This window comes from Acinetobacter sp. YH12095 (assembly GCF_013419245.1).
GTDB lineage: Bacteria > Pseudomonadota > Gammaproteobacteria > Pseudomonadales > Moraxellaceae > Acinetobacter > Acinetobacter towneri.
This window is the reverse complement of the sequence record NZ_VPAL01000007.1, coordinates 1-57,671: the sequence shown is the minus strand read 5'-3', so window position 1 is coordinate 57,671 and position 57,671 is coordinate 1. Positions and strand designations below refer to the sequence as shown.

General features: G+C 42.5%; 47 protein-coding genes, 6 pseudogenes, 1 riboswitch and 1 other annotated feature (1 of these 55 running past the window's edge). Of the genes and pseudogenes, 40 read left to right on the top strand and 13 right to left on the bottom strand.

Annotation, left to right across the window (positions count from 1 at the left end; translation table 11 throughout):
• On the top strand, positions 1-89 hold the 3' portion of the coding sequence (locus tag FTU35_RS07045; protein WP_004974205.1) for an FMN-dependent NADH-azoreductase. 475 nt of this gene lie to the left of the window's left edge; 89 of the gene's 564 nt are visible here — the last part of the coding sequence; its start codon lies off the left edge, out of view; its stop codon occupies positions 87-89.
• 107 nt (positions 90-196) lie between these two features.
• Here the strand turns inward: FTU35_RS07045 and FTU35_RS07040 are convergent, their stop codons facing one another.
• Positions 197-1,108 carry an alpha/beta hydrolase gene (locus FTU35_RS07040; protein WP_179990969.1) on the bottom strand — a complete coding sequence of 304 codons (912 nt, stop codon included), beginning with the start codon at positions 1,106-1,108 and terminating at the stop codon, positions 197-199.
• 154 nt (positions 1,109-1,262) lie between these two features.
• Between FTU35_RS07040 and FTU35_RS07035 the strand changes: the two genes are divergently transcribed.
• Positions 1,263-1,700: a DUF2147 domain-containing protein gene (locus FTU35_RS07035; protein ID WP_004974208.1), complete on the top strand. Its 438-nt coding sequence runs from the start codon at positions 1,263-1,265 to the stop codon at positions 1,698-1,700.
• Positions 1,701-1,795: 95 nt separating this feature from the next.
• Here the strand turns inward: FTU35_RS07035 and FTU35_RS07030 are convergent, their stop codons facing one another.
• Both FTU35_RS07030 and FTU35_RS07025 read right to left on the bottom strand, forming a co-directional pair.
• Complete coding sequence (locus FTU35_RS07030) at positions 1,796-2,143, bottom strand: Spx/MgsR family RNA polymerase-binding regulatory protein (RefSeq protein ID WP_154320180.1); 348 nt, start codon at positions 2,141-2,143, stop codon at positions 1,796-1,798.
• An 853-nt stretch (positions 2,144-2,996) separates the two neighbouring features.
• Positions 2,997-3,815, bottom strand: a complete 819-nt coding sequence (locus FTU35_RS07025) for an exodeoxyribonuclease III (protein WP_096901635.1) — start codon at positions 3,813-3,815, stop codon at positions 2,997-2,999.
• A gap of 39 nt (positions 3,816-3,854) precedes the next feature.
• Between FTU35_RS07025 and pyrE the strand changes: the two genes are divergently transcribed.
• Genes pyrE through FTU35_RS07010 form a run of 3 tightly spaced genes read left to right on the top strand, consistent with a single transcriptional unit; the run spans position 3,855 to position 5,269 of the window.
• Positions 3,855-4,505, top strand: a complete 651-nt coding sequence (pyrE, locus tag FTU35_RS07020; RefSeq protein WP_004974213.1) for an orotate phosphoribosyltransferase — start codon at positions 3,855-3,857, stop codon at positions 4,503-4,505.
• A 55-nt stretch (positions 4,506-4,560) separates the two neighbouring features.
• Positions 4,561-5,013 (top strand): hypothetical protein, encoded by a 453-nt coding sequence (locus FTU35_RS07015; RefSeq protein ID WP_004974216.1) that lies wholly within the window; start codon positions 4,561-4,563, stop codon positions 5,011-5,013.
• Positions 4,982-5,269: a hypothetical protein gene (locus FTU35_RS07010; protein ID WP_004974218.1), complete on the top strand. Its 288-nt coding sequence runs from the start codon at positions 4,982-4,984 to the stop codon at positions 5,267-5,269. Before FTU35_RS07015 ends, FTU35_RS07010 begins: the two co-directional genes overlap by 32 nt.
• A gap of 8 nt (positions 5,270-5,277) precedes the next feature.
• Here FTU35_RS07010 and FTU35_RS07005 read toward each other — a convergent pair whose 3' ends face one another.
• The gene (locus FTU35_RS07005; protein ID WP_004974219.1) at positions 5,278-6,156 is read right to left on the bottom strand and encodes a viperin family antiviral radical SAM protein; all 879 of its coding nucleotides are present in this window, start codon (positions 6,154-6,156) and stop codon (positions 5,278-5,280) included.
• 85 nt (positions 6,157-6,241) lie between these two features.
• Positions 6,242-6,439, bottom strand: a complete 198-nt coding sequence (locus tag FTU35_RS07000; RefSeq protein ID WP_004974221.1) for a DUF3565 domain-containing protein — start codon at positions 6,437-6,439, stop codon at positions 6,242-6,244.
• 116 nt (positions 6,440-6,555) lie between these two features.
• Between FTU35_RS07000 and gshB the strand changes: the two genes are divergently transcribed.
• The 8 genes from gshB (at position 6,556) to lpxC (ending at position 15,915) form a co-directional block, all read left to right on the top strand.
• Positions 6,556-7,500 carry a glutathione synthase gene (gene gshB, locus FTU35_RS06995; protein WP_154320182.1) on the top strand — a complete coding sequence of 315 codons (945 nt, stop codon included), beginning with the start codon at positions 6,556-6,558 and terminating at the stop codon, positions 7,498-7,500.
• A 319-nt stretch (positions 7,501-7,819) separates the two neighbouring features.
• Positions 7,820-8,923, top strand: coding sequence for an undecaprenyldiphospho-muramoylpentapeptide beta-N-acetylglucosaminyltransferase (murG, locus tag FTU35_RS06990; protein WP_004974229.1), 1,104 nt, complete (start codon positions 7,820-7,822; stop codon positions 8,921-8,923).
• Between the two features lie 3 nt (positions 8,924-8,926).
• Complete coding sequence (gene murC, locus FTU35_RS06985; RefSeq protein ID WP_096901645.1) at positions 8,927-10,375, top strand: UDP-N-acetylmuramate--L-alanine ligase; 1,449 nt, start codon at positions 8,927-8,929, stop codon at positions 10,373-10,375.
• A gap of 56 nt (positions 10,376-10,431) precedes the next feature.
• A complete protein-coding gene (locus FTU35_RS06980) occupies positions 10,432-11,361 on the top strand; it encodes a D-alanine--D-alanine ligase (RefSeq protein WP_154320183.1) in 930 nt (309 codons plus the stop codon).
• A 2-nt stretch (positions 11,362-11,363) separates the two neighbouring features.
• On the top strand, positions 11,364-12,218 hold the full coding sequence (locus FTU35_RS06975) for a cell division protein FtsQ/DivIB (RefSeq protein ID WP_004974235.1): 855 nt from the start codon (positions 11,364-11,366) through the stop codon (positions 12,216-12,218).
• A gap of 67 nt (positions 12,219-12,285) precedes the next feature.
• On the top strand, positions 12,286-13,548 hold the full coding sequence (gene ftsA, locus FTU35_RS06970) for a cell division protein FtsA (protein WP_004974236.1): 1,263 nt from the start codon (positions 12,286-12,288) through the stop codon (positions 13,546-13,548).
• 159 nt (positions 13,549-13,707) lie between these two features.
• Positions 13,708-14,889 carry a cell division protein FtsZ gene (gene ftsZ / locus FTU35_RS06965; protein WP_004974238.1) on the top strand — a complete coding sequence of 394 codons (1,182 nt, stop codon included), beginning with the start codon at positions 13,708-13,710 and terminating at the stop codon, positions 14,887-14,889.
• A 123-nt stretch (positions 14,890-15,012) separates the two neighbouring features.
• Entirely contained in the window at positions 15,013-15,915 is a 903-nt protein-coding gene (gene lpxC / locus FTU35_RS06960; RefSeq protein ID WP_004974240.1) for a UDP-3-O-acyl-N-acetylglucosamine deacetylase, read from the top strand.
• A gap of 97 nt (positions 15,916-16,012) precedes the next feature.
• On the opposite strand, the gene FTU35_RS06955 is transcribed toward lpxC, so the two are convergent.
• Complete coding sequence (locus tag FTU35_RS06955; RefSeq protein ID WP_004974242.1) at positions 16,013-16,453, bottom strand: DciA family protein; 441 nt, start codon at positions 16,451-16,453, stop codon at positions 16,013-16,015.
• Between the two features lie 106 nt (positions 16,454-16,559).
• Between FTU35_RS06955 and FTU35_RS06950 the strand changes: the two genes are divergently transcribed.
• The 10 genes from FTU35_RS06950 to recJ all read left to right on the top strand — a co-directional run bounded on the left by FTU35_RS06950 (position 16,560) and on the right by recJ (position 30,311).
• Positions 16,560-17,243: a M23 family metallopeptidase gene (locus tag FTU35_RS06950; RefSeq protein WP_004974246.1), complete on the top strand. Its 684-nt coding sequence runs from the start codon at positions 16,560-16,562 to the stop codon at positions 17,241-17,243.
• 368 nt (positions 17,244-17,611) lie between these two features.
• Complete coding sequence (gene aceE, locus FTU35_RS06945; protein WP_154320184.1) at positions 17,612-20,314, top strand: pyruvate dehydrogenase (acetyl-transferring), homodimeric type; 2,703 nt, start codon at positions 17,612-17,614, stop codon at positions 20,312-20,314.
• Between the two features lie 2 nt (positions 20,315-20,316).
• On the top strand, positions 20,317-22,296 hold the full coding sequence (locus FTU35_RS06940) for a 2-oxo acid dehydrogenase subunit E2 (RefSeq protein WP_180064630.1): 1,980 nt from the start codon (positions 20,317-20,319) through the stop codon (positions 22,294-22,296).
• A gap of 98 nt (positions 22,297-22,394) precedes the next feature.
• Positions 22,395-22,554, top strand: a riboswitch (yybP-ykoY riboswitch).
• A gap of 72 nt (positions 22,555-22,626) precedes the next feature.
• Positions 22,627-23,202, top strand: a complete 576-nt coding sequence (locus tag FTU35_RS06935; protein WP_004974251.1) for a TMEM165/GDT1 family protein — start codon at positions 22,627-22,629, stop codon at positions 23,200-23,202.
• 185 nt (positions 23,203-23,387) lie between these two features.
• Entirely contained in the window at positions 23,388-24,185 is a 798-nt protein-coding gene (locus FTU35_RS06930; protein ID WP_004974253.1) for an MBL fold metallo-hydrolase, read from the top strand.
• 105 nt (positions 24,186-24,290) lie between these two features.
• Complete coding sequence (locus FTU35_RS06925; RefSeq protein ID WP_004974255.1) at positions 24,291-24,656, top strand: YkgJ family cysteine cluster protein; 366 nt, start codon at positions 24,291-24,293, stop codon at positions 24,654-24,656.
• Positions 24,657-24,985: 329 nt separating this feature from the next.
• Positions 24,986-26,452 carry an IMP dehydrogenase gene (gene guaB, locus FTU35_RS06920; protein ID WP_004974257.1) on the top strand — a complete coding sequence of 489 codons (1,467 nt, stop codon included), beginning with the start codon at positions 24,986-24,988 and terminating at the stop codon, positions 26,450-26,452.
• 142 nt (positions 26,453-26,594) lie between these two features.
• Positions 26,595-27,926, top strand: a complete 1,332-nt coding sequence (gene glmM, locus FTU35_RS06915; RefSeq protein WP_154320186.1) for a phosphoglucosamine mutase — start codon at positions 26,595-26,597, stop codon at positions 27,924-27,926.
• 11 nt (positions 27,927-27,937) lie between these two features.
• Entirely contained in the window at positions 27,938-28,594 is a 657-nt protein-coding gene (pdxH, locus tag FTU35_RS06910) for a pyridoxamine 5'-phosphate oxidase (RefSeq protein WP_096901662.1), read from the top strand.
• Positions 28,595-28,607: 13 nt separating this feature from the next.
• On the top strand, positions 28,608-30,311 hold the full coding sequence (gene recJ / locus FTU35_RS06905) for a single-stranded-DNA-specific exonuclease RecJ (protein ID WP_154320187.1): 1,704 nt from the start codon (positions 28,608-28,610) through the stop codon (positions 30,309-30,311).
• Positions 30,312-30,369: 58 nt separating this feature from the next.
• Here the strand turns inward: recJ and FTU35_RS06900 are convergent.
• Both FTU35_RS06900 and FTU35_RS06895 read right to left on the bottom strand, forming a co-directional pair.
• Positions 30,370-30,876 (bottom strand): annotated as a pseudogene (locus FTU35_RS06900) (putative porin); the annotation flags it as partial.
• A gap of 54 nt (positions 30,877-30,930) precedes the next feature.
• Entirely contained in the window at positions 30,931-31,707 is a 777-nt protein-coding gene (locus FTU35_RS06895; protein ID WP_004974263.1) for a putative porin, read from the bottom strand.
• Positions 31,708-32,278: 571 nt separating this feature from the next.
• Between FTU35_RS06895 and prfB the strand changes: the two genes are divergently transcribed.
• From prfB to FTU35_RS06870, 5 genes are all read left to right on the top strand, one after another.
• Positions 32,279-33,374, top strand: a protein-coding gene (prfB, locus tag FTU35_RS06890) for a peptide chain release factor 2 (protein WP_104852716.1) whose coding sequence is annotated in 2 segments (ribosomal slippage) — positions 32,279-32,350 and positions 32,352-33,374 — 1,095 coding nt in all. Because the reading frame shifts where the segments join, the coding sequence is not laid out codon by codon here.
• 157 nt (positions 33,375-33,531) lie between these two features.
• Positions 33,532-33,831 (top strand): helix-turn-helix transcriptional regulator, encoded by a 300-nt coding sequence (locus FTU35_RS06885; protein ID WP_019837093.1) that lies wholly within the window; start codon positions 33,532-33,534, stop codon positions 33,829-33,831.
• 20 nt (positions 33,832-33,851) lie between these two features.
• A complete protein-coding gene (locus FTU35_RS06880; RefSeq protein WP_096901672.1) occupies positions 33,852-34,931 on the top strand; it encodes an alkene reductase in 1,080 nt (359 codons plus the stop codon).
• An 84-nt stretch (positions 34,932-35,015) separates the two neighbouring features.
• A complete protein-coding gene (locus FTU35_RS06875; protein ID WP_179990252.1) occupies positions 35,016-36,296 on the top strand; it encodes a 3-deoxy-D-manno-octulosonic acid transferase in 1,281 nt (426 codons plus the stop codon).
• Positions 36,297-36,298: 2 nt separating this feature from the next.
• Positions 36,299-37,012, top strand: coding sequence for a 16S rRNA (uracil(1498)-N(3))-methyltransferase (locus FTU35_RS06870; protein ID WP_179991255.1), 714 nt, complete (start codon positions 36,299-36,301; stop codon positions 37,010-37,012).
• Here the strand turns inward: FTU35_RS06870 and FTU35_RS06865 are convergent.
• Complete coding sequence (locus FTU35_RS06865; RefSeq protein ID WP_131261199.1) at positions 36,986-37,972, bottom strand: mechanosensitive ion channel family protein; 987 nt, start codon at positions 37,970-37,972, stop codon at positions 36,986-36,988. The two genes, FTU35_RS06870 and FTU35_RS06865, sit on opposite strands and share 27 nt — an antisense overlap.
• A 468-nt stretch (positions 37,973-38,440) precedes the next feature.
• Between FTU35_RS06865 and acs the strand changes: the two genes are divergently transcribed.
• The 4 genes and pseudogenes from acs to FTU35_RS06845 all read left to right on the top strand — a co-directional run bounded on the left by acs (position 38,441) and on the right by FTU35_RS06845 (position 43,870).
• Positions 38,441-40,384: an acetate--CoA ligase gene (acs, locus tag FTU35_RS06860; RefSeq protein ID WP_131261198.1), complete on the top strand. Its 1,944-nt coding sequence runs from the start codon at positions 38,441-38,443 to the stop codon at positions 40,382-40,384.
• Between the two features lie 193 nt (positions 40,385-40,577).
• Entirely contained in the window at positions 40,578-41,888 is a 1,311-nt protein-coding gene (locus tag FTU35_RS06855) for a DUF3375 domain-containing protein (protein ID WP_228274483.1), read from the top strand.
• Positions 41,889-41,935: 47 nt separating this feature from the next.
• A pseudogene (locus tag FTU35_RS06850) lies at positions 41,936-43,182 on the top strand (IS3 family transposase).
• Positions 42,224-42,340: a sequence feature (AL1L pseudoknot), on the top strand. It overlaps the preceding pseudogene by 117 nt.
• A 130-nt stretch (positions 43,183-43,312) precedes the next feature.
• The gene (locus FTU35_RS06845; protein WP_154320192.1) at positions 43,313-43,870 is read left to right on the top strand and encodes a hypothetical protein; all 558 of its coding nucleotides are present in this window, start codon (positions 43,313-43,315) and stop codon (positions 43,868-43,870) included.
• Between the two features lie 65 nt (positions 43,871-43,935).
• On the opposite strand, the gene FTU35_RS06840 is transcribed toward FTU35_RS06845, so the two are convergent.
• The 3 genes and pseudogenes from FTU35_RS06840 to FTU35_RS06830 all read right to left on the bottom strand — a co-directional run bounded on the left by FTU35_RS06840 (position 43,936) and on the right by FTU35_RS06830 (position 46,264).
• Positions 43,936-45,195, bottom strand: a complete 1,260-nt coding sequence (locus tag FTU35_RS06840) for a type II toxin-antitoxin system HipA family toxin (protein WP_154320193.1) — start codon at positions 45,193-45,195, stop codon at positions 43,936-43,938.
• A 4-nt stretch (positions 45,196-45,199) separates the two neighbouring features.
• Positions 45,200-45,502: a helix-turn-helix transcriptional regulator gene (locus FTU35_RS06835; RefSeq protein ID WP_070153706.1), complete on the bottom strand. Its 303-nt coding sequence runs from the start codon at positions 45,500-45,502 to the stop codon at positions 45,200-45,202.
• Positions 45,503-46,072: 570 nt separating this feature from the next.
• Positions 46,073-46,264, bottom strand: a pseudogene (locus FTU35_RS06830) (VF530 family DNA-binding protein).
• Between the two features lie 152 nt (positions 46,265-46,416).
• Between FTU35_RS06830 and FTU35_RS06825 the strand changes: the two are divergent.
• Complete coding sequence (locus FTU35_RS06825; RefSeq protein ID WP_032073143.1) at positions 46,417-47,121, top strand: IS6-like element IS1008 family transposase; 705 nt, start codon at positions 46,417-46,419, stop codon at positions 47,119-47,121.
• Between the two features lie 65 nt (positions 47,122-47,186).
• Here FTU35_RS06825 and FTU35_RS06820 read toward each other — a convergent pair whose 3' ends face one another.
• Complete coding sequence (locus FTU35_RS06820) at positions 47,187-50,645, bottom strand: MASE3 domain-containing protein (RefSeq protein WP_154320196.1); 3,459 nt, start codon at positions 50,643-50,645, stop codon at positions 47,187-47,189.
• A 182-nt stretch (positions 50,646-50,827) separates the two neighbouring features.
• Here FTU35_RS06820 and FTU35_RS06815 point away from each other — a divergent pair.
• The 7 genes and pseudogenes from FTU35_RS06815 to FTU35_RS06785 form a co-directional block, all read left to right on the top strand.
• A pseudogene (locus FTU35_RS06815) lies at positions 50,828-51,533 on the top strand (IS6-like element IS1006 family transposase).
• 37 nt (positions 51,534-51,570) lie between these two features.
• A complete protein-coding gene (locus FTU35_RS06810; protein WP_154320197.1) occupies positions 51,571-52,143 on the top strand; it encodes a recombinase family protein in 573 nt (190 codons plus the stop codon).
• Positions 52,144-52,357: 214 nt separating this feature from the next.
• Complete coding sequence (salA, locus tag FTU35_RS06805; protein ID WP_154320198.1) at positions 52,358-53,647, top strand: salicylate 1-monooxygenase; 1,290 nt, start codon at positions 52,358-52,360, stop codon at positions 53,645-53,647.
• Positions 53,648-53,701: 54 nt separating this feature from the next.
• Positions 53,702-55,054, top strand: a complete 1,353-nt coding sequence (locus FTU35_RS06800) for an MFS transporter (RefSeq protein ID WP_154320199.1) — start codon at positions 53,702-53,704, stop codon at positions 55,052-55,054.
• Positions 55,055-55,107: 53 nt separating this feature from the next.
• Positions 55,108-55,998 (top strand): LysR substrate-binding domain-containing protein, encoded by an 891-nt coding sequence (locus FTU35_RS06795; protein ID WP_373686815.1) that lies wholly within the window; start codon positions 55,108-55,110, stop codon positions 55,996-55,998.
• A gap of 136 nt (positions 55,999-56,134) precedes the next feature.
• Positions 56,135-56,536: pseudogene (locus FTU35_RS06790) on the top strand (hypothetical protein); the annotation flags it as partial.
• Positions 56,537-56,607: 71 nt separating this feature from the next.
• Positions 56,608-57,671: pseudogene (locus FTU35_RS06785) on the top strand (IS3 family transposase); the annotation flags it as partial.

Below are 57,671 nucleotides of genomic sequence, written 5' to 3'. Positions count from 1 at the left end.
TAGAAATTATTCGCGCTGAAGGGGTGAGTATGTCGGAATTTAAAGACCAAGCTGTTGCCAATGCGATGCAAAAAATTCAGGCGATTTAACCCACTATTTCAATAAAAAAAGCTCAGTGCCTTGAGGGTGCTGAGCTTTTTTTATATAGATGGATCGGCTAAAAGGGTTGGTTAGCAAAGCCTTGTTATGGTTGAACTTAGCTCTGATCTTGCCGATGTGCAAACTCTGCTAAATCTGCCAATGCACGTTTGGCTTCTTCAAACCACGGTGAAAACATTTGAAAATTGTGCCACATACCCGTGTAGAGTTTGTAATGCACTTCTACGCCTGCCTGTTCGGCTTTTTCTTTAAAACGTGTTGCATCATCCAGCAAAATTTCTTTAGAGCCAATTTGTACTAAAACTGGTGGTAATTCATGTAAATCATCAAACAATGGCGAAATTTGCGGGTCTGCCCGATCAAGTTCAGGCGGTACATAGTAATCAATGCCTGTTTCCAGCGTTTCAATTGACAGCAGGGCATCATGCTTGCTGTTATAACGCAAGGATTCACTGGTGAGGGTTAAATCTAAAAATGGTGACAGCAGCATTAAGCCACTCACTTGCGGCAATTGCTCATCACGTATTTTTAAAGCTAGCGCCAACGCTAAATTTGCACCGCAAGAATCTCCTGACAAAATAATATCTTTGGCGTGTATACCTTGCGCCAACAGACTTTGATAGACATCAAACACGGCTTCCAAAGCATGTGGAAAAGGATGCTCAGGTGCAAGCGGATAATCGACATGAATCACTTGCATTTGGGTGCGTGCCGCAACTTGACTCAAAAATGCTCGATGGGTATTTAACGAACCCAGAAAAAAAGCCCCGCCATGAATATGAAAAATGAGCTGTGTTGCAGCATTCTGTGGTTTTAATTCTTCGGCATGCAGACCTGCTAAACGCAGCGCGCGTACCTGCACCGACTTTTGCATGGGAAATAAACGGCACATTTGTTCTAGTGCAAAACGTACAGAATTGGGGGGGAAATTAAATTGGCTTGGTTTGCGAATGGTGGTTTTTAAAAACTGCTCTGTAATAATTTGTTTCCACATGGGGTTAATCTTCATGATTTTTCCATCTTGTTCTTTATTTGATCGGATATTTGTGTATTTACCAACATAATTTACAAGGGTACACTAAACGGTCACATTCAAAAATTGCAAATTTGTTGTGACTTTTTAATAATAAAGTTGTCTGATAGTAGACCAGGGAAACAAAACAATGAAAAAAATTGCACTTGCATTCGGGCTGTTAGGTTTAAGCGCTTTGGCCAATGCTGCAGATCCGCTTAACGGCACAGTTTGGAAAACAATTGACGACAAAACCAAACAACCCAAAGCCACGGTAAGATTTACTGAGCAAAAAAATGGAACTTTAACCGCAAGCATTCAGTCAATTTTAACGCCTGGTGAAGAAAATGCCTGTACAAAATGTGAAGGTCCGTATCACAACAAATCACTCAAAGGTTTGACCATTGTTCGCGGTCTGAAAAATACAGGCGGCACGAGCTACGATGGTGGTTCAATTCTTGACCCGCAAACAGGTAAAACCTACAAGCTAAAAGGTAAACTTGCCGATGGTGGTAAGAAACTGGAATTGCGTGGTTTCATTGGTGTAGCGGCATTGGGTCGTAACCAAACATGGATTCGTGCGAACTAAGCATGTATTCCACCTGTGCAGTTGAAATCATATTGCACAGGATATAAAAAAACCTGCTCCATGTGAGCAGGTTTTTTATTGGTATTTTTTTAAACTTAACCTAAAGCACGATAAGCCGCTTCATCAAAACCCGCAATAAAGCCTGATTCAGTGTTTAAGACAGGACGTTTAATTAAACTGGTGTGAGTGCAAAGTGCTTCAATTAAGTTGGCTTCACTGGCCAAAGCAGCTTGCTGTTCTGCTTCGCTGAGTTTGCGCCAAGTGGTGCCTTTTTTATTCAGTACTACATCTTGCCCAAGCGCATCTAACCAACTTTTGACAGTGTCGGCATCGATCCCTTGTTTTTTATAATCGTGAAACTCATAACTTAGCCCCAATTCATTGAGTAAATCGAAGGCTTTTTTCATTGAATTGCAGTTCTTAATCCCATAAATTTTTAACATATTTTTTTCACGTTAATATCATCAAACTGGCTATAGCCTAGCCCAAAACAGCGCTAAGTGCTAGAAACTTGCAGTGAACAATGATTGGCTGTTTAAATGGTATGTGTCATCAATACGTCATACCGATGTCACCAAATTGACACTTGATCGCTCTAAAATGGGACGCATAAACAGAAAAAAATGAAAAACTTGATAAGAACAAACTCTAGTGAAAATAAAAAATACAGTGAAGAACAACAGTAACAGCGCAAAACAGAAAATAAGATGATAAAAAGAGAAAACCCGCATTTAATCATCCTGATTATGCGGGTCTCATTTTAACGTCCATTGTTACATCCTTGAAACTAACCAAAACCAGTTAGTTTATTTTCCATCCTTCGGCTTCCAATCCTTTTGTGTCATCCTGACTGTCCCTTTGCCGTGATGCAATAATGCGCTGAATCGACTTGAAGATAAATACACAAAGTCGACAGATTATGTGCGAATTGAACCTCAGTTGAGTGAACAACTGTTCACTCGTGTAGGCTGTGAAATTTGTGTGAATAAGGGACTATTGACAATTCGTCTATGTTTGCGACGACGCATATTTTTAGCTGATATAAGGCATGGGACAGGAAATTTAGCCATTCTAAATGACTGGCACATAACGCAATAGCAGCAAAAAAATATGCTCGTCCTTCGCTGCGCCTTGCGCTGCAAACAAAGCAGTGCTTGTTTTTGCTCAGGCTGTGGCTAAAACTTTCTCAGATTGCGTTATGAAACTTGGCAATAGACCCACTATTCCCTGCGTTTCATGCCTGATCTGCTCAGTTTTAGCCTACAGCGCAAACCATTTATGAAATGTCAATAGACCCTAAATCTTATAATCAATAATCACGGGAGCATGGTCACTAAACCATTCTTCTTTATACACCCAAGCATTGACAGTGCGTGCTTTCCAGTCGGGTGAACAGGCATGATAATCAATCCGCCAACCAACGTTCTTGGCACGGGCTTGCCCGCGATTTGACCACCAAGAATACAACTCTGCTTCATGGCGTACTTCACGGAAGGTATCGACATAGCCCAAGTCATTATAAATATGATCTAACCATGCACGTTCATGCGGTAAGCAACCTGAAGACTTTTGGTTACCTGACCAGTTTTTAATATCAATGCGCTTATGCACAATGTTGTAATCGCCACAGACAATGATCGATTTATTGTCTTCACGCCACTGTTTTAGAATTTTTTGATACTCTTCTAAAAAGTGATCTTTCCGCATTTGGGCTTCTTCACCTGAAGAGCCAGAAGGCAAATACAGTGAACAGATGTAAATTGGGTGATCCAGTCCTACATCAAATTCAGCACTGATAAAGCGACCCTGAGAATCGGCCAATTCAAAGCCTAAACCATTTTGCACAGAAACAAAGGGCAAACGGCTATAAATAGCTGTCCCTGCGTAGCCTGCGCGTTCTGCAGGGAAAAGATGCGTGTGCCAGCCTTCTGGCTTAAATTTATCGGTCCATTGGGCGTGTGTGATGCGACTTTCCTGCATGCAAATCACGTCTGCTTCAGACTTTTCCAACCATTCGAGTAAGCCTTTGCTTACCGATGAACGCAACCCATTGACGTTAATTGAAACCACTCGAAGAATTTTTTGATCACTCGGATAGCTACTCTTTGGTATCATGCTCAGGTCTTACCTCAATGTATTAATTTGGAGCACCTCATGACATCGCCAGCTCAATTTAACCCGCAAGCTTTTATCGAACTCGCCTTATCACGTGGTGTGCTTAAATTTGGTGAGTTTACTTTAAAATCGGGTCGTGTGAGTCCTTATTTTTTTAATGCAGGTTTGTTGAATGATGGCGAAGCTTTATCCCTATTGGCTTCGGGCTATGCAGATCAACTCATGAAATGCAAAAACGTAGATGTTATTTTTGGGCCTGCTTATAAAGGTATTCCTTTTGTAGCAGCTACAGCAGTGGCATTATCACAAAATCATGGCGTAAGTGTGCCGTGGGGTTTTAACCGTAAAGAAGCCAAAGACCATGGTGAAGGTGGTGTGTTGGTGGGTGCTGCAGTTGAGGGTAAAAAAGTATGGATTATTGATGATGTGATCACTGCGGGTACCGCTATTCGTGAAGTGGTGACCATTTTGAAAAATGCAGGTGCACAAATTGCGGGTGTATTGGTCGCTTTAGACCGTCAAGAAAAAGGTCAGGGCGATTTGTCTGCGATTCAGGAAGTGCAAAAAGAGTTGGAAATTCCTGTGCATGCTTTAATTACCATGAAAGATTTAATGAATTATTTAGATGTCAAAGGTGAAAAAGAGGCCTTGGCGAAAATGGAAGCATACCGTGTGAAGTATGGTATCTAAATCATTATTTTTTATATAAAATAGGGTGTTTTATCACCCTTTTTTTATTTTTATTATGTCTGAATTAGAAAAGTATGCGTATATACGTTGCCCGAAATGTGGACGTGATAACAGGTTAATCATCGACTCTCGAAAAACAGGTCTTTACCAATGTGGCGGTTGTCAATCTCATTTAATGTTTTATGGTACAGAAAAACAGCATAAGTATAAAAATTGGATTTGGGCTACATTAATAGGGTTGCCAGTAGCTTTTATGGGATATAAAAGTTTGGTAGATAATAATTCATGGACGGATAAAAATATTCAAAAATTTGAAAAAGCATGTGAGGCTAGAATATTCCAAACATCCAATTTAAGCTTGTTAGAAACAGAACAGTATTGTGAATGTGTGATAAATAAGCTTATTCAAATTGATTATGACAAAGTGGTGAAATCTACACAATATTATATGAATCGATCACAGGGGGAATGCCGAAGTGGTAGGCAGCAGTACAGAGGTTACCGATAAATTTAATACTCTTCTAGAGCAATGTTATAAAGGTAATTTAAGAGAATTTTGTTCTGAATTTGATGTGAAAAATCGAGGGGAAAGTTTTTACAAAAGAGTACAAAAAGCTAGACATCGCATGATGAATCAGAGTATCAGTCAGGAAACAATTGATGAGTTTAAAAAATATATTGTATTTATGGAATTTAAGTTATTAGAACAAGAGTGTTCTTGGGATGAAAAAAAAGCTCTTATGGAGTTTAAGAGCTTCTTCTAACTTTTTAATTAAAAGATTTTTTTATAACGATTGACAAATTTTTGAGAATCAAATTTTATTTGCTTTAATGCAGTTTCTGCTGAAACTTGCCATAATGGAGAACTATATTTATACCCACTCGTGTAACCATTTTGAAAAAAACGTCCTAGTGGATCAATCATTAAATATGATTCAGTCATGTCATTATTATTCTCTGAACTGATAATAGACTTGAAGCTTGAGTGTTTTTCAATAAATTGATGAAACTCTTGCTCTGTGATATCTAATTTATTTGAATAAACAGGTAAAAGTTTAAAAATTTTCCATTTATTAGGTTGGATTTGAGAAATAAAGTAGCTTAAATCCTCAGATGCGTTGAGCTTATTGACGACAGTATTAATTTTTATTTCTATCATAGGGTTATACTTTTTAATTTTATTGATAGCTGTTAAAACTTGAGACGGATTAAAGGTATTTTGCTTAGATGTACGTCCAATAGCTAAATTGGTGTATTCATTTATAGAATCTACACTAATACCTAATGACGAAAAATTCTGAGCAATAAACTTCATATCAATTTCATTGAATAGACTGCCATTAGTAATCGCAGAAAGCCTGAAATTATACTTTTTTGATAAATTGATAATATTTTTCAATTGTTTCATATAAAGAAAAGTCTCGCCTCCGACTAAATTGAGACGTAATTGATCAAAATAAACGGTTTGACTTGATTTGTTTAATATATGTCTAATGTTTTCAATTTGCTCAATTAGAGTTTCAATTTTTATTTGAGAGTGCAAAACCTCTTTACTATCGCTATCCCATTTTGCGAAGCAATAATCACACTTGTAGTTGCATGCTTCTGTAATATGCCAGTTTACTACGAGTTCTTTAGTTAATTTTGGCATTTCAGTTTCCCCTTTAAATTGTTTTGGATGTAACAAATTTAATTGAGAAATATTATTGTATCGGAGACACTAAGGAGACAGTGATTTAGATTGGTGTCTCCTCCTCACACTTCTTACACTCGAGCATCACCCCCAACTTTTCCTTGCGCCCTTGCTCTGTGATTACCCACGGGCGGTTTTGCCACGGCGGATTATGCCGCACATGCTGCCCGTGACCGCAGGCTAAATCTGCGACCCAATCATTTTCTTCATCTAAATGAAAACCAATAATTGCTTGTTGCATCGCATACTCCTAAGTGCATGATGATCGTGGATAAAGCGTTACGAAAATTGCAGCAAAACCAAAGCCAAACTCCGCTATACTTTTGCTTATTCAATTCTTCAAAAGAGCACCGAAATATGCGCGTACTTGTTGTGATGGATCCCATCGAAAGTGTCAATTTGAAAAAAGACTCAACCATGGCGATGTTATGGGCGGCAAGCCGTCGTGGGCATACCTTGGGCTATGCATTACAGCAAGACTTATATATTGATCAGGGCAAGGCATTTGGTCTGATTACATCGCTCAAAGTCTTTGAAGATTATAACCATTATTACGAATTGGGCGAAAAACGCAAAGAATCCTTAGCTGATTATGATGTCATTCTCATGCGTAAAGACCCGCCTTTTGACATGAATTTCGTTTATACCACATATATTTTAGAGCAAGCTGAACGCGAAGGCGCATGGATCATCAACAAGCCGCAAAGCCTGCGTGACTGTAATGAAAAGCTGTTTGCGACTCAATTCCCAGAACTACAAGTTCCGACATTGGTCACTTCACAACAAAGCCTGATTCGTGAATTTATTCAGCAACATGGTGATGTGATCGTTAAACCGCTCGATGGCATGGGCGGCATGGGAATTTTCCGTTTGTACCAAGATGGGGTCAATATTGGCTCAACCATTGAAATTCTGACCAACAACGGCACTCAGCCAATCATGGCGCAGCGCTATATTCCAGAAATTGTAGATGGTGATAAACGCATCCTCATGGTTAATGGTGAGCCTGTGCCTTATTGTTTGGCACGAATTCCACAAAATGGCGAAGTGCGTGGCAACTTAGCTGCAGGTGGTTTAGGCGAAGCACGTCCATTGACTGAAAACGACAAAGCCATTGCCGCCAAAGTCGGGCCATTTTTACGTGAAAAAGGCTTGGTTTTTGTCGGATTAGATGTGATTGGCAACTATGTCACTGAAATCAACGTGACCAGTCCAACGTGTATTCGTGAAATTGATGCACAGTTTGGTACATCCATTGCCGATGATTTATTTACCGTACTTGAAGCAGGTCGTCCCAACTAAGTTTGGGCTTTATGCTCACTGTATCAATACAAAAGCCGTTTTCTATTTGAAAGCGGCCTTGTTTTTAGAGACGTGGATACAAAAAACAACTTAAACACTTTGCAAAATAGATCAATCAAAGCAGGTAAAATTGAATAAAACTTAACATTTTCCGTAGATTAATAATAAAACTAGTTTAAACTTGAAAATCTGTAGAAAAAAACAATCAAGCACTTGGTGAAAAAAAGTAAATAACCTTTCAAGCCCATGCGTTTGTGATTACAATTGATAGCTTATACAAGATTTTTATTTGCCTTATTTTGAGTTGAAGAATTAAACCGTGACTGACGCACAGCAACAACAGCCTAAACATGTCATGATGATGGCCGCAGGTACAGGTGGACATGTTTTTCCCGCTTTGGCCGTCGCAAAACAATTACAGCAACAAGGGATTCAAGTGTCATGGTTGGCGACCCCAACGGGCATGGAAAATCGTCTGCTTAAAAATCATAATATCCCAATTTACCAAATTAATATTCAAGGTGTACGTGGCAACGGTTTGATCCGTAAACTGGCTGCACCATTTAAAATTTTAGGCGCAACGCTCAGTGCTGTGCGTTACATGAAGCAATTAAAAGTTGATGCTGTTGCAGGTTTTGGTGGTTATGTGGCAGGGCCAGGTGGCTTGGCAGCACGTGCTTTGGGTATTCCTGTGCTGATTCACGAACAAAATGCAGTTGCGGGTTTTACCAACACTCAATTGTCACGTGTGGCAAAAACCGTGTGTCAGGCTTTCCCAAATACCTTTCCAAACAGTAACAAAATTGTCACCACAGGCAACCCTGTTCGTGAAGAAATCACTGCGACCTTAAGCCCTGCATGGCGCTATCAGGAACGTGAAAAAGCAGGCTTGCCAATTCGTATTTTAATTGTGGGTGGTTCACTAGGTGCACAAGCCTTAAATGAATGTGTACCTGAAGCGTTAAAGCAACTAAATGTCGCTTTAGATGTTTATCATCAATGTGGGCAAAACCATGCCGAAGCGACGCAGGCACGTTATGCACACAAGCCTGACCATTTACAGGTTGAGGTACAGCCTTTTATTGAAGATATGGCCAAAGCCTATAGTGATGCCGATTTAATTATTTGTCGTGCGGGCGCACTCACGGTAACCGAGGTCGCGACTGCAGGTGTTGCAGCAGTATTTGTACCATTGCCTAGTGCGGTGGATGATCACCAAACTGCCAATGCCAAGTTTTTAGCCGATCTTGGTGCAGCAAAAATCTGTCCGCAAGCCAGCATGACACCTGAAAGTTTAACAACATTATTAACCCCGTTAATGAATCGTCAGTTGTTGTCTGAAATGGCGGTCAAAGCCCGTCAGCAGGCGCAGCCTGATGCAACTCAACACGTGGTTCGTCTTATTCAAGCATTGTTCGAGTAAAATATGTCTCCATCTACACCCGCTGATCAAGCGAAAAAATTAATCAAAGTGCCTGAAATGCGCCGTATCAAACACATTCATTTTGTGGGTATTGGTGGCGCGGGGATGTGTGGTATTGCCGAAGTCTTGAAAAACCAAGGCTATAAAGTGTCGGGTTCAGACATCAAAGCTTCAAAAACCACAGCGCAATTAGAAGAAAACGGCATCAAGGTTTATATTGGGCATGCGGCAGAGAATATTAAAGGCGCCAATGTGTTGGTGGTGTCTACTGCAATTGACCCAGAAAACCCAGAAATTAAAACAGCAATTGACACCCGTATTCCTGTGGTGCGTCGTGCTGAAATGCTGGGCGAGTTGATGCGTTACCGTCATGGTATTGCAGTCGCGGGTACACATGGTAAAACCACCACTACCAGTTTAATCACCTGTATGTTGGCCGAAGAAAACATGGATCCAACTTACGTGATTGGTGGTTTGCTAAACCGTACTGGGGTCAATGCAGCATTGGGTGCTAGCCGTTATATCGTGGCAGAAGCCGATGAATCTGATGCATCGTTCTTATTCCTAGAGCCAATGGCGGCTGTGGTGACCAATATTGATGCCGACCACATGGACACCTATGGTGGTAGTTTCGATACCTTAAAAGATACCTTTATTCAATTTTTGCACAAACTGCCATTCTACGGTTTGGCTGTGGTGTGTGGTGATGATGCCAATATTCGTGAAATCATGCCGCGTATCGGGCGCCCTGTATTGACCTATGGTTTTAATGAAGACAACGATATTCGTGCCGTTGATGTTGATCAAGACGGTATGCGCACACACTTTACTGTACTGCGTAAAGACCGCGAACCGTTACGCGTGACGGTGAATCAACCGGGGCTGCATAACGTATTGAATGCCTTGGCTGCAATTGGAATTGCCACCGATGAAGGCGTTTCTGATGGTGCAATTTGCCGTGCTTTAGAAGGCTTTAGCGGTGTCGGTCGTCGTTTCCAAGTACAAGGTGAGTTTGCGGTAGCAGACGGCAATGTGAAATTGGTAGATGACTACGGACATCACCCGAAAGAAGTGGAAGCCACCATTAAAGCTGCGCGTCAAAGTCATCCTGATCGCCGTTTGGTGATGTTGTTCCAGCCACACCGTTTTAGTCGCACCCGTGACTGTTTTGATGACTTTGTGGAAGTGTTGTCACAAGTCGATCAATTGTTATTGCTCGATGTTTATCCTGCGGGTGAAAAACCAATTGTTGGCGCAGATAGCCGTACTTTGGCACGCAGTATTCGTTTGCGTGGTCAGGTTGAGCCAATTTTGGTCGATCCAAATGACGGCAACCTACCGAATATTGTGAAACAAGTGTTACAGGCCAATGACTTGTTATTGACCCAAGGTGCAGGTAATGTGGGGGCGATTTCAATCGAGCTTGCACAAAACCATTTATATTTAAAATAATCACAACCTGTGATGTTTGAATTTGATCGACCAGTTTAAAGTTTAAGGATATAAACGTGTCAAATGCTTCAAAGTTCGGCAAAGTTGCCGTGTTATTGGGTGGAAAATCTGCTGAGCGTGAGGTTTCTCTAGACAGCGGTCAAGCAGTACTCGAAGCACTGCTACGTTCTGGGGTCAATGCAGAAGCATTTGATCCACAAACACGTAGCGTGACCGAATTGGTCAATTATGATCGTGCCTTTATTGTGTTACACGGGCGCGGTGGTGAAGATGGTCAAATTCAAGGTGTTTTGGAATGGTTGAATATTCCATACACGGGTACGGGCGTGCAAGGTTCAGCCATTGGCATGGACAAAGTGAAGACCAAGCAAATTTGGCAAGGTTCTGACTTGCCAACTGCGCCATATCGTATTGTTAGCAAAGATTCCAATATTGAAGACGTGGTTGCCGAATTGGGTTTACCACTCATCATCAAGCCTGTACATGAAGGTTCAAGTATTGGCATGAGCAAAGTCGAAAAAGTAGAAGACTTTGCCGATGCTGTAGCGAAAGCAACTGCACATGACGCTATTGTTATGGCTGAAAAATGGATTACAGGACGTGAATTTACCATCGTGCTGTTAAATGGTCAGGCTTTACCGACTATTCGTTTAGAACCACCGAAAGATGTGGCGTTCTATGATTATGAAGCCAAATATCAACGTAATGATGTGCAATACGGTATTCCGTGTGGTTTAAGCACTGCCGAAGAGCAACAGTTACAAGCTTTGGCATTACGTGCCTTCCAAGCCGTGGGTGCAAGTGGCTGGGGTCGTATTGATGCCATGCAAGATGAGAACGGCAATTTCTGGCTATTGGAAGTGAATACCGTGCCGGGAATGACCAGCCACTCTTTAGTTCCGAAAGCGGCAAATGCAGTCGGCTATAGTTTTGATGAGCTGTGTGTGGCAATTTTGGCACAAACCCTTACAGGTGAAGCACACTAAATATGGCTCAACTTCCTGCATCCTTGCGCCGTAAACGGGCAGCGATTACCTCGATTCATGACAAACCGCCAACAGCCAAAGAAAAGCTGATTCATTTTGGCGGTTGGGTAATGCTGTGCGTTGCGGTGCTCGTGTTGGCAGTGGGTGCGTACGGGCTATACAAAGTCATGACCGATGCACAAATTGCCAAGCTAGATGTAGTGGGTACACGTTCAGATGCGGAACACCGCCAAGTGATGACGCATGTGAACCCTGTAATGACCAAGAACTATTTCACCTCTGACCTAGAGCAAATCCGCGATACCGCTTTGGAGTTGTCTTGGGTAGATCGAGTGGTGGTTTCACGTGCGTGGCCGAATGCTATTCGTGTGCGGGTTATGCCGCGTCATCCAATTGCACGTTGGGGGACAGGTCGTTTGCTCAGTGACAGCGGTGAAGTCTTTACCGAGGTCACGCCACAAAATAATCAACATTTACCGTTATTACACGGGCCAACGCATCAATCTAAAATGATGATGCGTCGTTATAATGAAATTAACCAATTATTCTTACCCGTCAACGATCGTTTAAAAGAACTATATTTAACAGAACGTATGACGTGGTTTATGCAGTTTGATTCAGGTCTACGTGTTATTGTAGATAAAGATCAAACCATGAGTAAGCTGCAGCGCTTGGGGCATCTTGCACAAAGTGATTTGAAACCTGTATGGTCTAAAATATCCGCCATCGATTTGCGTTATCGCAATGGTTTAGCCATTCAATGGAAAAACTCAATTCCGCCAAAAATTGCAAATGGTCACTTTGTTGTAACGATTGATGACACAAGCATTGCAGAGGGAATAAGAGCAAAGCCATAATATTGGGCTTTAAAAAAATAGAGGCATTAAGCCATAAATTAAACATACTGGTAATGGTAGTGAATAAATGAGTGAAGCTGTTCCCTCGGTTGTTGCGATTGACATTGGGACGCACAAAGTTTCAGTTTTGATTGCTAAGGTCCATGCGCCAGACAATATCCAAGTCATTGGTATGGCCACCGCACGTAATCGAGGCATGAGTAAAGGAAAAATTGTCAGTCTCGATAAAGTGATTACTGCAATTAAAAATGCCGTGCAAGAAGCAGAAGATATGGCGGAATGCCGTGTGCATTCGGCATGGATTTCTATTCCTAGTGCAGAGCTAAAAAGCTTTTATGCTTCAGGTCGCACACCTATTGAAAGTAGTGATCACACCATTACCACCAGTGAAGTGGTACGCGCATTGGACTTGGCCAAAGCCAGTCACCTCACCTCAGACCATTATTTGGTGAGCGCAGTACCACTCGGTTTCGATTTAGATGATTCGGGTGAATGGGTACAAAACCCAATTCGTATGTCAGCACATAGCATGACGGGGCATTATCAATTGATGATGTTGCCTATTAGCACCATGCAGAATTTAGACCGTGCTTTAAAAGGTGCCAATATTGGTGTCGAAAAAATGGTGGTGTCAAATTTAGCCACTGCAGAAGCCAGTCTGCTTAAAGATGAAAAAGAATACGGTGTGTGTCTGGTAGATATTGGCGCAGGTACGACCAGTATTGCAGTTTATTTAGATGGACGTTTGGCCTTGGCACACACTTTGCAGCGTGGTGGTGAGCATGTCACCCGCGATATTGCAGCGGTGTTACAAACCACAACTGAAGAAGCTGAACGGATTAAGCTATTGTATGGCTGTGTAGATATGAAAGTGGTCAAACCTGATCACATGATTCAGATTCAGGGCATTGATGGGCCGCAAACCATTAGCCGTATTGAACTGGCGGAAATTATTATTGCGCGTTATGAAGAAATTTTTGCACAAATTCGTCAGGAACTCGAAAAGAGCGGTGCCATTCATGGTTTATATCATGGTGTGGTTTTGGCGGGTGATGCCTCACAAATTGAAGGCATGATCAGCTTGGTACGTCGTATGTTGGGTGTTTCGGCACACTTGGGGAATCATCCTTCACAAGTTTATGCCGATGAACCGCATCAGGCCGCCTTACGCCGTTCACAATATGCAACAGCTTCAGGCTTATTGCTTTATAGTCAAAACTATACTCAAGACACGATTGTAGAACATGAAGACCCTGAAACCTTATCGGTTTGGGGGCGTGTCGGACGGGCATGGTCTGGCTTGAACGAAAAGTTAAAATCTATTTTTTAGTTGAGTTTTTTGGGAATATTGTTAGGAAGTTGTACGGATCATCACTGGTACTTGACAAGCCAGAAGTTGAACAGCATTCTTAAAAATAATTTTTATGAAGATCAAGGCAGTATACGGGCTTAAGTGACTGCCAATAACGTATTAGGAAATCTAAAGGTCATGGCCTCATTTGAATTTATAGATGATCAAACCGATAGCAACGGTCAAGCCCGTTTCACTGTGTTTGGTGTGGGTGGTGCAGGTGGTAACGCTGTGCAGCACATGCTTGAGTCGGATATTCAGGGTGTAAAATTTGTTTGTGCCAATACGGACAAACAAGCATTGGATCGCATGAATTCGCAATTCAAAATCCAGCTAGGTGAGCAAAGCACACGTGGTTTAGGCGCGGGCGGTGATCCTCAAGTGGGTCAAACTGCAGCGGAAGAAAGCCGCGAGCTGATCTGTCAGCAACTTGAAGGCACAGACATGGTGTTTGTGACTGCAGGGATGGGCGGTGGTACAGGTACAGGTGCTGCGCCAGTTGTGGCTGAAATTGCCAAAGAAATGGGCATTTTGACTGTTGGTGTGGTGACTACGCCATTTAACTTTGAGGGTAAGCGTCGCTTACTTTCTGCGGAAAAAGGGATTGCGGCATTAGAACAGCATGTAGACTCTTTAATCATTATTCCAAACCAGCGTTTAATGAAAGTTTACCGCGACATTTCAATGAAAGATGCGTATAAAAAAGCCGATGACGTTTTGTTGAACGGTGTACGCAGTATTTTTGATTTGGTGGTACGTCCAGGTCACATCAACCTAGACTTTGCTGACTTGAAAACTGCGATGAGTACGCGCGGTTATGCGATGATGGGTGTTGGTTCAGGTCGTGGTGAAAACCGTGCGCGTCAAGCGGCTGAACAAGCGATTCGTAGCCCATTGCTCGATAGCGTAACCATTGCCAATGCCAAAGGCTTGTTGATTAACGTAACGGGTGGTGATGATGTGACCTTCGGTGAAATCGAAGAGATCATGGACGTGATTCATCAACTTTCAGATACCGAACAAACCCAAGTATTCTACGGTACGGTATTTGATCCTGAAGCGCGTGACGAAATTAGCGTGACTGTTATTGCTACTGGTTTAGCGCGTAACACAGGCGATACACCAGAGCCTGCAAAACGCACCGTGACACAAACCACTTCTGCAGCACCAACAGCGGCAGTAGAAGAAGATGATGTGCCTGCAATTCAGCGTCAGCAGGCAGAAACTGCGCCTGCAATTAGTGCGACAACAACATCAGGCTCTGCGCGTCCAACGCCAATGAGTATTCAAGACTATTTGAAAAATCAGCAGCGTAAATAAGCCAAGATCCTCAATTTCATTGTGTGATCGGGAAAAGGCAGTTTTAAACTGCCTTTTTTGTTTTTTATCAATGGCTAAATATGCTAACGTATAGCGGTTTTAAAATTTAGATGAATTGAGAACATGCTGAAACAACGTACCCTACAACGTGTCGTCAAGGCGAGCGGTATTGGTCTGCACAGTGGTCAAAAAGTATTGATCAACTTTGTGCCGCATCATGCCGATGGGGGAATTGTGTTTCGTCGTATCGATTTAAATCCGCCTGTCGATATTCCAGCCGATGCCATGCTGATTCAAGAAGCATTTATGTGCTCGAATTTGGTTCAGGATAATGCCAAAGTTGGCACTATTGAGCATGTTATGAGTGCAATTGCAGGGTTGGGCATTGATAACTTGATTATTGAAGTGTCTGCCTCTGAAGTGCCCATTATGGACGGCAGTGCAGGGCCTTTTATTTATTTGTTGATGCAGGGTGGTTTAAAAGAACAGGATGCTGCGAAAAAGTTCATCAAAATTTTAAAACCTGTAGAAGCTTTAATTGACGATAAACGTGCGGTGTTCAGTCCGCATGAAGGTTTTCAGCTCAATTTCACCATCGACTTTGATCATCCTGCCTTTAAAAAAGAATATCAGTCTGCCACCATCGATTTTTCTACAGAAACCTTTGTCTATGAAGTCAGTGGCGCACGTACTTTTGGCTTTATGAAAGATTTGGACTATTTAAAAGCCAATAATTTGGCTTTGGGTGCGAGTTTAGATAATGCCATTGGGGTAGATGATACAGGCGTGGTCAATGAAGAAGGTTTGCGCTTCTCGGACGAGTTTGTACGGCATAAAATTTTAGATGCTGTGGGGGATTTGTACTTGCTTGGACATCAAATTATTGCCAAGTTTGATGGTTATAAATCAGGACATGCCTTAAATAATCAGTTATTACGCAATGTTCAGAGCGATCCAAGCAGTTATGAAATTGTAACATTTGATGACATAAATTCTTGCCCGATCACTTTTGTGCATGTGACATAAGTCATTGTCTTTTCTTACTACGTTATAATGTAACAACAATAATATGTGAATTTCATCACAAATTTGAGCACGAGTTTTTGGTGTTTTCTGCAAACAATTATTTTTTATTGCTTGCCAAACGTAACAAAGCTTGGCTAAGCTTAGGGTCGCTCACAAAGTCAGCAGCACCTCGTAACATATCTTGAGTTTCTGGACTAAGTGTTCTTAAAGGCTTTTCGCTTTTTGGGGGCGTTTGAGATTCAACTCTTAAACGAACTTGAATTTTTTGTATGTCTTTCAGTTCATGCAGTTGTGACAGTTGAGTAATGTATTGCTTTTGCAAATAAGCAAGTTGACTGACCATCGCTTGATTCGTTCCAGTAATGGTTAAGACACCTTGTTGATAACAAACCACCTGCCATTGCTCTGGTTGCGGCAGTAAAGGTTGAATAAGTTTGCCAAGTTTCTGCCATGCAGCAACTTGGGTTGAGAGAAACGTTAGGTTTCCTGTTTTTATGTGTTTTCTTGTTTGTTGAAAGAGATTCACAGGTTCGGACATACATCATTCCTTCATGTTTATGCCCTAATCTTATGCGCTCCTTTCAGTAGATATCAAGGAAGAGATCACAAGGAACTTCAAGTAAGAACAGTTAAGAGGTTTTTTTATGCATTCGCGCCGTATTTTATTAGCGTTTTCACTGGCAGCTTCGGCAGCATCTGTCGCATTTGCTGATTTAGTTGAGTTAGATTCTCAAAATTCATCGACTGATCGTATTGAGCAATTAACCCGCACCTTGTCACAAGGTTCTTATACAGAAACACAAGACATTGATGTTCCTGCACAAACGCAGATGACCGTTAAGCTTCGTGAAAAGACTACAGAATTAAACAATGCGTCTTTAGCAAAAAAATACGGTACCAATACCAGCACCCGTTTTGCTTCTTCAAATCCTTATGCTTGGTTAGTGTCACATCCATTACCAAATGCACGTATTAGCTCGAACTATGGCGGTCGTGTCATGAGTGGTCGTGCTGAAAACCATTCTGGCTTAGACCTTGCTGCACCAAGCGGTACTCCAATTTATGCGACTGGCCCAGGTATTGTGACCAAGTCAGGCTGGGGCACAGGTTATGGTCAATATGTAGAAATTAACCACGGTAATGGTTATATCACGCGCTACGCACACGCTTCACGTTTAATTGCACGTGTGGGTGACCGTGTAGATGCAGGCGAACATATTGCCAACGTGGGTTGTACAGGTCGTTGTACAGGTCCTCACTTACATTATGAAGTAGTGAAAGATGGTCAACGTAAGAACCCTTCTACCTATTTAGCAATGTTGCCGTAATGTTTTGGCTAGAAATTCATGCTCTAGCCACACTCACTGTAAACTACACGCGAACTACAAATTAAAACATGAAATTAAAGCGGCAAAGGTCGCTTTTCTTTATACTCACGTTTTAGCTTTTAGCGAAATCTAGTGAGACATTTCAGACATCAACTTATCACCTAAAAAAATAATAACACGCAGTATCTGCTTTATTGTATAAAAAACCGCCTAAATTGGCGGTTTTTTGTTATTTGCTGTAAGAAAGTGTCAATCATTATTTATTTTCTAAATAGTATGCAGGATACGCATTTAAGATTAGCCATATCTACTAAAGTCTAAATTATGATACATATAAAGCATACGATTAGGCTTAGGAATAGTGAATTATGGCGTTTTACGGTGATACGGACTCACAAGAAACCCAAGAATGGCAAGACGCCTTTGATGCTGTGTTACAACATATGGGTACTGAACGGGCAGCATTTTTACTCGAAAAACTGTACCAACGTGCAATTGCAAAGCATGTACCCATTCAGCGATTAAATACTCCCTACCTCAATACCATTTCAGTGGAAGAACAACCTGCCATGCCGGGCGATCAGGATATGGAGCGTCGTATTCGCGCCCTAATTCGCTGGAATGCGTTGGCGATGGTATTGCGTGCCAATAAAACAGGTGATGATTTAGGTGGTCACCTTGCAAGTTTCGCATCTTCAGCCACATTATATGATGTTGGTTTTAACTATTTCTTCCGCGCCAATAGTGATCATTTTGGCGGTGACATGATTTACTACCAAGGTCACTGTGCACCTGGTATTTATGCTCGTTCATTTTTAGAAGGGCGTTTAACCGAAGATCAATTGAATAATTTCCGCCGTGAAGTGGGCGGTAACGGTTTACCTAGCTATCCACATCCTTATTTAATGCCTGACTATTGGCAGTTCCCAACGGTATCGATGGGTCTGGGTCCAATCATGTCAATTTATCAGGCACATATTCAAAAATACTTAATGAACCGCGGTTTAATTAAAGAAGAAGACCGTAAAGTCTGGGCATATCTAGGCGATGGTGAAATGGATGAGCCAGAAAGTTTGGGTGCAATTTCACTGGCAGGTCGTGAAAAGCTAGATAACCTGATTTGGGTGGTGAACTGTAACTTACAGCGTTTAGATGGCCCTGTACGCGGTAACGGTAAAATCATTCAAGAACTTGAGTCGTTATTCCGTGGCGCAGGTTGGCGCGTGATTAAAGTGGTCTGGGGGCGTCATTGGGATGCTTTATTAGACAAAGACGACACAGGTGCATTAAGAGCCATTATGGAAGAAGCGGTGGATGGTGATTATCAGCGCTTGCAAGTGAAAGGTGGTGCATACGCTCGTGAGAAATTCTTTGGTAAATATCCTGAAGCCAAAGAATTGGTCAAAGATTTAAGCGATGAAGATATTGATAACCTGAACCGTGGTGGTCACGATCCGTACAAAGTATTTGCGGCGTATGCTGAAGCGACCAAAGCTAAAGGTCAGCCAACGGTCATTTTAGCCAAAACTGTCAAAGGTTATGGTTTGTCTGATGAAATTGAAGCGGTGAACAAAACCCACCAAATCAAAAAAATGCAGTTGGATTCTTTAAAATATGTACGTGACCGCTTCAACTTGCCATTTAGCGATGAGCAACTTGAAGAAGTGCCGTTCTATCGTCCAAGTGAAAATTCGCCTGAATTGAAATATATGAAAGCGCGTCGCGAAGCGTTGGGTGGTTATTTGCCTGCGCGTCGTAAAGACAGCGAAGCTTTACAAATTCCTGAATTATCAGTTTTCGATTCAGTCTTGGCAGGTTCAGGTGGCAAAGAACAATCGACCACTATGGTGATGGTGCGTTTGATTTCTGCCCTGCTCAAAGAAAAAGCCATTAAAGACCGTGTGGTACCCATTGTACCCGATGAAGCACGTACTTTCGGTTTAGAAGGCATGTTCCGTCAACTGGGTATTTATGCCGCACATGGGCAAAAATACACCCCTGAAGACCAAGAACAATTGATGCATTATCGTGAAGCCAAAGACGGTCACATGCTGCAAGAAGGCATTAACGAAGCAGGTGCAATGAGTGCTTGGGCAGCTTTGGGTACCAGTTATTCGACCAATAACTTACCAATGATCCCAATGTATATGTATTACTCCATGTTTGGTTTCCAACGTATTGGGGATATTGCATGGGCGGCAGGTGATGCACAGGCGCAAGGTTTCTTGTTGGGTGCCACTGCAGGACGTACCACACTCAATGGTGAAGGCTTGCAACACCAAGATGGTCACTCGCATATTTTAGCCAATACTATTCCAAACTGTGTGTCCTATGACCCATGCTTTGGTTATGAGCTTGCCGTGATTGTGCATGATGGTTTGCAACGCATGTATGTCAATCAGGAGCGCGTGTTCTATTACCTCACTGTAATGAATGAAAACTACGAGCATCCTGAAATGCCACAAGGTGTGGAAGAAGGCATTAAGCGCGGTATGTATTTGCTGCAGGAAGATGAAAAAGCCACGGTTCAATTGCTGGGTTCAGGCGTGATTTTGCGTGAAGTCATCAAAGCGGCGAAAATCTTGCGTGAAGAGTATCAAATTCACTCGAATGTCTACAGTGTGACCAGTTTTAATGAATTGGCGCGTGATGGTATGGCGTGTGAAGAATACAACCGTTTGCATCCATTGGCTGAAGAAAGCAAAGAGCCGTGGATCTCACAACAGTTACGTGGCAAGGATGGCATTGTCGTGTCTGCTACCGATCACATGCGCGCCTATAGCGAGCAAATTCGCGGTTACTTGCCAGACAATCGTCCATTTGTTGCCTTAGGTACCGATGGTTATGGTCGTTCCGATACCCGCGGTAACTTGCGTAGCTACTTTGGGGTCGATGCAGCACATATTGTGGTAGCCACCTTGAAAAAACTGGCTGATGAAGGCGAAGTCGATGCGCGTTTGGTCAAAGATGCAATCTCGACATTTGAGTTAGATACAGATCGTCCTGTCGCGTGGGCACCGCAAGCGGTTCCTGAAGTACAAGCGGTTGCTGACTACAAAGAGGAGCACTGATCATGCAAATTCAAACGCCTGATATTGGTGTCGATAAAGCCACTGTTGCAGATATTCTTGTTAAAGTTGGCGACACGATTGCAGTTGATGACAGCATTGTCCTGTTGGAATCAGACAAAGCTTCTGTTGAAGTACCCAGCACCGCTGCAGGGGTAGTGAAAAGTATTTTGGTACAACAAGGCGATGAAGTGACTGAAGGTGCGGTGCTGATTGAGCTAGAAACAGAAGCTCAAACCGCAGTTGCTACAGAAGTTGCTGCACCGCAAGCCGAAGTGGACGCGGCACCGAAGCAAGATGCTGAACCAGTGGTCGCTGCAGCACCAAGCTCAGCGACATCAAACACTGCGCAAGAAGTAGATGTACAAGTACCGGACATTGGCGTGGAAAAAGCCGTTGTTGGGGAAATTTTAGTACAAGTCGGCGATGCGATTGATGTTGATCAAAGTATTATTGTGGTGGAGTCGGACAAAGCTACAGTAGAAGTGCCAAGTACGGTGTCGGGTACAGTTACCGCTATCCAAATCAATACGGGTGATACCGTAAAAGAAGGTGTGGTGATTCTGAAAGTGAAAACCGCCGCTGCTGCAGTCACACAGGTGGAAACACCTCAAGTGGCATCAGCAGAAGCGGCTGCTGCAACAGCGAGCGCAGCAACTGCATCTGCACCACAAACAACAGCATCAGCACAGGTTGAAGTCGCAGTGCCTGATTTAGGGGTCGATAAAGCCACAGTGGCAGAAATTTTGGTACAAGTAGGTGATACAGTTGCTGCTGACCAAAGTTTGATTGTGGTGGAATCAGACAAGGCTACGGTAGAAGTGCCAAGTACTACTGCAGGCGTGATTCAAGCGATTCATGTAGAATTAGGACAAAGTGTTGCGCAGGGCAATGCCTTAGTGACGATAGTAACTGCAAGCGCAGCTGCACCAACAGCAGTTGCAGCAGCTCAAGTTGCCTCTGCACCAAGTACATCGCCAGCAGTCAGTGCTGCATCTACAGCACAAACCACAACGGTTGCAGCAAGTGCACATACGAATGTAGACAAATTGAGCAAGGCGCAAAATGAAGCCAATGCAAAAGTGTATGCAGGCCCTGCTGTGCGTAAACTGGCGCGTGAGTTAGGTGTTGTTTTAGCCGATGTAAACGCCACTGGCCCGCATGCGCGTGTACTCAAAGAAGACTTGAAGGCTTATGTTAAAGCGCGTCTTACTGCGCCGCAGACTGCTCCTGTCGCTGCTACAACACAGCAAGTTACAGGTTTGCCAAAGTTGCCTGATTTTAGTGCATTTGGTGGCGTGGAAGAAAAAGGTTTGACGCGCTTACAACAAGTGTCAATTCCGCAATTGTCCCTGAACAATTACATTCCACAAGTCACGCAATTTGATTTGGCCGATATTACTGAGCTAGAAGCGTGGCGCAGTGAATTGAAAGCTAACTTCAAAAAAGAAGGTGTTAGCTTGACCATTTTGGCGTTCATTGCCAAAGCAGTAGCGCATTTGCTGAAAGATGAGCCATATTTCGCTGCGCATCTGGCAGACGATCAAAAGTCTGTGCTGCTGCGTAAAGAAATCCACATGGGCATTGCGGTGGCAACCCCCGATGGTTTAACCGTGCCTGTACTACGTAATCCAGATCAGAAATCGATTAAACAAATTGCGATTGAACTGGGTGAGTTGAGTCAAAAAGCGCGTGATAAAAAGTTGTCGCCTAAAGATTTACAAGGTGCAAACTTTACCATCACCAGTTTAGGTTCGATTGGCGGTACGGCATTTACGCCGTTGGTGAACTGGCCGCAGGTTGCGATTTTGGGTATTTCACCAGCGACCATGCAGCCTGTCTGGAATGGTGAAGGCTTTGATCCGCGCTTGATGTTGCCATTGTCATTGTCGTATGACCATCGGGTAATTAATGGCGCAGATGCAGCACGTTTTACCCATAAACTGACCCAGTTGTTGGCAGATATTCGTAGCTTGCTGCTCTAAACTCAGAAAAGCTTTATAAAACCCTGCTGCGGCAGGGTTTTTTGTCACTGCCGTTATTCGGCTAAATTTGCTTAACCGCAGTATTCCGTTTAGAATAGCTGTACTTCATTGGGGAGTAGCCGCTTTTTACTAATTTCTGTTTCAACTGAATGCAGTAAAAAGGTGATGGTCAACATATTTGTTCCACAGAACATGGTCATCATAGCAAAGAACCAAGTCTGCTTTTTCAAGCTTTCTTTTGTTGGCAAGACCTTTGATTTATCACTCTGCAGATTTTGGCTAGCAGGAGGGATAGGTCATTGGTATGTGTGCTAGCCAGAGAAAAACATCATGTATGAATTCCTCATCTCGACTGCCATTGTCGCCTTAGCCGAAATGGGTGATAAAACCCAACTATTGGCTTTATTACTCGCGGCACGTTTTCGTAAACCTGCTCCAATCTTGGTTGCTATTTTACTGGCAACACTCATTAACCACGGACTTTCTGCAGTTTTAGGGCAGTGGATTACCACGGTACTTAGCCCAGAAATTTTATTGTGGATTTTGTCTTTAGGTTTTATTGGCATGGCGATTTGGATGCTTATTCCAGACCAGCTAGATGATGAAACTGAAAGCATCAACAAGTGGCAAAAATACGGTGTATTTGGCGCGACCTTTGTATTGTTCTTTTTGGCAGAAATTGGCGATAAAACTCAAATTGCCACAGTGGCTTTAGCCGCACGTTATGACAGCGTGTTTTGGGTCATGCTTGGAACCACTTTGGGGATGATGCTGGCCAATGCACCTGCGGTATTTATTGGCAATAAATTAGCGACCCGATTGCCAATTGCTTTAATTCATAAAATTGGTGCACTGATTTTCCTAATTATTGGTGTGTCGACTTTGGCGCAACATTATTTATTCTAAATTATTCATTAAAATGCATAAATCCTGAGCAAACTGCTCGGGATTTATTTATGTGAATGGTACTGCAATTCACTGATATTTCAGATAATCTGAGCCATTTTATTTATTGTAACTTTCCATAAATAGCTATATGTTATTCAATGATAGAAAATCTATTTTTAAAATGAAAAAATTGGGGATTGGTTATGGCATTTGACCGTACAACATCGCAGGTCTTATTTGATAATGGGACACATAAATGTATTAGTTTTACCAGTTTGGTCAAAGGTGAAGGTGTTCAGGCCAACCAATTTCTGATCATTGATAATAACCGTGCCGCAGTGCTAGACCCAGGTGGCGACCTGACCTATGTACCACTGACCATGGAATTAAACAAATATACCCGTTTGACCAATCTTGACTATGTCATGGCATCGCACCAAGACCCAGACATCATCACTTCAATGCCGCGTTGGTTGGTCTATACCGAAGCAAAAATCGTAGCATCAAAATTGTGGGCGCGTTTCTTGCCGCACTTAAGCTCATCTTTTATGAGCGACCGTATGAAAGGCAACTGGTTAGATCGTTTGGTGGAACTGCCAGATGAAGGTCAGGCAATTCCTTTGGGCGAGTCTAAAATTATTGCTGTGCCTGCGCATTTCTTACACTCTGTTGGTAATTTCCAGTTTTATGATCCTATCGCCAAAATTTTATTTTCTGGTGATATGGGTGCGTCAATGGTGGAAGATGCTTCAATTCCATTGACTGATTTTGCTGCGCATATTCCTGCGATGAAAGGTTTCCATCAGCGCTATATGTGTTCCAATAAAGTGATTCGCCTCTGGGTGAATATGGTACGCACCATGGACGTTGAAATGATTGTGCCGCAACACGGTACGCCATTTGTGGGCAAAGAACAGGTGAACCAATTCCTAGACTGGATTGAAACATTGGAATGTGGCGTCGATTTGATGGATGAACACGTTTTTAGCTGCCCTGAATAAGCGACAAAAAAGCTGAAAAAACTGTAAAAAAAACTTGAGTGCAAAAACAACTTTTTTTAAGATTTTCGCCCAAAAACGATTTTTTTAATGACGAGAACTTAACGAATGTTGTCTCAAGTACCTACAGCCGATGCCTGCTTAAGCTGCGGCGCGTGTTGCGCTTATTTCCGTGTTTCATTTTATTGGGCTGAAGGCATGAATATGCCTGAGCACTACACGGAACCAGTAACAGCAGTCTATTCATGCATGTGTGGTACCAATCAGAGTCAGCCGCGTTGTGTCGCTTTAGAAGGTGAAGTTGGACAGCAAGTGAGCTGCGGGATTTATGAATTACGCAGCAGCTCTTGTAAAGAAGTGCAAATTGCCGATGATCAATGCAATAAAGCACGTCGTGCGCATAACATGATTCCATTTGTGCAAGTCGATCCAGCCATTTCTGTGAATGATGATGACTTCGATCAAGTGGTTTAATGGTGCTTTAAGTTGTTGATCGCAATCCAGATTGGAAAAGCAAAGCTGCGGCTTTGCTTTTTTTGTGGCTCAATTTTGGGTAGATAGCCAAATCATGATTCAGATTGAAGCGGCTTTATCTGCCTGAAAAATGAAACCTCGCAAGTTTTAAACTTGCGTGGCTAAAAAGCAAACTAGGAGTGAAAACCTCAATTTTTAGATGAAAATTACCGATTTTTTCATGCTGCATCCCCCAGAAGGGCAGAATAAAAAATATTTCTTAGAGAACAAATGAAATTTGTGCCCAGATTTGTTTATAATGGCTCACGGAAATTACCAGTGAGACTGTTATGCTGACCATCGTTCAAGAAGCGTTAACCTTCGATGATGTCTTATTACTCCCTGCCTATTCTACTGTTCTCCCAAAAGATGTCTCCTTAAAGACACGTTTTACGCGCGGCATTGACCTGAATATTCCTTTGGTTTCAGCAGCAATGGATACGGTGACTGAATCTCGTATGGCAATTGCGATGGCGCAAAACGGTGGTATTGGTATTTTGCATAAAAACATGGACATCGTTGCGCAAGCAGCCGAAGTGCGCCGTGTGAAAAAATTTGAAGCGGGTATGGTGAAAGACCCGATTACCGTAACGCCAGAAACTACAGTACGTGAATTGATTGCGCTGACTCAAGCCAATAATATTAGCGGTGTACCTGTAGTAAAAGATGGCAAAGTTGTCGGTATTGTGACAGGACGTGATACACGTTTTGAAACCAACCTTGAGCAACCTGTCAGCAACATCATGACAGGTCAAGATCGTTTAGTGACAGTACGCGAAGACGAATCTAAAGAAAACATTCAAGCTTTATTGCAACAGCATCGTATTGAAAAAGTCTTGGTGGTGAATGACCAGCAGGAATTAAAAGGCTTAATTACGGTCACTGATTTCCGTAAAGCAGAATTGTATCCAAACAGCTGTAAAGATGACTTAGGTCGTTTACGTGTGGGTGCTGCAGTGGGTACAGGCGCAGAAACACCAAGCCGTGTAGAAGCATTGGTTGAAGCAGGTGTCGATGCGATTGTGGTTGATACTGCACACGGTCACTCTGCAGGCGTAATTGAGCGTGTACGTTGGGTAAAAGCTAACTATCCACAAGTTCAAGTAATTGGCGGTAACATTGCAACTGGCGATGCTGCTTTGGCATTGTTAGATGCAGGTGCAGATGCAGTGAAAGTGGGGATTGGCCCGGGTTCAATCTGTACCACACGTATTGTGGCAGGTATTGGTATGCCGCAAATCTCTGCAATTGACGCTGTTGCCAATGCATTGAAAGAACAGATTCCATTAATTGCCGATGGTGGTATTCGCTTCTCTGGTGATATGGCCAAAGCAATTGGTGCAGGTGCAAGTACCATTATGGTCGGTTCATTGCTTGCAGGTACTGAAGAAGCACCGGGCGAAGTTGAATTCTTCCAAGGTCGTTACTACAAAGCATACCGTGGTATGGGTTCATTGGGTGCAATGGCAGGTGCAACAGGTTCTGCAGACCGTTATTTCCAAGACTCGAAAGCAGGTGCAGAAAAACTTGTACCAGAAGGTATTGAAGGTCGTGTACCGTACAAAGGCCCAATGGGCAACATCGTGCATCAAATGATGGGTGGTTTACGTTCATCTATGGGTTATACAGGTTCTTCAACTATTGAAGATCTACGCCAAAATGCTAAATTCGTGAAAATTACTGCAGCAGGTATGCAGGAATCTCACGTGCATGATGTGACGATTACTAAAGAAGCGCCGAACTATCGCGTTGGTTAATATGAACTATCGCGTTGGTTGATATTTAGTAGCATTTTCAAATAAAAGCCGTCATCAATGTGACGGCTTTTTCATTTTTGGTGTAAAGTAACTCGCAGTAAAAAAGTGATGATAAAGATCACCCCTAAGAAGTGAGAACAATATGAGTTATTTTGGTACAGACGGCATTCGAGGGAAGTTTGGAGAGTTACCAATTACACCTGATTTTGCATTAAAACTAGGTTTTGCAGCAGGTAAAGTTTTAAAAAAACACACCAAAAAAAATAAACCTATTGTGGTATTAGGTAAAGATACACGTCTTTCAGGCTATATTTTAGAAGCAGCATTACAAGCGGGTTTAAATGCCGCAGGTGTCTATGTGCATTTGCTCGGCCCATTGCCGACGCCCGCTATTGCGCACTTAACCCGCGCTTTGCATGCCAGTTTAGGCATTGTGATTTCAGCATCGCATAATCCGTATTTTGATAACGGGATTAAATTTTTCTCCGGTGAAGGGAAAAAACTTCCAGATACGATACAAGAAGAAATTAACCAAGAATTACATCAAGAGTTAAAAATTGAAGACACAGCCAACTTGGGTAAAAGTGTTCGTGTAAAAGATGCCAATGGGCGTTACATCGAGTTTTGTAAATCGACCTTTCCATATCATTTAGATTTAAATGACCTCACTATTGTGGTCGATTGCGCCAATGGTGCTGCCTACAATGTTGGCCCTGCGGTATTTCGTGAATTAGGCGCGAAAGTGATTGCCATTCACAATGAACCGAATGGTTTAAACATCAACGAAAATTGCGGCTCAACCCATCCTGAAAGTTTGCAAAAAGCAGTGCTTGAGCATCAGGCGGACTTGGGGGTTGCATTTGATGGTGATGCAGACCGTGTGATTTTGGTGGACAGTCAAGGCAAGCAAATTGATGGCGACCACATTTTATATATTCTTGCTACACAAGGCTCGAAAAAACCTGCAGGTATTGTCGGGACGTTAATGAGCAATATGGCATTGGAATTGGCGTTGGAAAAAGCCCAAGTACCATTATTGCGTGCCAATGTCGGTGACCGTTACGTGCTACAAGGTCTGGAAAAAAATGGCTGGGTTATTGGTGGTGAGCCATCGGGGCATATTTTGACTTTGGACAAGAGCACCACAGGTGATGCAATTATTGCTGCCTTACAAGTGTTAACGGTGATGGTCGAACAAAATAAAGCCCTGCATGAATTGGTGGCAGATTTTAAACTGTTGCCAAATGTGCTGGAAAATGTGCGTTTAGCAAATATGTTTGACCCATATACTGTTCCTGCCTTGGTGGAAGAGTTTGACCGTGCCACGGAACAGCTGAAAGGTCGTGGACGTTTATTGATTCGTAAATCGGGCACTGAACCTGTGATTCGTGTCATGGTGGAAGGTGATGATTTGGCTGAAGTGGAGGCATTGGCGAAAGATTTAGCAGATGCTGTACGTCGTCATGCCGTCTAAAGGGGGTAATCGTGAGTGATTTAATTAAAGATTTAAGTGAGCTGCGTTTAAGTTACCAAAAAGGTGAATTGCTAGAAGCACAGGTCAGTGCCAATCCGCATATTCAGTTTTTGAATTGGTTTAACCATGCCTTAGAAGCCAAGCTGCATGAACCGTATGCGATGTCATTGGCGACTGCCAATGCGCAAGGTCGTCCGCATGTGCGTACTGTGTTGCTGCGTGGAGCCACCGAAGCAGGCTATGACTTTTATACCAATTATGACAGTCAAAAAGGGTTGGATTTAGCGGCCAATCCTTATGCTGAATTGTTATTTTACTGGCCTGAACTGGAACGTCAGATTCGTGTCAGCGGTTATGTCGAAAAAATTGATGAGCAAGAATCGACAGCGTATTATCACAAACGCCCACGTGACAACCAAATCGCTGCGCATATTAGCACTCCGCAAAGTGGTGTGATTGCCAGCCGTGAAGAACTACAGGCGCGTTTCCAAGACTTGCATGCCCAAGTGGGCGATCAATCTGAATTGCAAAAACCTATATTTTGGGGCGGTTACCGCTTGCAGCCTGATTATTACGAATTTTGGCAAGGCCGTCCGAACCGTTTGCATGACCGCTTAGCTTATGAAAAAATTGAAGGTGAGTGGAAACTACAACGCTTGATGCCTTAAATCACTGGAAATTATGTCAAAAATTCTAATAAAGCAAAGACCTTTACTTACACGCCCTGAAAACTTTCAGGGCGTCTCTACATTTGTTGCCCAAATTTTAGCGCGCCGTGGCGTTGCGTCTGAGCAGGAGCTGGAACTTAAACTGAAGCACTTGCTTGCTCCAAGCATGAAAGGTCTACCAGAAGCAATTCAGCTGATGGATCAGGCGATTGATCAGCAGAAAAAAATTGTAATTGTGGGCGATTACGATGCCGATGGCGCGACCAGTACCACACTTATGATTTTGGCATTGCGCGAAATGGGCGCACACGTGCAGTATTTAGTACCTGACCGTTTTAAATATGGTTATGGCTTAACCCCCGCCATTGCCGATTTGGCTTTTGAGCGTTATGCACCTGATCTATTAATTACGGTAGATAACGGAATTTCCAGTCATGCAGGTGTGGAGCGTGCGCAAGCTTTGGGGATGCAGGTCATCATTACCGATCACCACCTCACCACAAAAGCCACTCCAAATGCAGAGGCTGTGGTGAATCCGAATCAATTGGGTTGTGATTTCCCAAGTAAAGCCTTGGCAGGTGTGGGCGTGGCATTTTATGTGTTGGCCAACTTATCCAGTCAGCGTAAAAAACAGGGCAAATCTGCTGCAAATTTAACGCAATATTTAGATTTGGTGGCCTTGGGCACCTATGCCGATGTCGCTAGTCTGGATTATAACAACCGTATTTTGGTGGATGCAGGCTTAAAACGGATACAGCAGAATTTATGTCGTCCTGGGATTAGTGCATTGCTGGATTTGGCAGGACGTGAACCCGCACAGCTTAAAGCGCAGGATTTGGGTTTTGTCTTGGGGCCACGCATTAATGCTGCAGGGCGCATGGAAACCATGGACATTGGAATCGAGTGTTTACTGTCGGCGGATATGCAAAGTGCCTATGCTTTGGCGCGTCAGTTAAATAGTTTGAATCAGGAACGCCGTCAGGTTGAAGGGCAAATTAAACAAGATGCGCTGGCAGAGTTGGAAAAGCTGCAGTTAGATCAAAGCGATTTACCGCATGCCTTGATCATGTTTGAAGAACATTGGCACCAAGGTGTAATTGGAATTGTTGCAGGACGCTTAAAGGAACAGTTTCATCGCCCTGCGATTGTATTTGCTGCCGATGAAGATGGTGAGCATATTAAAGGCTCTGCCCGTTCAATTGAGGGGATTCACATACGTGACACTATAGAATTGGTTGCAGAACAATATCCACATTTGGTTAGTCATTTTGGTGGACATGCGGCTGCGGCAGGTTTGACCATAAAAAAGGTGCACTTTGCAGAATTTAAACAGGTCTTTGAACAGATCATTGCGCAAATGGATGCGGATTTATTTCATGCTGTGCTATGGACAGATGGTGAATTGCCGCAAGAAGCTTTTGATTTACACACGGTAGATTTATTACAGCATTTGGCGCCGTGGGGACAAAAGTTTCCGCAGCCTGTGTTTGAGGGACGGTTTAAAGTGGTTGATTTTAGATGGTTGAAGGACGCTCATTTAAAATTGCGTTTGGCATTGGACAATGGACAAGTGGTTGATGCGATTGCGTTTGGTGCTAAAGATAAATTTGAATTTAACCCGATGCGGGATGATGTGCGTTTGGTTTATGAGTTAGAGCGCAATGTGTTTAATGGCAATGTGAGTTTGCAGTTGCAGATTGTGCATTTGGAGCAGTAATCCAAATAAAAAAATCCGCTCAAATTTGAGCGGATTTTTTTGCTTTTAATGTAAGGGATTAGAAGCGGAATGTACCATTGATGCCGTAAGAGTCCGCACCATCAGTTGTCGTGTAATTCACACCTACAGCAAATGCTGGGGTAAAGAATTTTTGTGCACGTACATTAAAGATAGTATCAAAATCTTCTTCTGTTGAATCTGCAAAAGAAACACCAACGCTTAAAGTTGGGTCGATATAAAGGTCTGCACCTAGACGATATACTGTTTCATCTGCAAAATAGGTTGCACCTTCAAAATTAGTATAATAGTTACCAATTTGAGTGACATATTTTGCGCGAAGTGTTGCAATAGTATCATCTTCAGCAGTCCAAATATTTGTAAAGCTGTTGATAAAACCGATTTGGCTTGCTTGGATTGGGTCAATATTTTCTTTTGCAACACCAGTTGCTAATAACAAACTATTGATTGGTAAATAACCCACTTCCAGTGCATAACCTGTGTTGTCTGCCGAGATCGAATCTTCATCATCTTCGATTGTAATTTCAGAACGGTTTAATTTGGCGGAAAAAAGCACCCTTCCGAAGAAGGGTGCTATTTGAGTAAGGAATTAGACTTAAGCTTAGAAGCGATATTTCGCAGCGACACCAAAGCGGTTGTAGTCAGCATTACCAACTTCACCAAAGCCTACACGACCTTCCAAACTGACTTGTGGTGTAAAGAATTTACGTGCACTCACACCAAACTCATCATTATCGTTGATATCGTTGCTGTAATAATCGACACCTACACTTAGCGTTTTATCAATGAAGTAATCCGCAGCAAGATTGTATTCATCGAGATCACCAAAAGCAGCACCTGCTTCAAGGTTGATGTCTTTACCATTCGAAAGTGTAGTTACGTATTTAGCACGTAAAGTCGGGTCTACACCATCATCACGGTCATTATCCCAACCTTTAAGACCTGCTGCGATTAACAAGCCTGGTGCTGGTAAATAACCAACTTCTGCACCATAGGTGGTTAAATCATTGTTTAGGTCATCATTGTCTTTCAAGTCATGACCGCTCACATTACCACTTAAGTAAAAGTCTGAATTCGGTACAAAGTACTCTGCACCTACGCCGTAAGTATGCGCTTCATTGTCGCCAACTTCGTCATATTGGTATTTGGCATTTACGTTGCTAGCACGATCAAGGAACGCTGCTTCTGCCAAAGGTGCATTACGGGTTTGTACAGGGTTAAAGTAATAAGTACCATCTACACCGAATGAACCGCTTGAACTGCCGTTGTCTGGATCAATCAGTCCTGCTGATGCACCAATTTCAGCTTGATATGCGTTCGCAGTACCAGTGATAGCCAAAGCTGAAAGTAGGGCTGATGCGATTGCTAATTTTTTCATGGAAAGTACCCCTCTGAAATCTGGTTAACAGTTAAACTTTTTGTTACAACTTTCAGTCTAGGCGAAAAAAAATCAGCGTCAATCACAGGAAAGTTGCCGCTTTGTTACAAGCGTAAATTTGTGTAATATTTTGAGTTTAAGTGATTGAAATAAAAATGAAATAATTAAATGTTTTGTTTTATTAAAACTATGTGTATTTTGTGAATTTTACTAAAGTTGATCATTAAATCATCAAACTTGTTTCATCTTTGTTTTATTTTGGCGGGTTGAAGCAATTACGATACACAGTTTTTAAGCTTGGATTCAGCTGAATGTGTCAGGAAAAAATCAGGGCGGTAGATCAGCCATTTAGACAACATCAGTGTTAATCGAGCATGCTATTTTTTAGGTTGGATATCATCAGGCTCTCATTTTAAAAGTTTAAAGTGATCTTTATTTTTAACCACATTTAGCATTCAACCGATAAAAGCTGAAAAGTTATGCTGGAATTTGCAGCAGGGTAGAAATGCCAGAACAGGTCTGTGCTACAATTATCGGCTATTGAGCTTCATTGTTAATTGAGAGAATTTACGTGGAAATTAATCCTTATCTAAACCAATTAAAAGACTTGAACGAACGTGGTCAAACACTACGGGGGTATCTTTGACTACGATCTGAAAAAAGAGCGTTTAGAAGAGGTTCTCCGCGAGTTAGAAGATCCTGCAATCTGGAATGATCAAAGTCGTGCGCAAGCCATGGCCAAAGAAAAGGGCGAGCTTGAAAACGTGATTCATGTCCTAGAAGGTTTGGCGACACAGTTAGAAGATGCCCAAGCCATGTTGGACTTAGCCGTTGAAGCCGATGATGAAGATTTATTGGTGGATGTGCAGTCTGAATTGACTTCTGCTGAAGAAGAACTGGCGAAATTAGAATTCCGCCGTATGTTCAGCAATCCAATGGATCCAAACCCATGCTATGTCGAAATTCAGGCAGGTTCGGGTGGTACAGAAGCGCAAGACTGGGCATCGATGCTGTTGCGTATGTATATGCGCTGGATTGAACGTCACGGCTTTAAAGCAGAATTGATGGAAGAGTCGGATGGTGATGTAGCAGGGATTAAATCTGCGACCATTCGCGTTGAAGGTGAATATGCGTATGGTTGGTTGCGTACTGAATCGGGCGTGCATCGTTTAGTGCGTAAATCACCATTTGACTCAGGTAACCGTCGTCATACGTCATTCTCTGCGGTGTTTGTTTCACCAGAAGTTGATGACAACATTGAAATTGATATTAACCCTGCCGATGTCCGTACCGATACCTACCGTGCGTCAGGTGCAGGTGGTCAGCACATTAATAAAACCGACTCTGCGGTACGTTTAACCCACGCACCTACAGGTATTGTGGTTGCTTGTCAGAACCAACGTTCGCAACACGCCAACCGTGACCATGCGTGGAAACAGTTACGTGCCAAGTTGTATGAACTGGAAATGAGTAAACGTAATGAGGCGGCTCAAGCACTGGAAGACTCGAAGTCTGATATTGGTTGGGGAAGCCAAATTCGCTCTTATGTATTGGATGATTCACGTATTAAAGACTTGCGTACAGGCGTGGAAACTTCAAATACAGGTGCGGTTTTAGATGGTGATTTAGACAAGTTTATTGAAGCCAGTTTAAAGCAGGGTCTATAAGTTACGGTCTGTAAGATCCTAATGAGCCTGCCCAATTCAGTGAAGTTGCTTAAAAAATTATATAAATCGTAAAAAAACGATATTAATATCGAAAAAATACGATATATTAAAAGCAGCTGCTGAATTGGGCTTATATTTACGAATATGTGTCTGAATGATGGATGTCGATTTAATCTTTAAAGCCTTAGCCAATCCTACCCGTCGGCAAATTTTAGAATGGTTAAAAGCACCAGAACAATTTTTGTCGGTAGATGAGTGTGGCGACTTTAAGCGTGGCGTATGTGCAGGACACATTGAGCGTTTGGGCAACGTGTCGCAATCGACCATGTCAAATCATTTATCGGTACTGCAACAGGCAGGTCTTATTCGTGCAGAAAAATATGGACAATGGTCGTATTTTTCTCGTAATGAAGCACTCATTCAGCAATATGTCGAATATTTAAAACACTCACTTTAACTGTGAGATTAGAGGCAAAAATGGCTGAATTAGACTCTCCTTTAGTTTTGGGTGATCTGCATCTAAAAAACCGTGTGGTGATGGCACCTTTAACCCGTAGCCGCGCCAGCGATGACCGTGTTCCAACGCCAATGATGGCAGAATATTATGCACAGCGTGCCAGTGCAGGTTTGATTCTTTCAGAAGCAACGGTAATTTCTGAAGAAGCCAATGGTTATTTAAATACCCCAGGATTGTTTACCGATGCTCAAGTGCAGGGTTGGAAACTCGTTACCGATGCCGTGCATGCCAAAGGTGGTTTGATTGTGGCGCAACTGTGGCATGTAGGTCGTGTTTCACATCCAGATTTACTCAATGGTGCAACACCAGTATCGGCAAGTGCGGTACAACAAGCAGGTTATGTCAGTTTGTTGCGTCCTAAACGTGAATATGTGTTGCCACGTGCCTTAGAAATTGCAGAAATCCACACCATTACCGAGCAATATAAACAAGCCGCCATCCGTGCCAAAGAAGCAGGATTTGATGGGGTAGAGTTGCATGCAGCCAATGGTTATTTGATTGATCAATTCCTGCAAAGCAAAACCAACCAACGTGACGATGAATACGGTGGTTCGGTTGAAAATCGTGCGCGTTTCTTGTTAGAAGTGATGGACGCCTTAATTGAAGTCTGGGGCGCAGGTCGAGTCGGTGTGCATTTAGCACCACGTGGCGATGAGCACGACATGGGAGATGATGATCCACGTGAAACCTTTGGCTATGTCATGCAGCAATTGGGGCAGCGTAAAATCGCCTTTTTCTTTACCCGCGAATATTTAGCCGAAGACAGCATTTCCCAAGAAATGAAAGTACGTTCAGGCGGTGTGCCATATATCGCGAACATGCGTTTAAGTCGTGCTGATGCCGTGGAATTATTGGCTTCGGGCAAGGCCGATGCGGTGTCATTTGGTAAGGCGTATATTGCCAATCCAGACTTGTATGAGCGTTTATTGGCAGATGTACCTTTAAACGAACTCAAGCTGGAAAACATGATTGGTACAGCCGTTGCAGAAGGCTATATCGATTATCCAACTTTGGCGGAAACACAACACGCTGTAGAATAAAAGCCAGTATAGCGCCACATGCAATTAACATGCGCGTGTGGCTCTGTTATATTTTGCCGATAATCTTTCTTTGGGGCGCATCTTTTGGCTACTCCATTTTGGTATAACGCAGCCTTGGCGCTGTTAAAACCGATTTATCAGTCACGTATTCGTAAACGTGCCGAATATCCTGAGCAATTACAACAAGAACTGCTTGAGCGTTTTGGCCCATTTCAGCCTGCTAAAAATTTACATGCCATTTGGTTTCATGTGGTGTCGGTGGGGGAAACTAATGCCGCACAACCTTTAATTGAACATTATTTAAAAGTGGGACATCCCGTTTTAGTCACCAATACCACCAAAACGGGGCAGGCACGCGCCAAATCATTATTTTTAAAAGCACCGTATTTAGATTTATTTCAAGCCGTGTATTTACCTGCCGATCAGGTGCATTTAATTCGTGAGTTTTATCAGAAATATCAGCCTAAATTATTGGCACTGGTCGAAACAGAATTGTGGCCTAATTTGATTGATCAGGCGCAGCATTTTCAAGTCCCGTGTTTGTTGATTAATGCGCGGCTTTCGGAAAAATCGGCCAAAGGTTATGCCAAAGTTAAAGGATTAACTCGCGGCATGTTGCAAAATTTGCAGCAACTTTTGGCGCAAGACTCTGCCACACAGCAGCGTTTTATCGCATTGGGGATGCCTGCCGAGCGTACAAACGTGGTGGGTAATATTAAATTTGATATTACTGCGCCAGAAGATTTTGTAGAGCAAGCCGCGCAGTTGCAACAGACATGGCAATTGGCACATCGCAAAATTATCACCCTTGCCAGTACCCATGCGCCTGAAGAACAGCAATTATTGACTGCTTTGAAACCTTATTTCGCACAGCATCCTGAACTGTTATGTATTGTTGTGCCGCGCCATCCAGAGCGTTTTGATGAAGTGGCTGTGCAGGTGAAAAAACTGCAACTCAATATGCAGCGCCGTAGTTTGGCTGAAGCGATTCAACCCGAAACACAAGTGTATTTAGCCGATAGCATGGGTGAAATGTGGTTGTGGTACGCCTTAAGTCAGGCCTGTTATGTTGGTGGTTCGCTGAATGAACCTGGCGGTGGGCATAATATTTTAGAGCCTTTGGCCTTAAATGTCGCCACGGTATTGGGCAAAAATTATTTTAACTTTCAAAGTATTGTGGATGAGTTTGTTGCAGCAGAAGCCGTGTATGTGGTCGAAGATGCTGAACAAGCTGTAAATACGTTAACGCAATTGTTGTTTGAACCTGCGTTGCGTGCTCAGCTGAATCAAAATGCTCAAGTGATTATGTATAAAAATCGTGGCTCTTTGACTGAGCATATTCACGTGATTAATCAGTATCTTTAAATATGAATATCGTTTTGCTTGACCCTCGGCAGACCACAAATGAAGTGTGGTCTATTAGCGCCCAGCGCCAAGTGCAGCATTTACACACGCATGTCGGTGTACAAGTCGGTGACACCTTGAAAGTCGGGATTCGCGGTGGCAAGCGTTATTTGACCGAAGTGGTGGACGTTAGTGAGCAGCGGATTCAAGTCAAAGCCCTGTATGAAGAAGCTGTACCGAAAAAACTGCCTGTGACCCTGATTGTGGCTTTACCACGCCCCAAAGTATTGCGTCGTTTAATTATGGATAGCGTGACGTTAGGTGTGGAAAAAATTATTTTACTGCACAGCTATCGGGTTGATAAAAGCTATTGGCAAACGCCATTTTTGCAGCAGCTCGATCAATATGTAACTTTGGGTTTGGAACAAGCAGGCGATACCATTGCATCTGAGATTCAGCTTTATAAACGCTTTAAACCCTTTGTGGAAGATGTCTTACCCAGTTTGATTTCTGCCGATTGTCCTGCTTATGTGGCGCATCCTTATACCGATCAAGCTATGCCACATGCCATCCAACATCCATGCAGTATTGTGATTGGCCCAGAAGGTGGATTTATTCCCTACGAAATTGATTTGCTCGAAAAAAACGGCTGCCAAGCGCGGCACTTGGGCAACCGTATTATTCGTACTGAAACTGTGATTGCTTATGTTTTAGGGCGTTTGTTTAGTGCGGGCTGAATCATCTTCATTGACTGCTGCATCACCACGATAAACTTTCACTTCCTGCACAGGATAAGGAATCGAAATGTGATGTTCGGCAAACGCGGCAATCACCCGTTCCTGCACTTCACTGATGGATGCTGAAGTGGTGGTTTCCGTCGTATTTACCCACCAACGCACATTTAAATTAATCGAAAAATCGGCCAAGGCAGTGACATTGACGCTAAATGCAGGTTGGCTCAAGATTTTTATGTCACGGTCTAAAATGGCCAAAATAATATCTTTGGCTTTTTGTACGTCATCTTCATAACCAATACCGACCACAAACTCGCAACGACGACGGGTATAAGCCGTATTGACCGTTACGGCACTGGTATACACCGTAGCATTTGGAATCACGATTCGACGCCCATCGGGAGAGCGCAGGAAGGTGGCACGAATCTGAATATCTTCTACCGTACCTTCCATATTATTCACGATGATGTCATCACCAATTTTAAATGGTTCTCCAATCAAAATGAGCACACCCGATAATAAATTCTGGAAAATATCTTTAAAAGCAAAACCAATTGCCACGGAGCCTAGACCTAAAGCACTCATCAGTTGGCTTGGGGTAAAACCTGGAATTGCAATCACCATCGCAATTAGAAAACCAAAGAAAATAATTGCAGAGCTACCGACCCGATTCAGCACCAAAACCAAATTTTGTCGGGTATAGGAACGATTGTTCAGGGTCTTGCGAATAAACCATTTAAACAGTCGGGCAAGCAGCCAAAACAGAATCAGCACCACGGCTGCAATCATCAAATACGGCACACGTTCCCAAAATCCTTCCATAATTTTGTCGATGGTGGAGTAGGCGTCATTGTACTTGGCCGTATGATTGATCACGGTTTGCGTGGTTTTTTCAGTGGCTTCCTGCAACAGCTGACTGGTGTTTTCAGAAACTTCACTGAGTGAGGGTTTGGATTCTGCCACGATAATTCCGAATTCAAAATGAAGCGACTATTTTGCCTGAAAAACTCAATTTGGTTAATGAGCAATGCTTACTTGCCAGTATTTTAGACAACTTGGATAGAAGTGATGAGCGTACTATTTTGTAGCATTTAAACTGCGAGTTGTATGTGGTTTTATCTGTAAGACAGGGTCGCAGGTATGAATGATTGGCTGCGTAAAAAAATGTTAATACTCACGGTTATTAGACGATATTTTCTTTAAAAATAATGCAATGCGCAGTACAGTGGAATGTAAACCTGAAAGTATGAATGCAAGAATATGGCATTCGATCAACGCTTTGGCATGCTATTGTTTGTATAAAATTTATGCGACTAAAGCCGAATGGTGAGCCATAAAAAAGAAAGTTCATACTGTGAATATGCAGAAATAATAATCAATAACGTGGCATACATCTCGTGATGAGATGCAAGAACATCAAGGAAGTAGCAGATGAAAGACGTATATCCTGTTCCAGATGAATTTAAAAAGACTGCCCGCACCACTGAGGCAGAATATTTTCAACGCTATCAACAATCTATAGATGACCCTGATACTTATTGGGCAGAGCAGGCCCAACGCTTAGATTGGATTAAACCTTTTACCCAAGTCAAAAATACCAACTTTGACCCCGAGCATTTTAAAATTGAATGGTTTGCCGATGGGCAACTGAATGTCAGTGCCAATTGCTTAGACCGTCATTTAAAAGAACATCCGCATAAACCTGCAATTATTTGGGAAGGAGATCATCCATCTCGGCATAAAGTGGTTTCTTTTGCTTCTTTGCATGATGAAACCTGTCGTTTTGCCAACGTGCTGAAAAAGAACGGGGTGCAAAAAGGTGATCGGGTGGTGCTGTACATGCCAATGGTTTCCGAAGCTGCGATTGCCATGCTAGCCTGCGCGCGGATTGGTGCAGTGCATTGTGTGGTTTTTGGTGGTTTTTCTCCCGATGCTTTGGCTAGCCGAATTGAAGACTGTCAGGCCAAGTTAATTGTCACTGCAGACTCGGCCATGCGTGGTGGCAAGCCAATTTATTTAAAAGCCAATGTTGATGCTGCTCTAAAAGTAGCAGGTACCGACTGTGTGCAAAATGTGATTGTGGTGCACCGTACAGGAAATCCTATTGAGATGTTACCTGAACGCGACGTGTGGTATCACATGGAAATTATGTCGGTCAATGACATCTGCCCACCCGAGCCGATGAATGCCGAAGACCCATTATTCATTTTATATACTTCGGGTTCGACTGGAAAACCCAAAGGTGTTTTGCATACCACAGGCGGTTATTTGACCTATGTGAATAGCACGTTCCGAGAAGTCTTTGACCTGAAACAGGATGATGTGTTTTGGTGTACCGCAGATGTAGGCTGGATTACAGGGCATTCTTATGTCTTATACGGGCCATTGTCGAATGGTACATCTACCGTGATGTTTGAAGGGGTGCCGAACTATCCAAGCTGGGCGCGCACAGGGCATATTGTTGATAAACACAACATCACCATTTTATATACCGCGCCGACTGCCATTCGCGCCATGATGCGAGAGGGAGATCGTTTTGTACGTGAAAGTGACCGCAGCAGCTTGCGTTTACTTGGTTCAGTCGGTGAGCCAATTAATCCTGAAGCATGGAACTGGTATTACAACGTAGTAGGTGAAGGACGTTGCCCAATTGTAGATACATGGTGGCAAACCGAAACTGGGGGCATATTAATTTCAGCATTGCCGGGTGCAACGCCACTGAAACCCGGTTCGGCAACCCGCCCATTATTTGGCGTGCAACCTGCTATTGTCGATGCCGAAGGTAATGAACTGGAAGGCGCGACCGAAGGCAATTTAATTATGAAAGATTCATGGCCAGGGCAAATGCGCGGTATTTGGGGCGACCCTGCACGTTTTATTGAAGCGTATTTTTCGACCTATCCGGGTGCGTATTTTACAGGAGATGGTGCACGCCGTGATGAAGATGGCTATTACTGGATTACAGGGCGTGTGGATGATGTCTTGAATATTTCGGGGCACCGTTTAGGTACTGCGGAAATTGAAAGTGCCCTAGTAGCGCATGAAGCTGTGGCTGAAGCGGCAGTGGTGGGTATGCCCCATGAGATTAAAGGACAGGGGATTTGCACCTTTGTAACTTTGCAAGTTGGTACACCCGAGTCAGAGGAATTGCGTGAAGAATTAGTCAATTGGGTTCGCAAAATTTTGGGGCCTGTGGCAACGCCTGATGCGCTGCATTGGGCACCTGCTTTACCTAAAACCCGCTCAGGTAAAATCATGCGCCGTATTTTGCGGAAAATTGCAGCGAATGAATTGGATAGTTTAGGAGATACTTCGACTTTGGCTGAGCCGCAAGTGGTGGAGCATTTGATTGCAACGGTGTATGGGGAGAGGTAGGTTAAGGTTACTGTCACTGTACACAAAGAAGTTAGATAAGGTTTGTTTTTTTATTTTTTTCGATGAAGTAAGGTGATTGTTTATATCATCTTACTTTATGCGACAACTCGTGTCGTCTTGCTTGGTAATTTGCTTGGGTGATTAAAAAATAACTGTAGAATAAATAACCATCATACAGATGATGTGGAATGGCATGAATATTCTAGGGTTACAGGCCAAGTATCGGCGTTTATATCATGAAAACTCAATTTGGAAATTATTAAGAGCAGATAACGCACCACATATTTTAGCGTTCATTGTTGACTTATTTGCAGAACAAAATGAAGTCCCTTATGGCCGTGCAAGAAATGTCTTGGATGAGTTGATTAAATCTAGTCGTGAGCAGGGTATTTGGCAGACAGAAAATAATGCAGCGCATTATTTAAATCATTGGATTCATTCAGGCTGGCTCAGAGAAATAGATGGCAAGCTGAGTAAAACGGATATTAGCGAAACCGTATTACGTTTTTGTCAGGGCTTGGATGAGCGAGCAACCCATACCACAGCATCACATTTAAGAATTGTGCAGGATGCGGTTCGTGATTTTGTGGTCGCATTGAGTGAAAATATTGAAGAACGAGTGGAGTTGCTCGAACAAAAAAAATTAGTGATTCAAAATGAAATAGATGCTTTGTTGGCGGGTGTTGTTACACAATTAGAAGAATCAGAACAAAAAGAAAGAATACGAGAAATTTATCAACTTGCTTCCATTCTTACAGGCGATTTTAGACGGGTCGAAGATGAGATTCGTCTACGAGATAAAGAGTTGCGTCTAGATATGATTAGTGGTGCTTATTCACGTGGAGAAGTATTGCTGAGCTTAATGGAAAAAGAGCAGTTGCTTGCCCAAAGTGATGCAGGCAGTGCTTTTGATGGGTTTTGTCAATTACTTCAGGATCAAGATCGTTCTACTGAGTTTAGAGAGCAGTTACGCAGTATTTTGAATCATCCTATTGCACAACAATTAAGCGAATCTCAACGTAAATATTTAGGTCAGTTAATGCGTGAGTTAGGACGCGAAAGTAGCCGAGTTTTCCAAGTCCGACGTCGTACAGAAGAAGGTTTGAGAGCTTATATTGAAAGTGGTGCAGCATTGGAAAACCGGTTGATTGATCAGTTTCTGTCGGAATTAGAAAAAAATGCAGTGGCGTTGTTGCAATCAGAGTGTGATTTAAAAACAGAAGTACAAGTAGATTTAGCCGTGGGTTCCATTCAGCTGAATTCGCCTGAAAGTCTTGCTTTAAAAAGTCCCACAGAACATATGGATACGCGTAAGGTCGAAGAGCAACAAAACAAGACTGAACCTAGTGATCAGATGCTGAAGTACTTAGACAGTGTACGGGTTCGTGCTGTTGCTGAAAAAGTATATCAAACGCTCGCACAGAAAGGGGTGATGAGTATTGCCCATTTAACACAGGAACATCCTGTACAAGCGGGACTTGAAGAGCTTGTTGCTTACTTGTGAACCGTACCGGGTTTGTCGGAGACCAACTTTCTTGAGAGAATGTTCCAATGACAAAACCAAAATATACCCCTGAAATCAGAGAAAGAGCGGTTCAATTATTGATTGAATCTGAAAAAGATTATCCTTCTACTTGGGCTGCAATCACAGCTATTGCACCTGAGCAGCATGCTGCGCAAGGGTTGTACTCCTGAAACATTGCGTGTTTGGTATTTAAAGCATATGGATCAACTAAATCCTGCCAAAGTACAACAGATATCTGACCAAGAAAAAATGAAGCAAATGGAACGTGAAATTAAAGAATTAAAACGTGCCAATGAAATTCTACGTAAAGCAGCCGCTTTTTTCGCCCAGGCGGAGCTCGACCGCCCACACAAATAATGGTGGATTTTATCCAGAACAATAAAGATCGATATGGTGTTGAAGCGATTTGTAGAATTTTACCGATTGCAGCTTCGACCTATTATCGGGCTTTAGATCTCGCTGACAATCCAGAACATCGAGCGAAACGTGCTCTGCATGATTTACATCATGCAGAGCAAATCAAACGTATTTGGAAAGAAAGTTTAGGTCGATATGGTGTGCGTAAGGTCTGGCAACAATTGAAACGTGAAGGTTATGTTATCGCACGTTGTACAGTTGCTCGATTGATGCAGAAGCTAGGTATACAAGGTGTTTGGCGTGGTAAGAATAAACAAACCACCCGTAGCCGAGATGATCAAAAACGAGCAGATGACTTAGTAAAACGCAATTTTAATGCAGATCATCCTGACCCTTGCGAAGCAGTGCTTCTCAGGTCGCTGACTTCACGTATATTCAAACTCATTCAGGCTGGGTCTATACCGCCTTTATTATTGATGTGTTCTCGCGAGCAATTGTTGGATGGAAAGTATCAACACGTATGAATACAGATATGGTGCTCGATGCACTGGAGCAAGCATTGCATGATCGAGGCATGCCAAAGAACGTGATTCATCATAGTGACAGAGGCGTGCAATATCTTTCCATTCGTTATACCAATCGTTTAGAAGCAGCAAATTTACGAGCATCAGTCGGTACGACCGGTGATTCATACGATAATGCTTTGGCTGAAACGGTGAATGGCTTATACAAAACAGAGGTGATTGAATATTTAAAAGCGGATTGGCAAGGTTTAGCGGATGTACAACTTGCGACACTAAACTGGGTAGATTGGTTCAATAAAAAGCGTGTACACAGTGCACTGGGTTATGTATCACCTTTTGAGTTTGAAGCAATGTACTATGATAAGATTAACCCGTTAGGTCAGGTGGCCTAACTTAAATAAAAAAGTCTCCGACAAACCCGGTACGGTTCATCCACAATTTAACTATAAATACTGTGCAAATAAAGATAGAACTCAGCCAAAAAAGCAGGCGGTATTTAATCGGCCTGGTTATGAAGGTTATGTGGACACCAAAAAACAATATAAATCGCAAGATTTATCGCAACTTTTGCCTTGGTCTAATAATGAACTGGTGGTTGATGCCAGACTTAGATTCAATGCCAATACCTGCGACTTTACAAAATATGATGATGAACAAATTCAAAAGTTTAATCAGGACTTTTTTGCTTCAGAAGGTGAACAACTCTTTTCTAATATTCAGGTGAATGCAGCTTTGCTAACGGAACAGTTATATAAAGATACATGTCTAAGAGATATGCAAAATCAGGAAGTATATAGCTTTGATGTTGAGGATGATGAATTATCTATTTATCAGCATTTTCCAGATTCCGTAGAACTGAATATTCAGACTGGAAAATATGAGCAAGCTGTTAAAAGTGTCACTTTTAATATTGAACCAGCTCCTGATAATGCTTGGTTGAGTTTATCACCTGCGCAACTCAAGGAGCTAACATTAGAGTATGGGCTTGCAGTGCAAGAGGGATGTAAGTTGTCTTTGTCTGTTTATAATGACCAAAGCCCGCAGTGGATATACCATCTTGGGTTCGGGGTTTATCACTGATCTGTTATTGATTAAATTTTATATGTATTTCCAGATTGCTTTTGATTAAATCGGATGGTTTATATTCAATTCAATAAATGAATATTCTGCTCAATCCTATTTTGGATCATTTGGAGAGTTTCAGATCTAATTTGTTCAGGTAATAGATCATGAGCAATCTTCGTAAATCGGCTGGCAACTTCGCAAATTGAGTTAATCATTTCATCAACCTCTTGAATAGAAAGCTCTGCTTCCTGAATGCCCAGTTTGACAATGGCAGACCGAGTAATATCCAGTGCTTCACCCATAATATCCATTTGATGATATCCACCTGGGCCTTCACAGAAAGTAACGTCGTAGGCTGGGGCGAGTTTCCATTGTCCATTTTGAGACATTAAAAACGAAAAGTTTTTGCAATGATCATCTCGATTATTGAACACCACATTGAAAACAGCGCGCTTGAATGCAATCGCTTTTTCGCGAATATCATTGGTACAAAAGTGTGTAGCACGAAGAAAGTTGCTGTAGTCTAAACTCCCAGGTGATTTAAAATCAGCCCCTGTAAAGGCAGCTAAACTTTGCATAGGGATGCGCATGCCATCGCAGCGGTCAAATCTTTTTGAGGCAAATGCAGTTAGGCCATTCGGAAGAGTGAAGTATTGGGTGTCTGGGGTGTCAATATGACAATGACGCAAACATTCTGCATAAACAGTTTCAATTGCACAAACTTCAGGATGCTCTTGCTGAGCGGGAAATTTGATCAGCCAAGCTTCATGTTGATGTGAGTGAACTGTTGAGAATTCATTAGTGACAGGATCACGATAAACAAGTGCTTTTGGCCTTGCACCTTGTGGAGACCCGCCCATAATTAATAAATGCTGTAAAAATTCGGCACCTTCTCCTTTGAGAACTTCCTGAACTTCTTGAGCGAGTCTTAGCAATGGAATATTTTCAGCTAATGTTAACTCGGATGCTGAAGGTTCAAAGGATAATGCCCCCATTGCATGTGTACTAATATACGTGAGGCGTTCTAAAGGCCCAACTCGTGCTGGATTAAGTCCATTTTTTTTAAATAAGCGATCCATCAGGAGCATGCCCCAGCCATCGGGTAAGGCATCGTATATAGGGCCTGGTAATCCCATTTGATGTGCAGGAAAGTTCTTTCTTAATGGGTCACCTTTTAGCGGAAGTAGGTAAGATGAAAGCTCTAAACCTTTACTAATTGCTTCTGCGCTGTATTCAAAAGCAATCAATGGTCGACCTGTGATTGCAGTTGAGGAAACTAGTGTGCCCCAAAGCCAATATTCGCCCCATCCATTGTAGTAAACATCAAGTTTTTTGAGCATGGATTCATTTCCTTTTGATACGTTGGCGAGCCGTATTACTCTCATAGCGGAGCATGTCATCTACACTATTTAAATGTGGTTTGAAAAGTTCCTCTAATTCTTTTAATCGGCCGAGCACCATGGCAACACGTACTAAATTTTCAAATGAAACATTTCGACCAGCTTCTAGATTAGATACAGTATTCACACCAATACCCGCACGCGCAGCAACATCTGCCTGAGTCATTTCCAGATAAAGACGTTCTTTACGAAGCCTCTCACATAATAAAGCAACAACTTCTTCAGGTTTTTTGAATATTAAATCCATAATATTGTGTTTTACATTGTGATATCACCATTAAAACACAAAAAAATGGATTTATGAAATTATGCCAGTTGGTCGATAATGAGATGCTTGATTGGCTGATGAGATTCTATTGGATTAAAGAAATCTAATGATTTTAATGCATTTATTTTTTGCAACTACCTACGAATATGTCGTATTTGGGGCCCGAAACTGTGAAATAAAAGATAATAAAGAAAGTATGATTGGGGATAACATAATATAAAATCAATAAAAAAGCCCCCATCTTTCGATGAGGGTTTTTTTGAATTTGGAGCGGGAAACGAGACTCGAACTCGCGACCCCAACCTTGGCAAGAGTCACCGACATAAAATACACTAAATAACATAATTGGTACTTTAATAAACTCTATATATAACAGTTATATAGAGTTTTTATTTTGTGTGACGTAATTTAAAGTAGGGTGGGGTACTTTGATTTTTGGTCACTAATTTATTGTGATAATCAACAATAATAACCAACATACATATTCTTAATCTAAGAGTATTTTACTGACGGGTATAATTTTATGATGAGAGGGGGTGTTGCCTGAGGCTACGGTTTCTGTTTGGCCTTTTGACGAAAGACGTACAAATATAAGCTTTCTACTTTTTCACGTGCCTATGGTGTAGTACGCAAGAATCGTAATGATGATTTAACACTTGGGTTTATGCAAAAATATCTAATTTCAATTTTGCGACTTAAGTCTTCAAAGCCACCTTAGTAATCCAATAATTCATCCAAAATGTCAGCAAGTTTTTTGCCGTGGAGTGGCTGATTGGATCAATCGTATTTGGCAAAGGAAGCAATTATGACCTAGCTCAGGTAGGAAAAACGGCACTGTTGCAAATAGGCTGACATGATAAGCTAAATATCTTATTTATTTCGAGATACAGCAGATGAATCCCTTCCACGGTCGGCACTTTCAAGGTGAAATCATTCTTTGGGCTGTTCGTTGGTATTGTAAATATGGCATCAGCTATCGTGAACTTAAAGAAATGCTCGCTGAACGAGGCATAAATGTGGATCACAGTACAATTTATCGTTGGGTTCAGCGTTATGCTCCAGAAATGGAAAAACGGTTACGCTGGTATTGGCGTAATCCTACAGATTTACATTCATGGCATATGGATGAGACTTATATCAAAGTGAAGGGGCGATGGACTTACCTGTATCGTGCAGTTGATCAACGGGGTCATACAATTGACTTTTACCTTTCCGCTAGACGGAACAGTAAATCAGCCTATAGTTTTCTAGGAAAGATCTTCAATACGGTGAAAAAATGGCAAATTCCACGGGTCATCAATACAGATAAAGCAGCGACCTATGGCCATGCTTTATCACGATTAAAGCGAGAAGGAAAATGTCCAGTAGATATTGAGCACAGGCAGATTAAGTATAAAAATAATGTCATTGAATGTGATCATGGTAAGTTAAAGCGAATCATCAGGGCCACATTAGGATTCAAATCTATGAAGACGGCTTATGCCACAATTAAAGGTATTGAAGTCATGCGTGCACTACGTAAAGGACAAGCATCGTCATTTTATTATGGTCAGCCTCAGGGTGAAGTGTGTCTAATCAACAGGGTTTTCGGTCTCTAAGCACTTTTTAAAGGGAACATCATCGACTCAAATCTCTATTTGCAACAGTGCCTGATCAAGCCTGTTTAACTTGGCAGCACATATCCCTTTTCCTTGATTAAACGTACTGCTGCATCACAAACTTCCGTATCATAAATTGTTCCACGCCCTTTTAAAACTTCAGAAAGTGCAACATCTATGCCCAAAGCAGCACGATATGGGCGATGCGTAGCCATTGACTCAATCACATCGGCTACCGCTAAAATACGTGCCTCTGGATGAATCTCCTCCCCTTTCAAACCATTAGGATAGCCCGTTCCATCCATGCGTTCATGATGCTGACCAATGATTTCTGCAATTGGAATATTGAAAGGAACATTCTTGAGAATCTCATAACCCGCCTGTGCATGGCCTTTCATCATTTCCATTTCCAGATGCGTTAGACGAGTAGGTTTAGTCAGAATTTCAGAAGGAATGGAAATCTTGCCGATGTCATGTACCATTCCAATTTCTTCCATCTGCAGGCAGCGTTTTTCATCCCAGCCCATTTCTTTGGCAATGGCACTAGCAATCAGCCCTACACGACGCTCATGCCCCGCGGTATAAGGATCGCGTAATTCCACCATGATAGATACTGCCTGCAAGGTGCCATACATGGTGGCTTCCAACTGTTCTAGCTGTCGGGTAATCTGGTCCTGTGCCTGCTTTTGTTCGGTAATATCTAGTGCCATGACAATCGTGGCAGGCATGCCATCGTCCCAAGTGATGCAACGTGCATGTAGGGCAAATTCCCGGATCTGACCGTTTTGATGACGGAACGCAACGATAGGCGGCATGCCCAAATATTCCGAAGCTTGATCCTGCTCCTGGTGAATCAGTGCCAGGATGTCTATCGTTGCATCGGCAAACTCCAGAATATCATGTCCAATGAGCGCTGCAGCAGACCAGCCAAGCATGTTGGCATAACTTGGATTGACGTAGAGATACTGATTGTCGCGCAGCACATACACTCCGACCACGGTATGTTCTACCATGCTTCGGAAGCGCTGCTCACTGTCTTGTAATGCCTGTTCCGTTTCCCGGATTGCGGTCAGATCATTCCAGACCAGAATCACATCATTGCCGACAATCGACATGGTACGCTGGGCAATGCGCTGACTACCATCTTTTGCTAACAGCGTAATTTCAGGAAATTGCACCGGGTTGCCTTTTTTTGCTAGTTGCAATGCCTCTTCCCAGTTCTGTTGCATCAACTGTCTTTGCTCTGCACTCGGCGCCACTTTTTTCAGCCAGGCATCCTGATTTTGAAAATCTTCCAGGCGATATCCCAGCCATTTTTCATAGGCTAAATTGACTGCAAGAATGCGTTCATCCTGTATGGAAATAATATGCATCGGCACAGGAGACTGCAAAAACACCTGCTGGAAACGTTGTTCCATTTGCTGGGAATAAGATTCGGCAGTTTTGCGCTGTTGTTCGGCGGAAAAACGCTCCAGTGCAGATGAAATATCTCTGGAGAGATTTTGTAGCAGCTGAATTTGCTCCTGATCAAATTCTACCCGACCTGTGGTGTACAGCCCGATCAGCCCCCAGAAATGGCCATTAAACAGCAACGGAGTCAATGCCGCCTGGTGCACCTGTTCCTGTTTTAAATAGTGTCTCCACGCCCGGTATTCTGGAGAAATATGCGCATCAGGAGCATTGACCAAGGCATAGCTATAGACATCCACATCTGGGCCAGTATTTTTCACATGATTCAACGGAGGATTCTGCTCCTGCTGCAAGACAGTCTGCAACGTCGGTAAAATATTGGCACTGACATTATGATGGAACTGTATCACTAGTGGACTGTCAGCCTGATCATCAGCCTTAAGTGCTATCACAATTTTGGCAAAACCACCCAAGTTCAGCAACACCTGCTGCAACTCAGTCAGCAATGCCTGCTGGTTCTGGCTATGGGCAATGACCCGATTGGTTTCACTAAGCAACTGATAGAGATAGGTTAAACGTGCCACCCGATCCTGGGACTGTAACCGAGTATATACTTGGGTGATCTGAATGGTGATATGATCGATTAAACTCTGTTCTTCATCCAGAAAATTAGCGGCATCTGCTGCCGGTGTCAACGGATCATACCAGACAGTCAAGCTGCCAAATTGCTGGCTGTCATCGGCAAAAGCTGACTGTAAACAAATAGCCTGAGCAGGAGGTGCTTCCCCCCAAATACCCCAGTCACTGTTAATTTGCAGATGAATCCGCTCCGGTGAAGAAAAGCCGGAAGGAATGATTTGTATCGCTTTATTCAATAACTCGGTCATAGCGATTTGTGTACTGTTGCAAAGCTGATTAATCTCGTTTAGACAGCGCACTTCTTTTACACGTTGCTGCAGATTCTGCAGTAAAAACTGACGGTCTGTAATATCGTGCATCACCATGACCCAGACCGGTTTTTTGTCCAGGTGTTTTGCAAAAGGCGCGACATGACATTCGACCGTTTTATGATCGGGCAAGGACAACTGAATTAAAAATTCTTGCGGTGTCTGCTGCAGTCGGGAGCAGACCGGACAATCCGCGGCTAGTACACGAGGGTCATGTACCAGTTCATGGACAGAGCGCCTGGTCAATTGTGCCGCAGGAATGCCGTGCAGCCTGGCTGCTGCCAGATTGACCTGCTGAATGGTATGGTCGGAACTGACAATATAGGTCGGATCCGGAATGGTGTCATAGGTACTGGCTGCCTTGGACAACATGCCGAAAGGTTCTTTGATGGTCGACTCGACCAGCGCCATATAAATAAACCAGTAGGAATAGACTTTCAGAATATGTCCCAGCAGATTGGCATCGGCATATACAGACACATATTGGGTAAAGGCAAATTCAGAGGCCATCATGGCCAGCATAGACAAGCTGATACCAAATACCAGTTGGGTGGATAAATATTTACGGCTCTGCCATACCAGTACCAGTGCCATTGCTAGCACCGCGATAATCAGGTATTCACTATAAATTTTAAAAGAGGTCAGGCCCTGCCCATCAATAAAGGCTGTGGGGAAGAAACCCAGCATCACTGCACTGACAATTCCGACACTGAGTAGACCAAAAAACAAATTTAACGGGGCTAGCTTGATCATACGTGTCAGCATGAACGGTGCGGCAAGCATGGCAAAGGCCTGCAACAGGCGGGCGCCAATCCATAATTGCGTGGCCTGATTAGCACTATCTACCGGAAAAATTTGCATGCCTTTGTAGAGCAAGGTGTGGAATAAATCTATAAAGCCACACCAGCCAATAGCGATGGCTATGAAAACCACAAAATAATTTTTAGTAAAATGCCGCGATACCACAGTGACGATCAGCGCTGTAAGCGCAATAATGATGGAAATTAGTTCTGCCAGGGTATGGGTAAACAGAAAACCAAAACTTTGATTGGTCCACCAGATCAGCAAGGCAAAAATCGTCGGAGGAATGATCATCATATAAGGAGAAATAAACGACTTGAGATCGAATACATCCGGTGAAAATAACTCCCTAGATGATTTAGACATAAATTTCCCCCAATAAAATTCGTGAATAGTCGTATGTAATTCAGTTGTTAAGTATCTTATTCCAGTTAAAATTTACATGATAATTAACCTGAATTCGATAAGAACATGGTAGATAAAAAGGGCACTGTTGCAAATAACCACGAATGGTAAGCTGAAGACTGTTTTAGCTAAAGGTGCAGCATATGAATCCTTTCCATGGTCGGCATTTTCAGGGCGAAATCATTCTTTGGGCTGTGCGCTGGTATTGTAAATATGGCATTAGCTATCGTGAACTGTAGGAAATGCTGGCCGAACGGGGTGTGAATGTTGATCACACGACTATTTACCGTTGGGTTCAACGTTATGCTCCTGAAATAGAAAAACGTTTACGCTGGTATTGGCGTAATCCTACAGATCTGAGCTCGTGGCATATTGATGAAACCTATGTAAAAGTGAATGGACGATGGTCTTATCTGTATCGTGCAGTCGATCAACGTGGCGATACCATTGATTTTTTATCTTTCTTCTAGACGTAATACCAAATCAGCATATTGTTTTCTTGGAAAAATTTTAAATAATGTGAAGAAGTGGCAAATTCCACAAGTGATCAACACGGATAAAGCACCCACATATGGACGTGCTTTATCACGGTTAAAACGGGAAGGTAAATGTCCACCAGACCTTGAGCACAGGCAGATTAAGTATAAAAATAACGTGATTGAATGTGATCATGGCAAGCTAAAGCGGATCATCAGGGCCACATTAGGATTCAAATCTATGAAGACGGCTTATGCCACAATTAAAGGTATTGAAGTCATGCGTGCACTACGTAAAGGACAAGCATCGTCATTTTATTATGGTCAGCCTCAGGGTGAAGTGTGTCTAATCAACAGGGTTTTCGGTCTCTAAGTACTTTTTAAAGGGAACATCATCGACTCAAATCTCTATTTGCAACAGTGCCCATAAGATCGGGTATGTCAGAGTCAGCTCTGTTGACCAGAATATTGAACGACAACTTGAAGGAGTCGAAGTCGACAGGGTTTTTATCGATAAGGCCTCTGGAAAAAATACTGCTCGCCCGAAATTTCAGGAAATGCTGAGCTATGTTCGTGAAGGAGACATGATTGTTGTTCACTCCATGGATCGTTTCGCCCGGAGTCTGAAAGATTTAGTTACTGAAGTTGATCAGCTCGTAAAGAGAGGAGTAGCCATCCAGTTTGTCAAAGAGAACATTACTTTCACGGCTCAGGCTACGCCTATGGATAACCTGATGTTGCAGCTCATGGGTGCTTTTGCTCAATTTGAGCGAGAAATTATCTTAGAACGTCAGAAAGAAGGGATTAAAATTGCAGCAGCTCAGGGCAAATATAAAGGTCGTGTACATAAATTGAATCCCGATCAGGCCAAAGCGTTACAAAAAGACTGGAAAGAAGGAAGGTATTCATCCAAAGTTGAGCTGGCAAAAGCATTTGATATCAGCCGGCAAGCTGTTTATCGGTATTTGAAAAAAATTAATTAGGTCACTAGATTGGACTGCTCCCAGTATCCTAGACATGATACAGCCTCGTTTTGAAGCTTCCTCAAAGGCTTCTCGAATCATCCCATCAAGATGGATTATGCTTACTTATTAATATCAGAATTTTAGATATTATAAGTGAAAAAATATAAATTGGATTAAAAGTAAAAAATGAAGAATGATAAGAATTCAAAGGAAATTAGTAAGGAATACTAAAATGGACAATAAAATTAAAGTTGCTGTGATTGGTGGTGGTATTGCAGGATTGGCACTTACGACCCAATTGGTAAAGTATCAACACTTAGACGTCCATCTTTATGAATCTGCTCCACAATTTTCAGAAATTGGTGCGGGAATTTCTTTCGGTGCAAATGCTGTAGAAGCCATCCATTTACTGGGTCTAGGTCAAGAATACGAAACTATTGCCGATAAGGTAAAAGCTCCTTATACCGATATCTGGTTCCAGTGGCGGAACGGCTATACCGATGAATATTTATCTGCTTCTGTCGCTCCCAAAGTAGGTCAATCCTCTGTTCATCGTGCTGATTTTTTAGATACTTTAATTCCTCTCGTCCCTTTATCCAACGTACATTTTAATAAACGTATACAGCAGATTGATGCGACTGCTGATCAAGCCAAAATTACTTTTATTGATGGGCAACAAGTTGAATGCGATTATGTAATTGGCTGCGATGGTATCCGTTCAGTGGTACGCGATCATGTTCTGGATTCTCATAATCTTCCACGCGTCACGCCTCAATTTTCTGGTACATGGGCATATCGCGGCATTATTAAGTTTAAGGATTTTCAGCAGGCCATCAAAGAACTCGGTAATGATCCAGAGTTAGCTGACGTTCCGCAAATGTTCTTGGGTAAGGACAAACACATCTTAACCTTCCCGATTCGTCAGGGGGAAGAAATCAATATTGTCGCGTTTAAGTCTGACCGTACGCAAACTGTCTTGCCTGAAAATACGCCTTGGACAAAATCCGTTTCCAAACACGAGATGCTCGAAGATTTCGCGGACTGGAGTGATAGTTGTCAGGCATTACTGAATTTAATTGAAGCTCCAACGCTTTGGGCACTGCATGAAATTCAGCCATTAGAGACCTATAAAAATAAGACAAACAATGTGATTGTGATTGGTGACGCTGCACATGCCATGTTACCGCATCAGGGTGCCGGTGCCGGTCAAGGATTAGAGGATGCATTGATCCTGGCCAATTTGCTGGCTAATCGACAGCTGACGCGTGAAACCATCAAATTAGTATCTGGAATTTATGAAGAAGTACGTCTAGAGCGTGCTGTAAAAGTTCAGCATACCTCGCATGAATCGGGTGAGATTTATGAACTTTATTCACCACTATATCCGAGTCTTGAGGAGATTGGCGCTCATTTAGCTCATCGCTTTGATTGGTTATGGCAGCACTCACTTGAACAAGACATTGAAACAGCTATAACGTCGTTGCAAAAAGAACTACAGCATAAAATCAGAATGGCTGGTTAAGTTACTAAATTAAAATAAAAAAATTGCACAATGTTTCGACCAGGGAGGTCAGTTATGCAAAGTATTAATGCGAATGAAATTATAGATCAGGCCAGATTGAAAGCAATTCACTGGCGTGTGATTTTACTGAGTGCCTTAATTATTATTTTTGATGGTTACGATCTGGTGATTTATGGTGTTGCCTTGCCAAAACTCATGAAGGAATGGCAAATAGATACTATCACTGCGGGTTTTCTTGGCAGTGTTGCCTTATTCGGCATGATGTTTGGTGCGATTATTTTTGGCAGTTTGAGTGACAAGTTAGAAAGTTATGGGTTTAGCCGTAAAAAACTCATCGCGCTTTGTATCTTCTTGTTCAGTGGTTTTACCTTGTTATGTGGCTATGCAACTAATCCACAGAGCTTTGGTATCTTTCGCTTTCTGGCGGGTCTCGGCTTGGGCGGAGTTATGCCGAATGTGATTGCCCTGATGACTGAATATGCACCGAAAAAATTACGTGCAACGCTCGTTTCACTGATGTTTAGTGGCTATGCAGTGGGTGGGATGTGTTCAGCACTATTAGGAATGTGGTTAGTGCCGCAATTTGGCTGGAAAATCATGTTTATCATCGGAGGCTTACCACTATTGCTGTTACCGGTGATCTGGTATTTGCTACCCGAATCTATTGATTATTTAGTACGACGCAAAAAAACCGAACAAGCTTTTCAGATCCTTAAACAAATTGATAGCAGTATCACGTATAACAACCAGACGCAGATTATCCTGCATCATGAGAATCAAGCTGTATCTAAGTCACCAGTGAAAGATTTATTTGCAGAGAATCGTGGTCCTGTGACTTTATTGTTCTGGACCAGTGTATTTATGGCTTTAATCCTGGTCTATGCCTTAGGCAACTGGTTACCAAAACTCATGGTTGAGGCGGGATATGATTTATCGACCAGTTTAGTCTTCCTTTTTGCACTCAATATTGGTGGTATGTTAGGTGCGATTTTTGGTGGATATCTGGCAGATCGTTTTAATTTGGCCAAGGTGTTATGTACATTATTTGCTAGTGGTGCAATTGCCTTGTTCTTATTGAGCTACAGTCTACCGACTTTTGTTCTTTATATCTGTATCGCAGTTGCAGGGGCAGCTTCTATTGGCGGGCAGATTTTATTATTGGCCTATATGTCACAATTTTACTCATCCAATATTCGCGCGACGGGTTTAGGTATGGCCTTAGGAGTAGGGCGTCTAGGTGCAATTTTAGGTCCAATTTTATGTGGTTGGTTGCTGAGTTTGAGTTTACCGCTCACTTATAATTTTATTGCTCTGGCTATCCCATGTATGATTGCAGTGATTAGCGTTTCAATGATTCACTATCGTCTGAAACAGAAAAAATTAAAAGCTGTGGTTGTACAAGCTTAAAGATTGATTCAGGGAGGGTAACCTCCCTGATTGATATTGGAATATTAAAATTGATTGATCTGAGTCTTATTAAAGTTTTTATTGTCATCTACGAAACAAAAAATATTAGTCATGCAGCCGAAAGGCTTAATTTAAGTCAGCCTTCTGTGACCTACAATCTCAATCGTTTACGTAAGTTTCTTAATGATCCACTCTTTGAACGCGACAAATTTGGCGTCAAACCCACCAAGTTGGCCCAGATTTTATATCCGAGTTTTAGTCAGTCAGTTGCTGAAATTGAAACTGCCATTGCAGCGACACAACAGTTTGATCCCAAAACTTCAACTCGGACCTTTCGTCTTGGTCTGTCCGATTTAGGTGAGATCTGTTTATTACCTTCACTGATTCTATATCTATCTAAAGAAGCCCCTTTTATAAAAGTTGAAATTGAAGAAATTCATTCAAATCAAGTGGAAGCATGGCTGATTGAAGGTTTCTTGGATGTTGCTGTGTTTAATAGCAGCTATACCGTGATGCCCAAGATTGAATCACGCAATTTATTTGAAGAACGATATATGTGTATTGCTCATAAACAGCATCCACGTATTCAGAATCAATTGAGTTTAGAACAGTATTTACACGAGAAACATGCTGCGATTAAATCTTCTACCGGCCATATTGAAATTGATCAAAGGCTGAAAGAACTTGGGTTGAAACGGAATATCATGCTGGAAGTGCCACATTTCAGTGTATTACAGGATGTCGTGACGAATTCGGAATTACTGGTGACCCTACCTTCACGTGCTGCACGCGTCTATGAACGTAATAGTGACGTCAATATTTTTGAATTACCTTTTACGGTTAAAACCTTTAATGTCAGTGCCAACTGGTACAACCACCATGATGATTTAGAGGCTCGTACCTGGTTTATCCATACGTTAAGAGAAATTTTTCAGTCTTTATAGTCTGGTCAGCTTTATCCATCCTTCTGATAGAATATGGAAACAAAATCGTTTCCATTAACTATACCAAGCCAAGTTCACGTGTTAATTGCTCAGATTTTTCCATAATAAAATTCAAAAAAGCTAAAGGTTTGCTGCGCTACGTCATCGTACTGCGGATTCCATCCTTAAAATGATGGGTGGCCGTATTGAAACCTTACAAACTGCAGAGCATGCGCAAGCACAGGAAGCTTTTGTTGATGAAGAACGTTATATGATCGGTGGGGTATTGACCCTCGCCGAACGTTCGGTGGCCTCGATTATGACACCACGTCACCAGATTTCCTGGGTGGATGTAGAAGATGATCTGGAAAAAATCCGTGAGCAGGTGTTATCTGTACCTCACAGTCTCTTTCCTGTATGTCGTGGCAGTCTGGATAAAGTCCTTACTGTGGTTCGTGCAAAAGAATTAATTGATTCTCTGGATGATCCTGAAGCACTGCAGCAACTGTTAAAGCGTCAACGTCCTATTTTCATTTTTGAAAAAATGAAAGTGATTGATGGTAATCCCCCCTAAAAATAATAGGATCTAAAAGTAGAATTTTCTCTTAAGATACGAGCAGGAGATTCTGCATGAAAACATCTAAATTTACTGACAGTCAGATCATGTCCATCTTGAAACAGGCAGAATCTGGCACACCTGTAGCGACCCTTTGCCGTGAACACGGCATGAGTAATGCTACCTTTTATAAATGGCGTGCCAAATATGGTGGTATGGATACATCATTAATGGCTCGACTGAAAGAGCTAGAAGCCGAAAATACCAGACTTAAAAAGATGTATGCGGTAGAGCGATTAAAGGCCGAAATCATCCAGGAAGCGATGGCAATGAGCAGCACTGCTGCGCAAGGGTAAAGCCATCTTGCCGGCGTAAGATGGCACAACAGGCAGTTGCCCAGCATGCCATTAGTATTCGTTTGGCTTGTAAAGCATTTGGCATTAGTGAAACCTGCTACCGCTATCAAGCCAAACTCAGCGATGACAATGCTCTCATTGCTGAACAGCTCATTGAACTCACTGAGGAAAATTCCGATTGGGGCTTTGGTTTGTGCTTCTCGTATTTACGGCATGTTGAGAGTTGCTGCTGGAATCACAAGCGGGTTTACCGCATTTACTGTGAGTTGGCACTGAATCTGCGTATTAAACCGAGAAGAAGACTAAAACGGCATGCGCCTGAACCATTGAAAGAACCAATCCGAGAAAATCAGGTTTAGTCATTAGATTTTATGCATGATCAGCTTTCCGATGGTCGCAAGTTTCGATTATTGAATGTGATTGATGATTACCGCCGCGAAGGCCTAGCCATTGAAGCAGGGTTCTCATTGCACACAATCAGGGTTATTCGTACGTTGAATCAATTGCTGGAGTGCAGAGAAAAACCGTTAGTGATCCGATGCGATAATGGTCCCGAATTTATCAGTCACGAATTTGTGCGCTGGGCTACTGAGCACGGTATTCGTATTGAATATATTCAACCGGGTAAGCCACAGCAGAATGCGTATATTGAACGCTATAATCGGACCATACGTTATAGTTGGCTGAGCAAGCATTTATTTGATACTTTGGATGAAGTACAAGATTATGCAACAAACTGGTTGTGGCATTACAACCATGAAAGACCACATCAAGCTAACAAA

Excerpts from the sequence above, each read along its gene's own strand:
- FTU35_RS07040 (WP_179990969.1), bottom strand. The coding sequence starts at position 1,108 with ATGAAGATTAACCCCATGTGGAAACAAATTATTACAGAGCAGTTTTTA.
- FTU35_RS07035 (WP_004974208.1), top strand. The coding sequence starts at position 1,263 with ATGAAAAAAATTGCACTTGCATTCGGGCTGTTAGGTTTAAGCGCTTTG.
- FTU35_RS07030 (WP_154320180.1), bottom strand. The coding sequence starts at position 2,143 with ATGTTAAAAATTTATGGGATTAAGAACTGCAATTCAATGAAAAAAGCC.
- FTU35_RS07025 (WP_096901635.1), bottom strand. The coding sequence starts at position 3,815 with ATGATACCAAAGAGTAGCTATCCGAGTGATCAAAAAATTCTTCGAGTG.
- pyrE (WP_004974213.1), top strand. The coding sequence starts at position 3,855 with ATGACATCGCCAGCTCAATTTAACCCGCAAGCTTTTATCGAACTCGCC.
- FTU35_RS07015 (WP_004974216.1), top strand. The coding sequence starts at position 4,561 with ATGTCTGAATTAGAAAAGTATGCGTATATACGTTGCCCGAAATGTGGA.
- FTU35_RS07005 (WP_004974219.1), bottom strand. The coding sequence starts at position 6,156 with ATGCCAAAATTAACTAAAGAACTCGTAGTAAACTGGCATATTACAGAA.
- FTU35_RS07000 (WP_004974221.1), bottom strand. The coding sequence starts at position 6,439 with ATGCAACAAGCAATTATTGGTTTTCATTTAGATGAAGAAAATGATTGG.
- gshB (WP_154320182.1), top strand. The coding sequence starts at position 6,556 with ATGCGCGTACTTGTTGTGATGGATCCCATCGAAAGTGTCAATTTGAAA.
- murC (WP_096901645.1), top strand. The coding sequence starts at position 8,927 with ATGTCTCCATCTACACCCGCTGATCAAGCGAAAAAATTAATCAAAGTG.
- FTU35_RS06975 (WP_004974235.1), top strand. The coding sequence starts at position 11,364 with ATGGCTCAACTTCCTGCATCCTTGCGCCGTAAACGGGCAGCGATTACC.
- ftsA (WP_004974236.1), top strand. The coding sequence starts at position 12,286 with ATGAGTGAAGCTGTTCCCTCGGTTGTTGCGATTGACATTGGGACGCAC.
- ftsZ (WP_004974238.1), top strand. The coding sequence starts at position 13,708 with ATGGCCTCATTTGAATTTATAGATGATCAAACCGATAGCAACGGTCAA.
- lpxC (WP_004974240.1), top strand. The coding sequence starts at position 15,013 with ATGCTGAAACAACGTACCCTACAACGTGTCGTCAAGGCGAGCGGTATT.
- FTU35_RS06955 (WP_004974242.1), bottom strand. The coding sequence starts at position 16,453 with ATGTCCGAACCTGTGAATCTCTTTCAACAAACAAGAAAACACATAAAA.
- FTU35_RS06950 (WP_004974246.1), top strand. The coding sequence starts at position 16,560 with ATGCATTCGCGCCGTATTTTATTAGCGTTTTCACTGGCAGCTTCGGCA.
- aceE (WP_154320184.1), top strand. The coding sequence starts at position 17,612 with ATGGCGTTTTACGGTGATACGGACTCACAAGAAACCCAAGAATGGCAA.
- FTU35_RS06940 (WP_180064630.1), top strand. The coding sequence starts at position 20,317 with ATGCAAATTCAAACGCCTGATATTGGTGTCGATAAAGCCACTGTTGCA.
- FTU35_RS06935 (WP_004974251.1), top strand. The coding sequence starts at position 22,627 with ATGTATGAATTCCTCATCTCGACTGCCATTGTCGCCTTAGCCGAAATG.
- FTU35_RS06930 (WP_004974253.1), top strand. The coding sequence starts at position 23,388 with ATGGCATTTGACCGTACAACATCGCAGGTCTTATTTGATAATGGGACA.
- FTU35_RS06925 (WP_004974255.1), top strand. The coding sequence starts at position 24,291 with ATGTTGTCTCAAGTACCTACAGCCGATGCCTGCTTAAGCTGCGGCGCG.
- guaB (WP_004974257.1), top strand. The coding sequence starts at position 24,986 with ATGCTGACCATCGTTCAAGAAGCGTTAACCTTCGATGATGTCTTATTA.
- glmM (WP_154320186.1), top strand. The coding sequence starts at position 26,595 with ATGAGTTATTTTGGTACAGACGGCATTCGAGGGAAGTTTGGAGAGTTA.
- recJ (WP_154320187.1), top strand. The coding sequence starts at position 28,608 with ATGTCAAAAATTCTAATAAAGCAAAGACCTTTACTTACACGCCCTGAA.
- FTU35_RS06895 (WP_004974263.1), bottom strand. The coding sequence starts at position 31,707 with ATGAAAAAATTAGCAATCGCATCAGCCCTACTTTCAGCTTTGGCTATC.
- FTU35_RS06885 (WP_019837093.1), top strand. The coding sequence starts at position 33,532 with ATGGATGTCGATTTAATCTTTAAAGCCTTAGCCAATCCTACCCGTCGG.
- FTU35_RS06880 (WP_096901672.1), top strand. The coding sequence starts at position 33,852 with ATGGCTGAATTAGACTCTCCTTTAGTTTTGGGTGATCTGCATCTAAAA.
- FTU35_RS06870 (WP_179991255.1), top strand. The coding sequence starts at position 36,299 with ATGAATATCGTTTTGCTTGACCCTCGGCAGACCACAAATGAAGTGTGG.
- acs (WP_131261198.1), top strand. The coding sequence starts at position 38,441 with ATGAAAGACGTATATCCTGTTCCAGATGAATTTAAAAAGACTGCCCGC.
- FTU35_RS06855 (WP_228274483.1), top strand. The coding sequence starts at position 40,578 with ATGAATATTCTAGGGTTACAGGCCAAGTATCGGCGTTTATATCATGAA.
- FTU35_RS06840 (WP_154320193.1), bottom strand. The coding sequence starts at position 45,195 with ATGCTCAAAAAACTTGATGTTTACTACAATGGATGGGGCGAATATTGG.
- FTU35_RS06835 (WP_070153706.1), bottom strand. The coding sequence starts at position 45,502 with ATGGATTTAATATTCAAAAAACCTGAAGAAGTTGTTGCTTTATTATGT.
- FTU35_RS06825 (WP_032073143.1), top strand. The coding sequence starts at position 46,417 with ATGAATCCCTTCCACGGTCGGCACTTTCAAGGTGAAATCATTCTTTGG.
- FTU35_RS06820 (WP_154320196.1), bottom strand. The coding sequence starts at position 50,645 with ATGTCTAAATCATCTAGGGAGTTATTTTCACCGGATGTATTCGATCTC.
- salA (WP_154320198.1), top strand. The coding sequence starts at position 52,358 with ATGGACAATAAAATTAAAGTTGCTGTGATTGGTGGTGGTATTGCAGGA.
- FTU35_RS06800 (WP_154320199.1), top strand. The coding sequence starts at position 53,702 with ATGCAAAGTATTAATGCGAATGAAATTATAGATCAGGCCAGATTGAAA.